The organism is Burkholderia sp. Bp9016 (assembly GCF_003857765.1).
Taxonomy (GTDB): domain Bacteria; phylum Pseudomonadota; class Gammaproteobacteria; order Burkholderiales; family Burkholderiaceae; genus Burkholderia.
Window position 1 is genome coordinate 56617 of the sequence record NZ_QTPY01000022.1, and the last position, 55420, is coordinate 112036.

At 67.1% G+C, this 55420-nt stretch carries 58 protein-coding genes (2 of these 58 running past the window's edge); 25 read left to right on the forward strand and 33 right to left on the reverse strand.

The features are described from left to right. The 3 genes from mqo to dbpA form a co-directional block, all read left to right on the forward strand. Positions 1 to 584: the final stretch of a malate dehydrogenase (quinone) gene (gene mqo / locus DIE13_RS24630; protein WP_124829703.1), read on the forward strand. Its footprint begins 1063 nt before the window's first position; 584 of the gene's 1647 nt are visible here — the last part of the coding sequence; its start codon lies off the left edge, out of view; it ends in the stop codon at positions 582 to 584. A 441-nt stretch (positions 585 to 1025) separates the two neighbouring features. Further along, positions 1026 to 1223, forward strand: a complete 198-nt coding sequence (locus DIE13_RS24635; RefSeq protein WP_124829704.1) for a hypothetical protein — start codon at positions 1026 to 1028, stop codon at positions 1221 to 1223. Further along, positions 1220 to 2617, forward strand: a complete 1398-nt coding sequence (dbpA, locus tag DIE13_RS24640; RefSeq protein ID WP_124829705.1) for an ATP-dependent RNA helicase DbpA — start codon at positions 1220 to 1222, stop codon at positions 2615 to 2617. Before DIE13_RS24635 ends, dbpA begins: the two co-directional genes overlap by 4 nt. Positions 2618 to 2733: 116 nt before the next feature. Here the strand turns inward: dbpA and DIE13_RS24645 are convergent, their stop codons facing one another. The 17 genes from DIE13_RS24645 to DIE13_RS33515 all read right to left on the reverse strand — a co-directional run bounded on the left by DIE13_RS24645 (position 2734) and on the right by DIE13_RS33515 (position 16616). Beyond that, positions 2734 to 3636 carry a transporter gene (locus DIE13_RS24645; protein ID WP_124829706.1) on the reverse strand — a complete coding sequence of 301 codons (903 nt, stop codon included), beginning with the start codon at positions 3634 to 3636 and terminating at the stop codon, positions 2734 to 2736. Between the two features lie 67 nt (positions 3637 to 3703). Continuing rightward, positions 3704 to 4525: an alpha/beta fold hydrolase gene (locus DIE13_RS24650; RefSeq protein ID WP_124829707.1), complete on the reverse strand. Its 822-nt coding sequence runs from the start codon at positions 4523 to 4525 to the stop codon at positions 3704 to 3706. A 37-nt stretch (positions 4526 to 4562) separates the two neighbouring features. After that, positions 4563 to 4754 (reverse strand): 2-hydroxymuconate tautomerase, encoded by a 192-nt coding sequence (locus tag DIE13_RS24655; protein WP_105132058.1) that lies wholly within the window; start codon positions 4752 to 4754, stop codon positions 4563 to 4565. A gap of 26 nt (positions 4755 to 4780) precedes the next feature. Further along, positions 4781 to 5569: a 2-oxo-3-hexenedioate decarboxylase gene (gene dmpH, locus DIE13_RS24660; RefSeq protein WP_124829708.1), complete on the reverse strand. Its 789-nt coding sequence runs from the start codon at positions 5567 to 5569 to the stop codon at positions 4781 to 4783. Further along, positions 5566 to 6612, reverse strand: coding sequence for a 4-hydroxy-2-oxovalerate aldolase (dmpG, locus tag DIE13_RS24665; protein WP_124829709.1), 1047 nt, complete (start codon positions 6610 to 6612; stop codon positions 5566 to 5568). The genes dmpH and dmpG overlap by 4 nt, the downstream gene beginning before the upstream one ends. A 45-nt stretch (positions 6613 to 6657) precedes the next feature. Next, positions 6658 to 7578 carry an acetaldehyde dehydrogenase (acetylating) gene (locus DIE13_RS24670; RefSeq protein ID WP_124829710.1) on the reverse strand — a complete coding sequence of 307 codons (921 nt, stop codon included), beginning with the start codon at positions 7576 to 7578 and terminating at the stop codon, positions 6658 to 6660. 41 nt (positions 7579 to 7619) lie between these two features. Further along, positions 7620 to 8402 (reverse strand): 2-oxopent-4-enoate hydratase, encoded by a 783-nt coding sequence (gene dmpE, locus DIE13_RS24675; RefSeq protein WP_096500762.1) that lies wholly within the window; start codon positions 8400 to 8402, stop codon positions 7620 to 7622. 28 nt (positions 8403 to 8430) lie between these two features. Beyond that, positions 8431 to 9942: a 2-hydroxymuconic semialdehyde dehydrogenase gene (locus DIE13_RS24680; protein ID WP_124829711.1), complete on the reverse strand. Its 1512-nt coding sequence runs from the start codon at positions 9940 to 9942 to the stop codon at positions 8431 to 8433. A gap of 67 nt (positions 9943 to 10009) precedes the next feature. Next, positions 10010 to 10459 carry a heme-binding protein gene (locus DIE13_RS24685; RefSeq protein ID WP_124829712.1) on the reverse strand — a complete coding sequence of 150 codons (450 nt, stop codon included), beginning with the start codon at positions 10457 to 10459 and terminating at the stop codon, positions 10010 to 10012. Between the two features lie 21 nt (positions 10460 to 10480). Continuing rightward, positions 10481 to 11425 (reverse strand): catechol 2,3-dioxygenase, encoded by a 945-nt coding sequence (locus DIE13_RS24690; protein ID WP_124829713.1) that lies wholly within the window; start codon positions 11423 to 11425, stop codon positions 10481 to 10483. A 17-nt stretch (positions 11426 to 11442) separates the two neighbouring features. Beyond that, positions 11443 to 11799, reverse strand: a complete 357-nt coding sequence (locus DIE13_RS24695) for a 2Fe-2S iron-sulfur cluster-binding protein (RefSeq protein ID WP_124829714.1) — start codon at positions 11797 to 11799, stop codon at positions 11443 to 11445. A gap of 1 nt (position 11800) precedes the next feature. Further along, positions 11801 to 12865, reverse strand: a complete 1065-nt coding sequence (locus tag DIE13_RS24700; RefSeq protein WP_124829715.1) for an NADH:ubiquinone reductase (Na(+)-transporting) subunit F — start codon at positions 12863 to 12865, stop codon at positions 11801 to 11803. Between the two features lie 25 nt (positions 12866 to 12890). After that, positions 12891 to 13247, reverse strand: coding sequence for a phenol hydroxylase subunit P4 (locus DIE13_RS24705; RefSeq protein ID WP_124829716.1), 357 nt, complete (start codon positions 13245 to 13247; stop codon positions 12891 to 12893). Positions 13248 to 13322: 75 nt separating this feature from the next. Continuing rightward, on the reverse strand, positions 13323 to 14873 hold the full coding sequence (locus tag DIE13_RS24710) for an aromatic/alkene/methane monooxygenase hydroxylase/oxygenase subunit alpha (protein ID WP_124829717.1): 1551 nt from the start codon (positions 14871 to 14873) through the stop codon (positions 13323 to 13325). Between the two features lie 38 nt (positions 14874 to 14911). Beyond that, positions 14912 to 15181 (reverse strand): MmoB/DmpM family protein, encoded by a 270-nt coding sequence (locus DIE13_RS24715; protein ID WP_124829718.1) that lies wholly within the window; start codon positions 15179 to 15181, stop codon positions 14912 to 14914. A 36-nt stretch (positions 15182 to 15217) separates the two neighbouring features. Continuing rightward, positions 15218 to 16213, reverse strand: coding sequence for a phenol hydroxylase (locus DIE13_RS24720; protein WP_124829719.1), 996 nt, complete (start codon positions 16211 to 16213; stop codon positions 15218 to 15220). Positions 16214 to 16229: 16 nt separating this feature from the next. Beyond that, positions 16230 to 16616: a phenol hydroxylase subunit gene (locus DIE13_RS33515; RefSeq protein WP_233410062.1), complete on the reverse strand. Its 387-nt coding sequence runs from the start codon at positions 16614 to 16616 to the stop codon at positions 16230 to 16232. Positions 16617 to 16746: 130 nt separating this feature from the next. Here DIE13_RS33515 and DIE13_RS24730 point away from each other — a divergent pair, with 130 nt between their 5' ends. Continuing rightward, positions 16747 to 18435: a sigma-54-dependent Fis family transcriptional regulator gene (locus DIE13_RS24730; protein WP_124829720.1), complete on the forward strand. Its 1689-nt coding sequence runs from the start codon at positions 16747 to 16749 to the stop codon at positions 18433 to 18435. A 1-nt stretch (position 18436) separates the two neighbouring features. Further along, on the forward strand, positions 18437 to 19177 hold the full coding sequence (locus DIE13_RS24735) for a GntR family transcriptional regulator (protein WP_124829721.1): 741 nt from the start codon (positions 18437 to 18439) through the stop codon (positions 19175 to 19177). Between the two features lie 13 nt (positions 19178 to 19190). Here DIE13_RS24735 and DIE13_RS24740 read toward each other — a convergent pair whose 3' ends face one another. Next, positions 19191 to 20015 carry a phosphate/phosphite/phosphonate ABC transporter substrate-binding protein gene (locus DIE13_RS24740; RefSeq protein ID WP_124829722.1) on the reverse strand — a complete coding sequence of 275 codons (825 nt, stop codon included), beginning with the start codon at positions 20013 to 20015 and terminating at the stop codon, positions 19191 to 19193. Between the two features lie 268 nt (positions 20016 to 20283). Between DIE13_RS24740 and DIE13_RS24745 the strand changes: the two genes are divergently transcribed. Further along, positions 20284 to 21309: a fatty acid desaturase gene (locus DIE13_RS24745; protein WP_124829723.1), complete on the forward strand. Its 1026-nt coding sequence runs from the start codon at positions 20284 to 20286 to the stop codon at positions 21307 to 21309. 27 nt (positions 21310 to 21336) lie between these two features. Here the strand turns inward: DIE13_RS24745 and DIE13_RS24750 are convergent, their stop codons facing one another. Then, on the reverse strand, positions 21337 to 22236 hold the full coding sequence (locus tag DIE13_RS24750; protein WP_124829724.1) for a LysR family transcriptional regulator: 900 nt from the start codon (positions 22234 to 22236) through the stop codon (positions 21337 to 21339). 159 nt (positions 22237 to 22395) lie between these two features. Here DIE13_RS24750 and DIE13_RS24755 point away from each other — a divergent pair, with 159 nt between their 5' ends. Further along, entirely contained in the window at positions 22396 to 23598 is a 1203-nt protein-coding gene (locus DIE13_RS24755) for a benzoate/H(+) symporter BenE family transporter (protein ID WP_124829725.1), read from the forward strand. Positions 23599 to 23632: 34 nt separating this feature from the next. Here the strand turns inward: DIE13_RS24755 and DIE13_RS24760 are convergent, their stop codons facing one another. Both DIE13_RS24760 and DIE13_RS24765 read right to left on the reverse strand, forming a co-directional pair. Further along, positions 23633 to 24520 carry an NAD(P)H-binding protein gene (locus DIE13_RS24760; RefSeq protein WP_124829726.1) on the reverse strand — a complete coding sequence of 296 codons (888 nt, stop codon included), beginning with the start codon at positions 24518 to 24520 and terminating at the stop codon, positions 23633 to 23635. 239 nt (positions 24521 to 24759) lie between these two features. Continuing rightward, the gene (locus DIE13_RS24765) at positions 24760 to 25665 is read right to left on the reverse strand and encodes an AraC family transcriptional regulator (RefSeq protein ID WP_124829727.1); all 906 of its coding nucleotides are present in this window, start codon (positions 25663 to 25665) and stop codon (positions 24760 to 24762) included. 191 nt (positions 25666 to 25856) lie between these two features. Here DIE13_RS24765 and DIE13_RS24770 point away from each other — a divergent pair, with 191 nt between their 5' ends. Beyond that, entirely contained in the window at positions 25857 to 26066 is a 210-nt protein-coding gene (locus DIE13_RS24770) for a hypothetical protein (protein WP_124829728.1), read from the forward strand. Between the two features lie 32 nt (positions 26067 to 26098). Here DIE13_RS24770 and DIE13_RS24775 read toward each other — a convergent pair whose 3' ends face one another. Then, the gene (locus tag DIE13_RS24775) at positions 26099 to 27052 is read right to left on the reverse strand and encodes a LysR family transcriptional regulator (protein ID WP_124829729.1); all 954 of its coding nucleotides are present in this window, start codon (positions 27050 to 27052) and stop codon (positions 26099 to 26101) included. A gap of 100 nt (positions 27053 to 27152) precedes the next feature. Here DIE13_RS24775 and DIE13_RS24780 point away from each other — a divergent pair, with 100 nt between their 5' ends. The 3 genes from DIE13_RS24780 to DIE13_RS24790 all read left to right on the forward strand — a co-directional run bounded on the left by DIE13_RS24780 (position 27153) and on the right by DIE13_RS24790 (position 31077). Beyond that, on the forward strand, positions 27153 to 28511 hold the full coding sequence (locus tag DIE13_RS24780; RefSeq protein ID WP_124829730.1) for an NAD(P)/FAD-dependent oxidoreductase: 1359 nt from the start codon (positions 27153 to 27155) through the stop codon (positions 28509 to 28511). Positions 28512 to 28833: 322 nt separating this feature from the next. Further along, positions 28834 to 29268 carry a phosphatase gene (locus DIE13_RS24785; protein ID WP_124829731.1) on the forward strand — a complete coding sequence of 145 codons (435 nt, stop codon included), beginning with the start codon at positions 28834 to 28836 and terminating at the stop codon, positions 29266 to 29268. 183 nt (positions 29269 to 29451) lie between these two features. Next, entirely contained in the window at positions 29452 to 31077 is a 1626-nt protein-coding gene (locus DIE13_RS24790) for a histidine-type phosphatase (protein ID WP_124829732.1), read from the forward strand. Positions 31078 to 31094: 17 nt separating this feature from the next. On the opposite strand, the gene DIE13_RS24795 is transcribed toward DIE13_RS24790, so the two are convergent. From DIE13_RS24795 to DIE13_RS24805, 3 genes are all read right to left on the reverse strand, one after another. Beyond that, complete coding sequence (locus tag DIE13_RS24795; protein ID WP_096500845.1) at positions 31095 to 31346, reverse strand: energy transducer TonB; 252 nt, start codon at positions 31344 to 31346, stop codon at positions 31095 to 31097. A gap of 42 nt (positions 31347 to 31388) precedes the next feature. Beyond that, complete coding sequence (locus tag DIE13_RS24800; RefSeq protein WP_124829733.1) at positions 31389 to 31670, reverse strand: transcriptional regulator; 282 nt, start codon at positions 31668 to 31670, stop codon at positions 31389 to 31391. Positions 31671 to 31920: 250 nt separating this feature from the next. Next, positions 31921 to 32895, reverse strand: a complete 975-nt coding sequence (locus DIE13_RS24805; RefSeq protein WP_124829734.1) for a sterol desaturase family protein — start codon at positions 32893 to 32895, stop codon at positions 31921 to 31923. Between the two features lie 94 nt (positions 32896 to 32989). On the opposite strand from DIE13_RS24805, the gene DIE13_RS24810 reads away from it, so the two are divergent. The 6 genes from DIE13_RS24810 to DIE13_RS24830 all read left to right on the forward strand — a co-directional run bounded on the left by DIE13_RS24810 (position 32990) and on the right by DIE13_RS24830 (position 40657). Then, positions 32990 to 34036, forward strand: a complete 1047-nt coding sequence (locus tag DIE13_RS24810) for an AraC family transcriptional regulator (RefSeq protein ID WP_124829735.1) — start codon at positions 32990 to 32992, stop codon at positions 34034 to 34036. Between the two features lie 100 nt (positions 34037 to 34136). Continuing rightward, the gene (locus tag DIE13_RS24815) at positions 34137 to 34427 is read left to right on the forward strand and encodes a hypothetical protein (protein ID WP_124829761.1); all 291 of its coding nucleotides are present in this window, start codon (positions 34137 to 34139) and stop codon (positions 34425 to 34427) included. A gap of 445 nt (positions 34428 to 34872) precedes the next feature. Next, the gene (locus DIE13_RS24820; protein ID WP_124829736.1) at positions 34873 to 36513 is read left to right on the forward strand and encodes a cyclic diguanylate phosphodiesterase; all 1641 of its coding nucleotides are present in this window, start codon (positions 34873 to 34875) and stop codon (positions 36511 to 36513) included. Positions 36514 to 36623: 110 nt separating this feature from the next. Then, the gene (locus DIE13_RS33010; RefSeq protein ID WP_175751130.1) at positions 36624 to 36794 is read left to right on the forward strand and encodes a hypothetical protein; all 171 of its coding nucleotides are present in this window, start codon (positions 36624 to 36626) and stop codon (positions 36792 to 36794) included. A gap of 80 nt (positions 36795 to 36874) precedes the next feature. Beyond that, entirely contained in the window at positions 36875 to 39247 is a 2373-nt protein-coding gene (locus DIE13_RS24825; protein WP_124829737.1) for a DNA polymerase II, read from the forward strand. A 294-nt stretch (positions 39248 to 39541) separates the two neighbouring features. Next, positions 39542 to 40657, forward strand: coding sequence for a J domain-containing protein (locus DIE13_RS24830; protein ID WP_124829738.1), 1116 nt, complete (start codon positions 39542 to 39544; stop codon positions 40655 to 40657). Positions 40658 to 40672: 15 nt separating this feature from the next. Here the strand turns inward: DIE13_RS24830 and DIE13_RS24835 are convergent, their stop codons facing one another. The 6 genes from DIE13_RS24835 to DIE13_RS24860 all read right to left on the reverse strand — a co-directional run bounded on the left by DIE13_RS24835 (position 40673) and on the right by DIE13_RS24860 (position 46264). Next, positions 40673 to 41578 (reverse strand): LysR family transcriptional regulator, encoded by a 906-nt coding sequence (locus DIE13_RS24835; RefSeq protein ID WP_124829739.1) that lies wholly within the window; start codon positions 41576 to 41578, stop codon positions 40673 to 40675. A gap of 79 nt (positions 41579 to 41657) precedes the next feature. After that, positions 41658 to 42902, reverse strand: a complete 1245-nt coding sequence (locus DIE13_RS24840; RefSeq protein WP_124829740.1) for an acyl-CoA dehydrogenase family protein — start codon at positions 42900 to 42902, stop codon at positions 41658 to 41660. Positions 42903 to 42940: 38 nt separating this feature from the next. Next, positions 42941 to 43699, reverse strand: a complete 759-nt coding sequence (locus DIE13_RS24845; protein ID WP_124829741.1) for an SDR family NAD(P)-dependent oxidoreductase — start codon at positions 43697 to 43699, stop codon at positions 42941 to 42943. A gap of 7 nt (positions 43700 to 43706) precedes the next feature. Beyond that, positions 43707 to 44471, reverse strand: a complete 765-nt coding sequence (locus tag DIE13_RS24850; protein ID WP_124829742.1) for an SDR family oxidoreductase — start codon at positions 44469 to 44471, stop codon at positions 43707 to 43709. A 67-nt stretch (positions 44472 to 44538) separates the two neighbouring features. Further along, positions 44539 to 45570: a phosphotransferase gene (locus DIE13_RS24855; protein ID WP_124829743.1), complete on the reverse strand. Its 1032-nt coding sequence runs from the start codon at positions 45568 to 45570 to the stop codon at positions 44539 to 44541. Between the two features lie 19 nt (positions 45571 to 45589). Further along, the gene (locus tag DIE13_RS24860; RefSeq protein ID WP_124829744.1) at positions 45590 to 46264 is read right to left on the reverse strand and encodes a histidine phosphatase family protein; all 675 of its coding nucleotides are present in this window, start codon (positions 46262 to 46264) and stop codon (positions 45590 to 45592) included. A gap of 214 nt (positions 46265 to 46478) precedes the next feature. On the opposite strand from DIE13_RS24860, the gene DIE13_RS24865 reads away from it, so the two are divergent. Continuing rightward, positions 46479 to 46634, forward strand: a complete 156-nt coding sequence (locus DIE13_RS24865; protein ID WP_124829762.1) for a DUF3309 family protein — start codon at positions 46479 to 46481, stop codon at positions 46632 to 46634. Here the strand turns inward: DIE13_RS24865 and DIE13_RS33520 are convergent. Continuing rightward, complete coding sequence (locus DIE13_RS33520) at positions 46631 to 47158, reverse strand: hypothetical protein (protein ID WP_244097727.1); 528 nt, start codon at positions 47156 to 47158, stop codon at positions 46631 to 46633. The two genes, DIE13_RS24865 and DIE13_RS33520, sit on opposite strands and share 4 nt — an antisense overlap. 298 nt (positions 47159 to 47456) lie before the next feature. Here DIE13_RS33520 and DIE13_RS24875 point away from each other — a divergent pair, with 298 nt between their 5' ends. Next, the gene (locus DIE13_RS24875; protein WP_124829745.1) at positions 47457 to 48731 is read left to right on the forward strand and encodes an MFS transporter; all 1275 of its coding nucleotides are present in this window, start codon (positions 47457 to 47459) and stop codon (positions 48729 to 48731) included. Positions 48732 to 48819: 88 nt separating this feature from the next. Beyond that, positions 48820 to 48966, forward strand: a complete 147-nt coding sequence (locus tag DIE13_RS33015) for a hypothetical protein (RefSeq protein ID WP_185731221.1) — start codon at positions 48820 to 48822, stop codon at positions 48964 to 48966. 12 nt (positions 48967 to 48978) lie between these two features. Here the strand turns inward: DIE13_RS33015 and DIE13_RS24880 are convergent, their stop codons facing one another. Beyond that, positions 48979 to 49926: a LysR family transcriptional regulator gene (locus DIE13_RS24880; protein ID WP_124829746.1), complete on the reverse strand. Its 948-nt coding sequence runs from the start codon at positions 49924 to 49926 to the stop codon at positions 48979 to 48981. A gap of 115 nt (positions 49927 to 50041) precedes the next feature. Here DIE13_RS24880 and DIE13_RS24885 point away from each other — a divergent pair, with 115 nt between their 5' ends. The 5 genes from DIE13_RS24885 to DIE13_RS24905 all read left to right on the forward strand — a co-directional run. Continuing rightward, a complete protein-coding gene (locus tag DIE13_RS24885) occupies positions 50042 to 51097 on the forward strand; it encodes a 4-hydroxythreonine-4-phosphate dehydrogenase PdxA (protein WP_124829747.1) in 1056 nt (351 codons plus the stop codon). A gap of 49 nt (positions 51098 to 51146) precedes the next feature. Then, on the forward strand, positions 51147 to 52319 hold the full coding sequence (locus tag DIE13_RS24890) for an L-rhamnonate dehydratase (protein ID WP_124829748.1): 1173 nt from the start codon (positions 51147 to 51149) through the stop codon (positions 52317 to 52319). Between the two features lie 8 nt (positions 52320 to 52327). Beyond that, on the forward strand, positions 52328 to 53245 hold the full coding sequence (locus DIE13_RS24895; RefSeq protein WP_124829749.1) for a dihydrodipicolinate synthase family protein: 918 nt from the start codon (positions 52328 to 52330) through the stop codon (positions 53243 to 53245). A 102-nt stretch (positions 53246 to 53347) separates the two neighbouring features. Beyond that, a complete protein-coding gene (locus DIE13_RS24900) occupies positions 53348 to 54640 on the forward strand; it encodes an MFS transporter (protein WP_124829750.1) in 1293 nt (430 codons plus the stop codon). A 50-nt stretch (positions 54641 to 54690) separates the two neighbouring features. Beyond that, positions 54691 to 55420, forward strand: partial view of a YncE family protein gene (locus tag DIE13_RS24905; RefSeq protein ID WP_124829751.1) — the 5' portion only. It continues 218 nt past the right edge of the window; the window shows 730 of its 948 coding nt (coding positions 1-730); its start codon is at positions 54691 to 54693; the stop codon falls past the right edge of the window.

Here is a 55420-nt window from a genome sequence, read left to right on the forward strand (position 1 = left end):
ATTTCGACCTCGCGAAGAGCACCAACTTGCACAACGTCGCGCCGATGATGCGCGTGGGCGTCGACGAATTCCCGCTGGTCGAGTATCTGGCCGGCCAGCTGATGCTGTCGGACGACGACCGCTTCAACGCGCTGAAGGCATATTTCCCGAACGCGAAGAAGGAAGACTGGCGCCTGTGGCAAGCCGGCCAGCGCGTGCAGATCATCAAGCGCGATCCGAAGAAGGGCGGCGTGCTGAAGCTCGGCACCGAGATCGTCAGCTCGCAGGACGGCAGCATCGCGGGCCTGCTCGGTGCATCGCCGGGCGCGTCGACTGCCGCGCCGATCATGCTGAACCTGATGCAGAAGGTGTTCAAGGACAAGGTCGCGACGCCCGAGTGGCAGCAGAAGATCCGCCAGATCGTGCCGAGCTACGGCACGAAGCTGAACGACAGCCCGGCGAAGGTCGTCGACGAATGGGCCTACACGAGCGACGTGCTGCAACTCGCGCCGCCGCCGAAGATCGACCTCAGCGCCCCTGCCCCGTCGGGTGCCGCCGCGGCGCCCGCCCGGCCAGCCAGGGCAGCGGCCGACATGGCCCTGTAATCCGCCGGACGGCAACGCGCCGCAGGCCAGGCGCGCCGTTGCCCGTTCGCCCGCGCCCGTCGCACCTGAATGACGGACCGCCGGCCGCTCCGGAGAACGGGGAGACGGCGGGCAATCTGCGGCCATCCGCGAGGATGGCCGTTTTTGCGTCGACGCCCGGCGATCGGGCGCGCGCCGCCGGCCGTACCCCGGCGGCGGCTGGACGAAACCGGTCGATTCCGCCGGTTCTGCGCCATCCGGCCCGGCACCGCGCGCGGTATCCGCTAGAATTGCGGCACGCGCGATCCCGAATCGCCCTCCCGATCCATCATCCGCAGCGTCGCACCCTCACGCCACCGTCCGCTCCGCCCCGCTCCCGCGGGTGCGCGCGACTGCCGTGGCCATGCGGCGCCCGCGCCCGCCTGCCAGGGGCGCACAACCGAATTCAGCTGGAGAAAGACCGTGTTTACCTGCCGAAACCAGAGCTGCGGCACGCAGTGGGAGACGTCCGACGTCGTCATCAAGGACGAAGGCCAGGGGCTGCTGTTCCGCTGCCCGCTGTGCGGCGCCCGCAACTATCTCGAACGCTTCGAGGACGACGAAGGCAAGGTCGTCTACGAGCAGATGGAAGGCCGCCCCTACCTCGGAGACATCTCTTGACCCAACCGACCGCAACGCCGTTCAGCGCGCTGCCGCTGACGCCCGCCGCGCTCGCGAACCTCGCGCAGCTCGGCTATGTCGACATGACGCCGATCCAGGCCGCGAGCCTGCCGATCGCGCTGGCCGGCCATGACCTGATCGCACAGGCGAAGACGGGCAGCGGCAAGACCGCCGCGTTCTCGCTCGCGCTGCTGGCGCGCCTCGACACGCGCCGTTTCGACGTGCAGGCGATGATCCTGTGCCCGACGCGCGAGCTCGCCGACCAGGTCGCGCAGGAAGTGCGCCGCCTCGCGCGCGCCGAGGAAAACGTGAAGGTGCTGACGCTGTGCGGCGGCACGCCGATGCGCCCGCAGGCGCAGAGCCTCGAGCACGGCGCGCATATCGTCGTCGGCACGCCGGGCCGGATCATGGATCACCTCGACCGCGGCAACCTGAAGCTGGGTGCGCTGAACACGCTCGTGCTCGACGAGGCCGACCGGATGCTCGACATGGGCTTCTTCGACGACATCGCGAAGGTCGCGCGGATGTGCCCGACGACGCGCCAGACGCTGCTGTTCTCGGCGACCTATCCGGACGGCATCGCGAAGCTGAGCCAGCAGTTCCTGCGCAACCCGAAGGAAGTGAAGCTCGAGGAGCGTCACGACAACAGCAAGATCCGTCAGCGCTTCTATGAAGTGGCGGAAACCGAGCGGCTGCACGCGGTCGGCCAGTTGCTGAATCACTACCGCCCGGTCAGCACGATCGCGTTCTGCAACACCAAGCAGCAATGCCGCGACCTGCTCGACGTGCTGCACGCGCAGGGCTTCCACGCGCTCGCGCTGCACGGCGAGCTCGACCAGCGCGAGCGCGATCAGGTGCTGATCCAGTTCGCGAACCGCAGTTGCTCGGTGCTGGTCGCGACCGACGTCGCCGCGCGCGGGCTCGACATCGCGCAACTCGAAGCGGTGATCAACGTCGACGTGACGCCCGACCCCGAAGTGCACGTGCACCGCATCGGCCGTACCGGCCGCGCGGACCAGGAAGGCTGGGCGCTGAGCCTCGCCAGCATGGACGAGATGGGCCGCGTCGGCGCGATCGAGCAGGCGCAGAAGCGCGAGGTCGAATGGCATCCGCTCGCGGAACTGAAGCCGGCCGGCGACGGCACGCTGCTGCCGCCGATGGAGACGCTGCAGATCCTCGGCGGGCGCAAGGACAAGATCCGCCCCGGCGACGTGCTCGGCGCGCTGACCGGCGACGCGGGCTTCGACGGCAAGCAGATCGGCAAGATCAACGTGACCGAGTTCTCGACCTACGTCGCGATCGAGCGCGGCGTCGCGCACGACGCGCTGCGCAAGCTCAATGCGGGGAAAATCAAGGGCAAGCGGGTCAAGGTCCGGCTGATGGACGAAGAGTGACGAGGTGATGCCGGACGGGCGGGCCGCAGCGCTTATGCGGCACGCCCGCCGAGCATCGCCAGACACTGCCTTACCGCGCCCCGTTCCCCGCCGCCTCGCCCGCACGCGCCGGCGCGTCAGAACGGAATGACGGCCTTCGCCCACACGGCCTCGCCGGCCGGCCGGTTGCGCACGAAAAACTCCTTCACGACGCGCGCTTCCAGACTGACCTTGCTGAACTGGTAACGGAAACCAGGCCCGATCGCGAACGCCTGTCCGCGAAAACCGTCGCCCCCGACCGCCTGCCCGTTCTGCATGTCGTCGGTCGTCTGCTTGACGAAGTACCCCGACAGCCCGACCCGCGCCTTCGGCGTGACCGCATAGCTCGCCGAGTAGTCGACGTGGAACAGGTTCCCCGAGTGGTAGTGCGTGTCGTTGTTCGGCGAGTTGAAGCTGTACGTGAACTTCGCGGACACCTCGACCTTGTCGTTCGGCAACCACGACACGCCGAACACCGGCCGCGCGGTGTAGTAGTTCTTGCCGGTGTTCAGCGCCGCATGCATGTCGTACTGGCCGGTCGGGAACACGAACTCGATCGCCGCGACGGTGCGCAACGCACCCGAACCCCATGCGATCAGCGCGGGGCTGACGATCAGGTCGCCGAGATTGGTGCGGTCGAACGACGCGCCGCCCGCATCCAGCGCCAGATGCTCCATCGGCAGCACCGCATACGCGCCGTAGCGCCCGCCGAGCACCGACAGGTTCGACATCCAGACGACGCGCGGAATCAGCACGTCGGCATCGAGCTTGAAGCCCGGCACCGAGCTGTTGCCGTGGGAATCGTTGAAGTGCGACGCATGGTAATGGGTGTAGTACAGCAACCCGTAGAGCCCGGCCGGCGGCAACGCACCGGCGAAGAACGCCTCCGCGCCCTCGCCGATCGTATCGCCGCCCCCCTCCGTCGCCCGCGCGCCCGTGCTCAGCGCCATGCCCGCGCACGCGGCGAGCGAGACCAGTCCGAATGCAGCCTTTCGTTTCATCGATGTCTCCAATATTCGTTCTACTGAATTGATTTTTTATGTCCGCCCTGATCGCCCCGCCGTTCGCCTACTCGTTGAAGTGCTCGATCACGAGCCGGTTGAAGCGTGCGGCGTGCTCGATCTGCGTCCAGTGCCCGCAGCGGCCGAACACGTGCAACTGCGCGTTCGGCAACAACTCCAGTAGCTTCATCGAACTGTCGAGCGGAATCACGCGATCCTCGCGACCGTGGACGATCAGCGTGTCGTGCGGCAGCGCGCGCAGCTTCGTCTCTTCGCTCGCGAGCGCATCGACCCAGCGCTGACGCGGCGCGGGGAACATGTTCGCGAACGCCTCCTGGTAGCCGGGCCGCACGCTCGCGTCGTAGCGCAGCTTCGCAAGCTCGTCGTTCACGAGCGTGCGATCGAACGCGAAGATGTCGAGCAGACCGCGCATGTTCGCGATCGACGGGGTATAACCCCAGACGGCGTCGAGCCCTTCGGTCAGCGTGAAGCGCGTGCCCGCCGCGCCCATCAGCACGAGCCGGCCGACCCGCTCGGGCGCGCGGACCGCCAACGCAAGCGCCAGCGCGCCGCCGAACGAATTGCCGATCACGTGCGCGCGCTCGACGCCGAGCGCATCGAGCAGGCCGAGCGCGTGATCGACCCAGTTGTCCATCGAATAGGTGTACCCGCTCGGCCGTTCGGTTTCGCCGAATCCGGCCATGTCGGGCGCGATCACGCGGAACTGCGTGGCCAGCGCGGGCATCGTGAGCCGCCAGTTCGCGTAAGCCGTGACGCCCGGGCCGGAGCCGTGGATCAGCAGCACGGGCGGCCCGTCGCCGACGTCGTGATAGTTGGTGTCGAGGCCGCCCGCGACGATCCGGCGGCCGATTTCAGGGTTGCTTGACATGACGCTCCTCCAGTCGATTTCCGTGGCGCACGCTGCGTCAGCGTCCGCGCTTTTTCGCACTCTGCCCGCCGATCCCGAAGTGCGCTTTCGGCATCTCGGTGATGATCACGCGCACCGATTCGATCGGTGCATCGAGCGAGCGATGGATGGCTTCGGTGACCTCGGCGATCAGGCGTTCCTTCTTGTCGTCGTCGCGGCCTTCGAGGATGTACAGATGCGCTACCGGCACGATGGCCTCCCTTTCGTTCAGGACGTTCAAATGAAGCGCAGGCCGACCGACCCGACGTCCTGCACGCGCAGCGTCACGTTGTCGCCGGCCGCGACGGCCACCGCCTCCGTGATGCCGCCCGACAGGATCAGGCTGCCCGCGGGAATCGATTCGCCACGCGCACCCAGGTGGTTCGCGAGCATCGCGATCGCGGCGGCCGGATGCCCGAGCACCGCCGCGCCGGCGCCGAACGCGACCGGCTGCCCGTTCTTCTCGAGCACGATGCCGAGCGTGCGCAGATCGACGCCGTCCACCGCCAGCGGGCGGCCGCCCGCGACGAAACGCGCGGCCGACGTGTTGTCGGCCACCACGCTCTTCAGGTCGAACTTGAAATCGCGGTAGCGGCTGTCGATCACCTCGATCCCGGCGACGACGAAGTCGGTCGCGGCGAGCACCGCGCCGACATGGCAGCCCGGCCCCTTCAGCTCGGCCTTCGTCACGAACGCGATCTCCGGCTCCACCTTCGGATGAATCAGCGCGGACGTATCGCACTCGCCGCCGTCGGGCAGATCGCAGATATCGGTCAGGAAGCCGAACACGGGTGTGTCGACGCCCATCTGCCGCATCTTCGCGTGCGAGGTCAGGCCGGCCTTGTAGCCGACGATGCGCGCGCCGCGCGCGAGCTGCCGGCGGCGGATCGCATCCTGCACGGCGTAGGCGTCGTCCCAGTCCATCTCCGGATGACGGTCGGTGATCTTCGGCGTGTCGCGCGCGTCGCGCATGCAGTCGTCGAGATGCGCGGCCAGCGACTCGATCGTGTCAATCGACAGGTTCATGCGGCCTCCCGCTTCGCTTGCGCGGCGCGCGCCTTCGCGAGCGTCAGCGCGGTGTCCTCGATCATGTCCTCCTGCCCGCCGACCATCCCGCGCCGGCCGAGCTCGACGAGGATGTCGCGCGCAGGAATCCCGTACTTCTCGCCGGCCCGCTTCGCGAACAGCAGGAACGACCCGTAGACGCCGGCATAGCCCAGCGTCAGCGCGTCGCGGTCGATGCGGATCGGGAAGTCCATCATCGGCACGACGAGATCCTCCGCGACGTCCTGGATCTTCCACACGTCGACGCCGGTCTCGATGCCCATCCGCTCGCACACGGCGACGAACACCTCGAGCGGCGTGTTGCCCGCGCCGGCGCCAAGCCCCGCCGCCGCGCCGTCGATCCGGTTCGCGCCGGCCTCGATCGCCGCAATCGAGTTCGCGACGCCCATCGCGAGGTTGTGGTGGCCGTGAAAACCCAGCTCCGTGTCGGACTGCAGCGCATCGCGCACCGCGCCCAGGCGAGCCTTCACGTCGTCGGGCAGCATGTAGCCCGCCGAATCGGTGATGTAGATGCAGTTCGCGCCGTACGACTCCATCAGCTTCGCCTGCTTCACCAGTCCTTCGGGGCTGTTCATGTGGCTCATCATCAGGAAGCCGACGGTATCCATGTCGAGCTTGCGTGCCATCGCGATGTGCTGCTCCGAGACGTCGGCCTCGGTACAGTGCGTCGCGACGCGGATCGTATGTACGCCGAGCGCATGCGCTTCCTTCAGGTGATCGACGGTGCCGATGCCCGGCAGCAGCAGTGCGGACACCTTCGCGCGCTTGAGCAGCGGGATCACCGCGCCGAGATATTCCGCATCGGTATGCGCGGGAAAGCCGTAGTTGACCGACGAGCCGCCAAGGCCGTCGCCGTGCGTGACCTCGATCAGCGGCACGCCGGCCGCGTCGAGCCCGGTCGCGATCGAGCGCATCTGATCGAGCGTCATCTGGTGACGCTTCGGGTGCATGCCGTCACGCAGCGTCATGTCGTGGACGGTGATGCGTTTGCCTTTGAGATTCATTGCCGTTTCCTCTTTGTCCGGTCGTGGAAGTCGCATCTGCGCGCGTCAGGCCGCCTGCGCGGCCGACGCCAGCGTGAGGCGCCCGGCCAGCAGTTCCTCGGCGAACATTTCGGCGGTGCGCGCGGCAGCGGCCGTCATGATGTCGAGGTTGCCCGCGTATTTCGGCAGGTAGTCGCCGAGGCCTTCGACCTCGAGATAGACGGACACGCGGTTGCCGTCGAACACCGGCCCGTTGACGAGCCGGTAACCCGGCACGTAACGCTGCACGTCGGCGATCATCGCGTGCACCGATTCGACGATGCGCGCTTCGTCGGGCGCGCTTTCCGTCAGGCAGTGCACGGTGTCGCGCATGATCAGCGGCGGATCGGCCGGGTTGATCACGATGATGGCCTTGCCCTGCTTCGCACCGCCGACCTGCGCGACGGCCGCCGCCGTGGTGCGCGTGAATTCGTCGATGTTCTTGCGGGTGCCGGGGCCGACCGAGCGCGACGACACGGTCGCGACGATCTCCCCGTATGCGACCGGCTGCACGCGCGAGATCGCGCGCACCATCGGGATCGTCGCCTGGCCGCCGCAGGTGACCATGTTGACGTTCATCTCACCGGAGCCGATGTGGTCCTTCAGATTGACGGGCGGCACGCAGTACGGGCCGATCGCGGCCGGCGTCAGGTCGATCATCAGCACGCCGAGCGCATTCAGCTTGCGGCTGTTCTCCGCGTGGACGTACGCGCTCGTCGCGTCGAATGCGATCTGCACGCCGTCGGCCTGCACGTGCGGCAGCAGGCCGTCGACACCCTCGGCAGTGGTCTTCAGGCCGAGTTCGCGCGCACGCTTCAGGCCGTCCGAATCGGGATCGATGCCGACCATCCACACAGGTTCGAGCACGGGGCTGCGCATCAGTTTGGCGAGCAGGTCGGTGCCGATGTTGCCGGGGCCGATCAGCGCGCAACGGATCTTTCGGGTCATGGGGAATTCCTCGTTTGACTGAAATGGGGAACGGGCGACGCTCACGCGAACCGTACCGAGCACGCGCCGATCCCGCCGATCGACACGCGGAAGTTGTCGCCGGGTCCGACCGGCGCCATTGCAGCGAGCGCGCCGGACAGGATCACTTCGCCGGCCTTCAGCGGAATGCCGAGGCGGCCGAGCGTATTGGCGAGCCACGCGACGGCATTCACCGGCGAGCCGAGCGCGGCCGCACCGGCGCCGGTGCCGATCACGTCGCCGTTCTTCTCGAGCACCATCCCGCAGGTCGACAGATCGACGCTGCGCGTGCTCACCGCACGGTCGCCGAGCACGAACACGCCGCACGACGCGTTGTCGGCCACCGTGTCGCCGATGCGGATCTTCCAGTCGCGAATGCGCGAATCGACGATCTCGAAGCACGGCATCACGCATTCGGTCGCCGCCAGTACCATCGCGTTCGTCACGCCCGGGCCGAGCAGGTCGCGCTTCAGCACGAAGGCGATCTCGCCTTCGGCCTTCGGCTGGATCAGCGTGTCGAGCGCGATGCACTCGCCTTCGCCGTACACCATGCCCGACAGCAGGTAGCCGAAGTCGGGCTGGTACACGCCGAGCATGTCCATCACCGCCTTCGACGTGACGCCGATCTTCTTGCCGACGACGGTCTCGCCCGCATCGAGGCGGCGCTGCACGAAGCGCTGCTGGATCCGGTACGCGTCGTCGACCGACAGGTCTTCGTGCTGCGACGTCAGCGGCGCGACGGGCGTGCGCGACGTCATCGCGTCGTACAGACGGTCGCCCAGCGTGGTAATCAACGTGGAGTCCATAAAAGTTTTCCGGTCGGTAACGGGTGGGTCAGAGCTTCACGCAGACGTTGCGCAGCTCCGTGTAGAACTCGAGCGAATGCACGCCGCCTTCGCGGCCGATGCCCGATTGCTTCGCGCCGCCGAATGCGGTCCGCAGGTCGCGCAGGAACCACGAGTTGACCCATGCGATGCCGACGTCGATCGACGCGGCGACGCGATGCGCGCGCGACAGGTTGCCGGTCCAGATCGCGGTCGACAGCCCGTACGCATTCGCGTTCGCGCGGCCGATCGCCTCGGCTTCGGAATCGAACGGCATCACCAGCGTGCACGGCCCGAAGATCTCGTCGCGCGCGATCGGCGAATCGTCGCCGAGGCCGGTCCAGATCGTCGGCTGCACCCACGCGCCGTCGCGCAGGTCGTCCGGCATGTCGGGCACGCCGCCGCCCGTCACGACCGTCGCGCCGAGTTCGACCGCCTGGCGGTAATACGACAGCACCTTGTCGCGATGTTCCTGACTGATCAGCGGGCCGAGGCCGGTCGACTCCGCTTCAGGGCGGCCGGGGCGCAGCCGCTCGGCGCCGGCCTTCAGCGCGGCGACGAAGCGCTCGAACAGCGGACGCTCGACATAGACGCGCTCGGTGCCGAGACAGACCTGCCCCGTATTCGCGAAGCACGAGCGCAACGTGCCTTCGACAGCCGCGTCGAAATCGCAGTCGGCAAACACGATCGCCGCGTTCTTGCCGCCCATCTCGAGACTGACGGGCCGCGCGCCGTCGGCCGCGGCCTTCATGATGGCCGCGCCGGTGCGCGTCTCGCCGGTGAACGTGATCGCGTTCACGCCCGGATGGGTGGTCAGGAATTCGCCGGCCGAGCCCGGCCCGAAGCCGTGCACGACGTTGTAGACGCCGCGCGGCACGCCGGCCGCGTTCATCACTTCGCCGAGCAGCGCGGCCGTTTGCGGCGTCTCCTCCGACGGCTTCACGACCACCGTGTTGCCGCACGCGAGCGCCGGCCCGACCTTCCACGTCATCAGCAGCAGCGGCAGGTTCCACGGGCAGATCACGCCGACCACGCCGACCGGGCGGCGGATCGCGTAGTTGAGCGCGCCGGCGCCGTCCGGCGTCGCCATTTCGAACGTTTCACCGGGCACGTTCTTCACGACGTCGGCGAACACCTTGAAGTTCGCGGCGCCGCGCGGGATGTCGATATGACTCGCGAGGCTCACCGGCTTGCCGGTATCGGCCACTTCCGCTTCGAGAAAATCGTCGAAACGGCGCGTGATGCCGTCGGCCACCGCATACAGGATCTCGACGCGCTGCGCGACGCCCAGGCCGCCCCACGGGCCGGCCAGCGCCGCGCGCGCCGCCTGTACCGCGGCGTCGACATCGGCGCGGCTCGCTTCGGCCACGCGTGCGATCACCGCGTTGTCGAGCGGCGAGCGCTTGTCGAACCAGCGTTCGCCCGCGCGATAGTCGCCGTCGATGAAGTTGCGGACGAGCCGCGGTTCCGGCTGCCCGCCGGCGGGGCCGCGTGTCGCGGCGATGGGTTCGGTGTCGTACATGATGTGGGTACCGATAGTCGTGAATCCGTGATCCGTGGGGGCGTGAAGCCTGTTCGCGCGTCGTGTTTCATGGGCCACCGAAGCCGGCTGCGTCGAGCCCCGCGTGCGCGCATTGCTCGTCCTGCGCCTCGCTGCCGCCCGATACGCCGATGCCGCCGATCAACGCGCCGTCGTCGACGATCGGCAGCCCGCCGCCAAACGCGACGAAGCGCGCGCGCAGCACGAGGCCCTGCCGCACTGCGTCCGAGTGCGTCGCCAGCGCGTCGTGCCACGCGCCGGTCGGCAAGCCGAAGCTCGCGGCCGTGTATGCCTTGTCGATCGCGATGTCGATCGAATGCAGCGGCGCACCGGGCATGCGCACGAAGGCCGCAAGCAGGCCGGCCGCATCGACCACCGCGACGTTCACGCGCACGCCGAGCCGCCCGGCGGCCTCGGCCGCCGCCTGCGCCGCGCGCGACGCGGCGAGCCAGTCGATCGTGCGCACGTCGACGCTCCGGTTCGTATCGTTTCGATGCATGGCGCCGTGCTCCTTGCGAGATCAGGTGTAGACGGTCGTGAACGCTTCGTTCAGCTCGCCCGAGTGGAAGAAGATCCCGCGCCCGAGCTCCTCCTCGGTCCACGTCGTGACCGGGCGATCGGGTTGCGCGAGGTAGCCGAGCCCCGCGAACGTCTCGTTGCGGTTGCCGCTCGGGTCGAAGAAATAGATGGTGGTGCCACGCGTGATGCCGTGCCGCGTCGGCGCAACGTCGATCTTCACCTTGTTCTTCGCCATCACGTCGGCCGACTTCAGCACGTCGGCCCAGTCGTCGAGGAAGAACGCGATGTGATGCAGGCCGTTGCGCGGGCCGCCGACGAATGCGATGTCGTGCGGCGTCGTGCTCCGAAACATCCAGGTCGCGGCCTGGATCGTGTTGCCCGGGCCGACCATCACCTGCTCGGCCAGATGAAAGTCGAGACACTCGGCCATGAAGCGCGTGTTCTCCTCGACGCGGTTCACGCCGGCCTCCGGGTTCAGTTCGCACATCAGCAGGCAGTGGTCGAGCCAGTGCACGGCCGAGCCCGGAATGTCGTCGGGCCACGGATCGGGGTTCAGCGAGCCGACCGCGGTGCCCACCAGTTCCTTCTTCGCGAACAGCCGCAGTTCGTGACCGCTCGGAAGCAGGAATCGCAGTTGGCGGCCGACCGCCGGCAGCGCGCCTTCGGGCAGCATCTCGGTCGCGATCCCGTACGCTTCGATGCGCTGCTGCAACGCATCCAGATCGGCGTCGTGCTCGACCTTGTATGCGGCATGCTTGAGCCCCGCCTGATCGGACGGAGACAGGATCAGCGAATACTTGTCCCATTCGTCCCAGCATTTCAGGTAGACGTTGCCCGCCGCGTCGCGCATCGTTTCCTGCATGCCGAGCACGCGCACGTAATGACGCAGCGCCGCTTCCATGTCCATCACCTTCAGACTGACATGACCAATACGCATCACACCCATGGTGAGTCTCCTCCTGGTTACTTGTTGATGACCGTCGTGCCGGCACATGCCGTGCCGCAGAAGAACGGCTTCCTGAGCCGGCCGGCCACTTCGAGCTCGACGTCGCCGTCCGGCGCGACGCGGCACGCAAGCGCATAGCCGTCGTTCTCTTCTTCCGCACTTACATGTGCACGGCTGACCGGCCCGAGCTTGCGCACCGCACCGCGCAGCACGCGCACCTTGCACACGCCGCACCCGCCGTTCAGGCAGCCGACCGGAATGCCGCGCCGGCCGAGCTTCGCCATGCCGGCCAGCAACGATTCGCCGGACACGCACGCATAGCGCTCGTCGGTCTGCGCGATCGTGACCGTCCCGCATACGCGGCCCGCGTCCATGTCACACCCGCCGGAACAGCGGGCTGCGCGTCTGTTGCGCGTCCGCCGCCGAAATGAACTTCTCGTGATAGATGTCGCGCTCGAACAGGCGCCCCTGCATCAGCGTCGTGATGCACGCGTCGATCATCGCGGGCGGGCCGCACAGGTATGCCTGGTGTCCGGAGAAGTCGCCGTCGAAATGCGCCTTCGCGACGTCGTGCACGAACCCTTGCGCGACATTGCCGCCCGCATCCGGCGCGCCTTCCGACAGCGCCGGCACGTACGTGAAGTTCGGATGGCGTTCGGCCAGCGCGCGGAATTCGTCGTGGTAATAGAGCTCCTTTGCGTTGCGCTGACCGTAGACCAGCGTGATCGGCGCGGTGACGCCGTTTTCGAGCAGGTCCGCGATCATCGAGCGCGGGCTCGACAGCCCCGACCCGCCGGCCATGAAGATCATCGGCAGCGCGGCCGAGCGGCGCACGAAGAAGCGGCCGTATGGGCCCGACAGGCGCACGCGGTCGCCCGTCGCCAGTTGCTCGTGCAGATAGCCCGTGCCGAGCCCGCCCGGCACCTGCCGCACGTTCAGCTCGATCTCGCCGGTGGCCGCGACGTCGGCCGGCGCGTTCGCGATCGAGAACGCGCGGCTTTGCCCGAGGCCGGGAATCTCGAGCTGCACGTACTGGCCCGCCTGGAAGTGGATCGGCTGCGACAGCTTCAGCCGAATCGACTTGATGGTCGGCGTGAGCTGTTCGATGCGCGTGACGTCGGCCGCGAAGTCCTTGACCGGGATGATTTCCGCATCCGGCTCTTCATCGACGTCGGCCTCGATCACGGTGTCGGCCTGCAGCGTCGCGCAGCATGCGAGCGCCTTGCCTTCCTCGCGCTCGAAATCCATCAGCGCGAACGGGTTCGCATCGCCGAGATCGGTCTCGCCGTCGAGCACGGCGACCTTGCAGGTGCCGCACAGCCCGTGACAGCACGCATGCGGAATGTAGATGCCCTGGCGCAGCGCGGCATCGAGCATCGTCTGTCCTTCCTCGACCTCGATCGTGACGCCCAGCGGCTCGATGGTAAGTTGGTGGCTCATGATGGTTCGCTCGTCCGCGTGGCGGTCAGAAGCTCGCGCCGCCGAGGCCGTCGAGGCCCGGCGTGCGAAAGCTGATCAGGTCCTTGTGCCCGAGGCCGTTGTCGGCCAGGCTCTTCGCCGGGTCCGGCGCCCACGGTTCGCCCGAACGGAACCACTCGACGCGCGTCCAGTCGATCTTCGCGAAGTCGGGGTGATAGCCGTAGACGGGCGGCAGCACGTTGCCGGCCAAAGCGCCGAACGGCATGTCGGGCGGCAGCGGCAGGCAGAACGGCGCCGGAAACATCAGGTGGTTTTCCCAGCACACGTAGAGCAGCGGCGCCGGAAACTTCCCGACGGCGTCCTTCACCGGGAAGTCGTAGGGTTTGAGCGCGATGACGGCCATGTTTGTCTCCTGTCGGCCCGCGTTCGCGCATCGGCGCTTCGCGGGCCCTCGTCAAGATTGCGTGTCGGTTGCGGGTCAGTTGCTCGTGGCCTGGCCGCGCCAGGCCGCGAAGTTCTTCTGGTCTTCCGAGCCGTCGAAATCGAGGTTGTCGCGGCCCATCGTCACCGCGTAGTAGTCGAGCACCGCGGCGAGCGGATCGAAGCCTTCCGCGCCCGGGTCCGCATCGGGCGGAAAGCAGTTGCCCTGATGGATCTGGTGCACCGGCAGCCACGCCTGCACGTATTTCTGCGGCTCGTGGTCGAAAATTTCCTTGCAGTGGTCGCTGCAGAAATGGAACTTGTTGCCGAGGTAGTTCGATTCGCGCGCGCCGATCTTCGTCGGGTTGCCCGGCTCAGTGAACAGCATCGGGATCTGGCACGTCTGGCACAGCATCGGCAGCGTCTTCATGTAGAAGCGGTTGCCGTCCCTTGCCTGCTCGCCCCAGTACTCGAAGCGCGGACGGTAGTAACGATCGAACGAGTCGGGATACTTCGCCGACAACCAACCCATCTCGTCTTCGGTCGGCACCCAGGTGTGGAACGCCGATGCCGCGTTGAAGCCGTAGAACGTCGACCACGCCTGGTGGCTGATGTGATCCTTGCCTTCGCAGGCGTCCTGCCAGCCCTTCGGCTCGCGAATGCCGTAGCGCGCGAGATCCTTGAACAGCGCGCCGCCGTTCTGCTCCGCGTACATCTCCCACGATTCGCGCCAGCTCATCACGCGCTTGGGCTGCATGTAATCCATCATCATCGCGACCAGCGTCAGCAGCCGGTAGCCGCGCCAGAACCACTTGTCGATCCAGCGCTGCACGATCGGCACGTTGTCCGGATCCTGTTCGAGCAGGAACTTGATGCATTCGATGCCGAGGGTCATGTGGCGCGACTCGTCCGATTGCGCGGAGAAGCCGAACGTGACGGTCGACATGTCGCCGTTGTATGCGGCGCCCGACATGAACGGCACGAACAGCAGGTTCGTCAGCACGTATTCGAACGAGAAGCTGACCGCGGTCAGGAACTCGAACGGCCCCGACGAATACGCATCCTCGAAGAACGACTTCGGCACCGACAGGTACCAGACGCGATCGAACCAGTGGTTCGAGTGATGGAACCCGTTGAAGAACTTGTTGTACGTCGACATCGCATGCGTTTCGGTCTGGTAGTGCCGCAGCTCGTCGATCGACTGCATCTGGCACGCGATGCGCGCGCCCTCGCCGGTGAAGTGCCGGCCGACGTGCGCGAAGCCGCGGTGCGCGAGGTATTCGAGCGGCGTCACGCCCTGGATGAACAGCTTCAGCGCGTTGATGTAGCGGGCGTCGCTCACGCCGAGGAACGCGTTGTTCTGCGTGAACGCGTCGATCACCGCGTACAGCTTCTTTTCCTTCTCGCCCTGGTATTTCCAGTACGCATCCATCGTCAGGCGGAACGGATCGACCCACTTGTCCCAGTCGTGAATCTTGATGCCCTCGTAACGGTCGTACGGGAAAACCTTGTCCATCGGCTGGTAGGTCGTCTCCCAGCCGAGGCCGCGCGTCATGGCCGCGTAGCGGTCCTTCAGGCCGAGTTTTTTCTTGAGCGTTGGCGTGTCCATTCGTGTCTCCGGTATTGTCGGTGCGCGTTGCGCGGCGTTCAGTGCGACCAGCTCAGCGTGAACTCGTCGTCGTCCTCGTCGATGTGGCCGGACAGCGTGATCAGGTTGACCTGAAGCTGCTGCAGGTCGAAGCGCGTGCCGGTCAGCTCCTCGATCGTTTCGCGGCGGATCGTCAGCCGGTCCGGCGCGTCGATCTTGACCATGCCGGGCGACTCGACCACCACCGCGCGCGGGTTGTCGGCGACGATCGCCTCCACTATCGGTCTGGAGTCCTCATTGGCCTGAAAGGCGATGAATACGTTGGACATGCTGGCTTTCCTTGGGTTAGGGGAGGGTTCCCGTCGTCAGAGCGCAATGCCGAGCTTGGCAACGCGCGCCTGGAACTGCTCGCGCACTTCGTCGAGCGCGGCCCGGCCGGCGTCCTGCAGCGCGCGTGCCGCCACCGGTGCAAGCGCGGCATCGGCGCGCGCGGACCAGTCGTGCGTCCAGCGTGCGAGCAGCGCGCGGTTGTCGTCGGATTCGGCGGCCATCGTCTTCACGACCGCGTCGATCCAGCGGTTCGATTCGGTGTGCCACTCGGGCATGAACGCGGTCAGCATCGCGACCGCCGAGCCGCCTTCGAGCGCAATCCGTTCGTCGACGAAGCGGTCGTAGACGAGCGGATACAGCAGGCCGTCGAGCGCGAGGTTCTGCGCGATGAACAGCTCGACCGGATCGGTCACGACCAGCGTGTCCTCGACGTAGCGGCGCAGCGGTTGCCAGGCGGCGTCGTTGGTCCAGGCCGCCTTGGCCGCGTCCAGCACGTCGGGCTCGGCCATCGCGAGCGCGAGACGCGTGAGGTACTGCGCGACGCCGAGGTTGTCCATCGCATGGAACATCGCGGGCGCCGTGAACACCGTGCCGTAGCCGAGCGCGCAGATCTGCGCGTTGTTCATGTTCGCGCCCCACGCGGCGTGGCGCAGCGGCACCAGCACGTCGAGCGCCCGCGCGGCCACGTCGTCGCGCATCAGGCCGATCATCCGGCGCGATTCGACGAACTCGAAGTTCGACTCCATCGCATCCTGCTGGCGCGCCCGCGCCGTCGCCCACGATGCGTAATAGAACTGGCGCGGATCCTTCAGCACGTACCAGTTCGCCATCCGGATCGCCGAGCGCGACGGATCGAAGATCTCGTAGTCCGGATCCCAGGTCGGCCGATAATGGAAGTTCGCCTGGGGCTGCGCGCCCATCATGCCTTCCTGGTAGCGCGTCGCCGTCTTGTCGCCGCCGATGTTCTGCGCGACATGCGCAAAGGTGTGCCGGAGCGGCTTGATGTCGACTGTCTTCAGCTCGATGGTCACTTCTTGCTCCTCAAGGTCATGGGTTCGCTTCGACGTCGAGCCGCGTCACCCGTTGTTCGCGGCAGAACGCATCGAAGGCGGCAGGAGACAACGTCAGCTCGACGAACAGTTCCGGCGCGCCGCCGATCGACAACTCGAATTCGACGAAGCCGCGGACATTCGTGCCGGTCACGCGGACGCACTTGCGGCCGGGATCGAGCGGGGAAGGATCGGTGTGGTGCTGATTCATGATCGGTGTCGCCTCCATGCCGGACTTCAATGCAGCATCCATGCCACGTTCGGCCGGGGCAGCAAAAAATCTCGATAATTCAGGGAAAGCCCTGACGCGCAGTTCAATTTCGCGACCCACAATAGCGGTTAACCAGAACGGAAAACAGGCGTCGGCGATCGCGCCAAACCTCATATCCGGCGGCCTTTTTCATCATTTGAGCAACCCGCTTCGGCGCATTTGATGAAATGATCAAATCGATGTACCCGCCGCGGCGCCGATCGACAAAATTATTGAAATCACGAGAAATCTCGATGGAGGAGACATGACGCGGCCCAGCCTGCCCCCTTTGCCGCCGGACACCGACCTGCGCAAGCTGATCCATTTTTCGGCGAGCGACGGTCGCATCTGGCTGGCCGGACAGCGGATGGTGCTGCTGCATGCCGGCGCGCTGGCGACGCTGCGCCAGGAGCTGATGGAAAGCGTCGGCCCCGCGCAGACCCGGCGTTTCTTCACCCGGGTCGGCTTCGCCGCGGGCGAACGCGACGCGGCGCTCGCCCGCGAGATCCGCAGCGGCGCATCGCTATTCGACATGTTTCATGTCGGCCCCCAGCTGCACATGCTCGAAGGCGCGGTGCAGGTCACGCCGCTGCGCTTCGAGGCCGATCCCGCGACGGGCGCGTTCTACTGCGAATACCGCTGGGAACACTCGTGGGAGGCCGACGTGCACCGCCGCACGTTCGGACCGCAGCCCGAACCCGTGTGCTGGATGCTGATCGGCTATGCGACCGGCTACACGAGCGCCTTCATCGGCCGGACGATCCTGTTCAAGGAAACGTCCTGCGTGGGTATGCACGACCCGCACTGCACGATCGTCGGCAAGCCGGCCGACGAATGGCCCGACGCGGAAGAGATTTCGTCGTGGTTCAAGGCCGACTCGCTGATCAACACGATCCGCGACCTGCAGACCGAGGTCGAATCTCTGCGCCTGGAGATGACACCCGACGACGGCCGGACCCGGCTCGTCGGGCGCTCCGATGCGTTTCGCGCCGCCTATGCGCTGCTGGAGACGGCTGCGCCGACCAAGGTCGCCGTGCTGCTCACCGGAGAAACGGGCGTCGGCAAGGAGCGCTTCGCGCGCGCGCTGCACAGCCTCAGCCCGCGGGCAGCGAAGCCGTTCGTCGCGATCAACTGCGCGGCCATTCCGCATGCGCTGATCGAGTCCGAACTGTTCGGTGCGGAGAAAGGCGCGTTCACCGGCTCGCAAGCCGCGCGCGCCGGGCGTTTCGAGCGTGCGGACGGCGGTACGCTGTTTCTCGACGAAATCGGCGAGTTGCCGCTCGACGTGCAGGCGAAGCTGCTGCGCGTGCTCCAGGAGGGCGAGGTCGAACGGCTCGGCGCGACCAACGGCAGGAAGGTGGACGTGCGCGTCGTCGCGGCAACCAACCGCGATCTCGAACAGGCCGTGCGGGACGGCACGTTCCGCGCCGACCTCTACTACCGGATCAACGTGTACCCGGTGCTGATTCCGCCGCTGCGCGAACGGCAGGACGACATCGCGCCGCTCGCCGACGCGATGCTCGAACGCTTCGCGGCGCTGCACGGCAAGCCCGCGCCGACGCTGACCGACTACGCGTACGATGCGCTGCGCGGCTACCGCTGGCCCGGCAACGTGCGCGAGCTCGAGAACCTGATCGAGCGCGCGGTGATCCTGTCGCGCCCGAACCGTCCGGTCGACGCGAAGGACCTGTTCCCCGGCGTCGGCTCGCCCGGCGGCGCGACGGTCGACCGGGCCGGGCAGATCCGGCCGGCGACCGCGATGTCGATCGACTGCGCAACGATCCTCGATCAGTTGCAGGGCAGCGGCGGGCTCGACGGCCTCGAGCGCGCGCTGCTGCACGAAGCCGTCGACCGCGCGAACGGCAACCTGTCGGCCGCCGCGCGCCTGCTCGGCCTGACGCGCGCGCAGCTCAGCTATCGCCTCAACCGCAAACAGGATCAGGAGGACGCGTGACATGAACACCATCCTGCCCGCCCATCCGTTCGACGACGCCTTGCCGGCGCTCGAACCGGCCGCCGCCGACGACACCGAACCGCACGCCCGCACGCTCAGCGAGCACGCGTATCACCAGCTCCGGCAGCACATCATCGAAGGGCATTACCCGCCCGGCGCGAAGCTGCGCGTCGAACACCTGAAGGACGTGTACGGCGTCGGGGCCGGCACGCTGCGCGAGGCGCTCACGCGGCTCGTCAGCGATGCGCTGGTCGTGGCCGAAGGGCAGCGCGGGTTTCGCGTCACGCCGATGTCGGTCGACGATCTGGAAGCGATCACGCGGCTGCGCATTCATATCGAAGTCGATGCGCTGCGCGACTCGGTGCGGCGCGGCGACGACGCGTGGGCGCACCGCGTGCGCCAGAGCTTCGACATGCTGTCGGCGTGGGAGCAGCCGGTGTCGATCGAGCACCGCGCCGCGTGGGAAGCGTGCAACCGGCGCTTTCACGAAGCGCTGATCTCGGCGGCCGCGACGCCGTGGACCTACCTGATCCTGCGCATGCTCTCGCAGCAGAGCGAACGCTACCGGCGCGTATGCATCGGGCTCGGCGATTCGAAGCGCGACGTGCATGCGGAGCACACGTGCCTGTTCGAAGCCGCGATGCGCCGCGCCGATGCGCGCGCCGCCCTCGCACTCGAAGACCATATCGGCGCGACGCTTGCGGTAGTGCGCAATGCGCCGCCCGGTACGTTGCCGTTTTAGGACGACGCCCCGCTCACGCGAGCTCGGGATACCCGTGCGCGGCGGCGTCCTGCTCGAAGCGGTCGATCGCGTCGTACGCGCCGGGCGACAACCGCTCGAACCCCGTCAGCCGCAGCACGCCCGCGCGTTGCGGATCGGCCGCAACCGCATGATCCAGCGCCGCCTGCAACGCGTGCACGCGCGCTCCGTCGAGCGCCTTCGACGCGATGAACGGCAATCCCGGCGCGGTCGCCGTCGCGCCGACGATCCGGATGTCGTTCAACCGCTCGGGTAGCGCGTCGCGCACATACGCGAACGTCACGCAGTCGATCGCCGCACAGTCGGCGTCGCCGGCGGCCAGTGCCTGCAGCACGCCCAGGTGCGAGCCGAATGTCTGCACGGAACCGAAGAAGCGCCCGTCATGCGCATGCGGCGCGACCGCATGCCGGAATGCATTCATCCCGCTGTGCGAGTCGCGCCCGTTCAATGCGGCGCGCAACCCGCGACAGCCGGCCAGCGTCGTCGCGCCGCCGTCATGCACCCGCGCCGACACGACCAGCATGCTGCTGTAGTGCGCGCCGTCGCAACCCGGCGCATCGAAAGCCGGCGTCGCGATCAACCGCACGGCATCGCGTAATCCGAGCATCCGGTACGGATAGCCGCATGTCTGCGACAGCAGCAGGTCGCCGCGCCGCCACAGCGCGTGCAGATCGTCGAACGGCTCGACGGGCAGCGCAACGCCGGCAGGGCCGCCGGTGCGCGCGAACGCGTGGAGCGCGTCGCGCAGCAACGCGCGCCACAGTGCGGCGTGGCGCGGCGTCACGTTGTACATCGGCAGTGCGGCGATCCATGAGCTCATGCGGGCATTCTATGCATCGTCGGGCACGCGGCGTCAACCGGTTCGCGTACCGTAACGGGCGTCGGAGCCGGCACGGCGCGCGCCAAAGCTTATCGGCTCGGCAGCGATAAGCAAATCCGAATCGATTGGTTTGGCTCACGACGCAGGCCCGATATCGTTCGCATACGAATACGCGCCGGCAGGCGCCGCGAGCCGGCAGGTAGCGCCCGATCCGGCCCCGCTCGATCCTCCGCGTCCCGCACCGCCTCCGATCCGTCCCCGTCAGCACATGGCCGAATACTTCGATGTCGACCACGCGCGCGCGATCGCCGCGCTGGACGCCCGCTTCACTGCCCGCACCGAGTGGCCGACCTGGCTGCTCGTCGTCGCGATCTACGGCGGCTGGCTTGCCGTGCTGCTGCTCTTGCGCGCGGAGCGCCTGTCGCTCGCGGCCGCGACGCCGCCGCTGATCCTGCTCGGCGCGTGGCACATGTCGCTGCAGCACGAACTGCTGCACGGCCATCCGACGCGTTCCCCGTTCGTGAACCGGCTGCTCGGCTATCCGCCGCTGACGGTCTGGTATCCGTACACGCTGTATCGCGACACGCACCTCGACCATCACCGCGACGAAGACCTGACCGTGCCGGGCGTCGATCCGGAAACCAACTACGTGTCGCGCGACCGGTGGGTGCAGCTGCCGCGCTGGCGTCGCGCACTCACCGTTGCGCGTACAACCTTCGTCGGACGACTGGCATTCGGTCCGCCGACGAGCGTCGCGGCGATGTTCGTCGACGCGTTCGCCTCGCTTCGACACGGGGACTTCCGCTATCTGCCGATGTGGCTGACGCACGCGGCGAGCGTGGCCGCACTGCTCGCTTGGCTGCAGTGGTCGATCGGCGTGCCGTGGTGGTACTACCTGCTGGCGATCACATGGCCCGCGCTGTCGCTCGCGATGATCCGCTCGCTGTTCGAGCATCGCGCCGCGCCGCATCCGAAGGCGCGCATCGCGATCAACGAAGCCGGCTTCGCGATGCGGCTGCTGTACCTGAACAACAACTATCACCTCGTTCATCACGACCTGCCGAAGCTGCCGTGGTATGACCTGCCGCGCGCGTACCGGATGCGGCGCGATGCGTATGCGGAGAAATGCGGCGGTTTCGTGATTCGCGGCGGCTATCGCGAACTGCTGGCGCGCCATGCGTGGACGCCGACCGATGCGCCCGTGCATCCGTTCGATCGCGGCACGGCGTCGCTGTCGACCGGAAGCGGCGCGCAGGTGGCCACCGTCGACGGCTATCCCCGGATCAGTACGTGACGGCTCGCCGGGCCTGCGTCGCCGGTGTCACCAGGCGCGCTCGCGCACCAGCTCGCCGATCCAGTCGATGAACACCCGCAGCCGCGGCGACAGATGGCCGCGATGCGGATACAGCACCGACAGCGGCAACGGCGGCGGGCGCAGCCGCGTAAGGATCGCCGTCAGCGTGCCGCCGCGCAGCTTCTCCACCACGTGATAGCGCGGCACCTGAATGATCCCGAGCCCGGCCTCGCAGGCCGTCACGTATGCGTCGCCGTTGTTGACCGACACCGATGCGGGCAGCTCCGTCGTCCGAGCGTTGCCGTCCGTGCCGAACACGAGCGGCACGCGCTTGCCGCTCGACGCCGACACATACGCGACTTCCCGATGCTTCGCGAGATCGGCGAGATTGCGCGGCCGGCCATGCGCGGCCAGATAACCGGGGCTCGCGCACGTGACCTGCTCGAGCAGGCCGACGCGGCGCGCAACCAGCGACGAATCGGTCAGCTCGCCGATCCGCACGACGCAGTCGACGCTTTCCCGCGCGAGATCGACGCGGCGGTCGCCGACGCTGATGTCGAGCGTGACCTGCGGATAGCGCATGAAGAATTCGGGGAGCGCCGGAATCACGACGAGCCGCGCGAACGAACTCGCGAGATCGACCTTCAGCGCGCCCTGCGGATGGCGCGCCGCGTGCGAGAACGACGCTTCCGCCTCGTCGATCCCGTCCAGGATATCCACGCAGCGCCGGTAGTAAGCCGCACCGTCGACCGTCGCGCTCACATGCCGCGTCGTGCGCACCAGCAGCCGCGCGCCAAGATGCGACTCGAGCTGCTTCATGATCTGCGTGGCCGACGCACGCTGCATGCCGAGCTGCTGCGCGGCGCGCGTGAAGCTGCCGGAATCGACGATGCACGTGAAGAGCCGCATCGCCAGCAATCTGTCCATCTCGTTCGCCCTGACTGTTTATCAAAAGTAAACAGTGTTGATATCTGTCGATGAATTGTCAATTCCATCGACAGCGCCGAAAATACCGGCACCTCCGGGCTATCAGACAACCTTCCGCCGTGGATCCGGCCCCCGGCCGCGCGCGTTACCCCTATGACGATGCAACCGAACACCTCGCCCGGCGCGATCCGCTCGATCGGCAACGACTGGTCCATCTCCGCGATTACCGCGGGCTTTCTCGCGGTCCTGATTTCGTACGCGGGCCCGCTCGCGATCTTCTTCCAGGCCGCGCAGGCCGCGCATGCGTCCAATGCGATGGTGTCGTCGTGGGTCTGGGCGATCTCGATCGGCGCCGGCGTGTCGGGCCTGTTCGCGAGCTGGAAGCTGAAGGTGCCGGTGATCACCGCATGGTCGGCGCCCGGCACCGCGCTGCTCGTCGGCCTCTTTCCGCAACTGACGCTGAACCAGGCCGTCGGCGCGTACATCACCGCCGCGCTGATCATCCTCGCGATCGGCATCACCGGCTATTTCGACCGCCTCGTGCGCCACATTCCGCGCGGCATCGCGTGCGGGATGATGGCCGGCATCCTGCTGCCGTTCGGCATGCACGCGTTCTCCGCCGCCACCGCGCAGCCGGTGCTCGGATTCGGGATGATCGCCGCGTACGTGATCTTCAAGCGCGTGCTGCCGCGCTACAGCATCGTGCTCGTGCTGCTGACCGGCGCCGCGCTCGCGACGCTGCTCGGGATGACGCATCTCGGCAACGTGACGCCGAGCATCGCGCGGCCGATCTTCATCGCGCCCGAATGGACGCTCGGCACGACACTCAGCCTCGCGCTGCCGCTCGTCGTCGTGAGTCTCACCGGCCAGTTTCTGCCGGGCATGGCGATCCTGCGCGTGTCGGGCTACCACACGCCCGCGCGGCCGATCATCACCGCGACCAGCGTGATGTCGCTCGTCGTCGCGTGCTTCGGCGGGATCACGATCGTCGTCGCGGCGATCACCGCGGCGCTGTGCACGGGCAAGGATTCGCACGAGGATCCGGACCGGCGCTATATCGCGGGCATCGCGAACGGCGTGATCTACCTGATCGGCGGGCTCTTCGCGGGCACGATCGTCACGCTGTTCTTCGCGCTGCCGAAGGCGTTCGTCGCGATCCTCGCCGGGCTCGCGCTGATCGGCGCAATCGGGTCGAACGTGCACGGGATCTTCGAAGACGAGGCGCACCGCGAAGCGTCGGTGATCACGTTCCTCGCAACCGCGTCGGGGATGACGTGGCTCGGGCTCGGGTCCGCGTTCTGGGGGATCGTGATCGGGTCGGTGGCGTATGTGGTGACCAGCAGGACGCGGCGGCAGGCGTAACGCGCATCGCGCACGCCTTCAGCCGCCGCTTCGCTCAGCGCCCGTCCCGGCGCAGCAGTTGCGCGAGCACATCCTCCGGCGACGTCGCGCCGTATAGCCGCTCCGACACGCCGGCTTCCACGTCGATCTGCCCCGCGTTGTGCACGTCGTAGAGATCGACGATCAACTGCGCATGGCGTTCGCCGAGCCCCGCGCGCAGCAGCGTTGCGGTCCATGCGTCGCGCGGCAGTTCGCGTGCGACGATCTCGCGCCCGGCCGCCGCGCCGAGTGTTGCCGCGATATCCCGCACGCTCACGCGCCGCGGCCCTTCGATGCTGACGATGCGCGGTCCGTTGCCCGGTTGCGCCGGATCGAGCAGCAGCCGTGCCGCCGCGACACCCACGTCGGGCGCCCAGACCGTCGGAAACATCTTGTCGACCGGATGATGAAAGCTCGGCAACACGCCGGTGCCGAGCGCGACCGGCAGCACGCGTGCCCAGTTCTGCAGGTGTTCGGCCGCGCGCAGCAGCGTGAGCCGGGTCGGCACCGTTTTCAGCTTCTCTTCCATACGATGAAAGAGCCGCGTGATGCCCGTGTTGCCGTCGCGCTCGGCACCGTAGTCCGACAGCGCGAGCAGTAGCGGCGGCGGGTCCGCGACGAGTGCGCCGGTCGCGATGTCGATCGTCCGTTCCATCGTTGCGGCCGGGTCGCTGTCGGCGACGGGCACCGGACACAGCATCTGCACCGCTTGCGCGCCCGCAATCGCTGCGGCGACCGCCGGGGCATCCGTCAAATCGGCGAGCGCGACGTCGCAGCCGAGCTGCGCGAAGCGTTCGCGGTGGCGCGCGTCGCGCAGCACCGCGCGCACGGGGTGCCCTGCGCGGCGCAGGGTCGTTACAGTCGACAGGCCGACGTTGCCTGATGCACCGAAAATCACGAACACGATCCGCTCCTGGGGGATGAAGGCAGGGTGATTGTCGGCACGCGCGGCCGTGATGGCGCGCAGGGATGGATAAAGCGGAACAGGAAAGGATGACGGATCAGGCGGCTGTCGGGTTCGTCCGCATGGCAGGCGGAGTCATTGTCGAACAGACTGATTTTTGTCGGCATGCCCATGCCCGACGGCCAGCGGATTCACCGACCGCCGGCCCGCGCGGAGCACCTGCCTGCCGCAGCGGTTGCTCAACGGTCCTCACCGCCATGCGCAAGCCTCAGCCCGCCCCGCGCCCCCGACCGCGCAATCTCCGTCGGCGTCGCCCCCAGCACGCGATTCATCCAGTTCGCCATGTGGCTCTGATGCGCAAAGCCGGCTTCGAGCGCGATCTGGCTGATGCTCAGCCGCCCTTCGAGCAACAGCGTCTTCGCACGCTCGACCCGCCGCCGCACGACGTACTGGTGCACCGGCATCCCGAGCGTCTCGCGAAACAGCACCTTGAAATGCGGCACGCTGATCGATACGAGCGCCGCGAGCTCGGCGAGCGTCATCCGCCGTTCGAGATTCGCCTCGACATAGTCGATCACGCGCGCCGCCGCTTTCGGCGCGAGCGTGCGACGCCGCTCGCGGAACGCCGGCTGGCTGTCGACCAGCCGCGCGACGAGCGCCGTGCACAGGCTCTCCGCATAGAGCGGATCCGATGCATCCTCCGCCTCGAGTTCCGCGGCCATCGCCCATGCGATGTGTTGCAGGCGGGGATCGCGCACCTGCAACCGGCGACGGATCTGCGCCTGCGACGGCTTCAGTTCGAGCTGCTCGAACGTGCGCCGCACGAATGTGTCGCCGAGCGCGATGTGCAGGATCCGGCAGTCCGCGCTGTCCGTCCATTGGCCCGGCAGGCCGGCCGGAATCACGTCGACGTCGCCATGCGCCTGGATGCGCGACACGCGCTCGCCATCGCACACGCAATCGGCACGAACCGGCGAGCCGATATGCACGCCGATGCGGTGATGATCGGCGGCGGGAATCCGGTACGTGCCCGCGCGGATCTCCAGCAATGCCGCGCCGAAGCCGCGCCAGCCCAAGCCGCGGCTGGAGCGCAGGCTGACCGGCACGCCGTTGTCCGTTGGCGCGGCAAGAATCGGATCGCTCATGGTTTCCCTCCACCCGATCGGTGTCGATCGCGCATTGTGACGCTTTTTCGGGGCGCTTGCCGGACCTGGCCAGCCATTCCCGCGCATTGCAGCAAAAGATCATCCGTTTCTGCTCCGGCCCATCCTTGCATGCGCGCCAGCGGGCGCGGCGACGCCTACGATCGCCTCATCCGACACCTACGGAGCCCGTCATGCCCGATTGCTGCCCGCCCCGCGCGGCGTTCGCCGCGCCGTCGTCGTCCGGCACCGCCCGCGTCGCGTCACGCCCCCTTTCCCGATCCCGTTTCGGCAGCATCCGCGCCGCGATTGCCATCCGATGCCTGCGTCTGCTCGGCTGGTACCGGCTCGAACGGCTGCTCGCATCGATTCCCGACAGCAACGACGACTTCGGGATCGGCTGACGCGACACGACCGGCACTCACGCACCGTTCGCCTACTTGCGCCGCCGCTCCTGCGGCGCCACCGTCGCGCCGTCGATCACCGGTGCGCCCTGCTTGATCAGGAAGTCGCGGAACAGCCCTGTCACCTGCGAGATCCGCCGGTCGGCGAGCGTGATCACGTACCACTCGCGCACGATCGGGTTGCCGGGAAACGGCAATTGCCCGAGCAGCCCCGTGCGCAACTCGAGTGCACACGCGTGCAACGACAGGAAGGCGATGCCGAGCCCGGCCTCCGCCATCTGCTTGATCGCCTCGTTGCTCGACAGTTCGGAGCCCACATGGAAGCGGTAGCCGGCCGTCTTGAACAGGCTCTCGACGGTGGAGCGCGTGCCCGCGCCGCGCTCGCGCACGAGCAGGTGCGCGGATTCGAGATCCTTCAGCGCGACGCGCTTGCGCTGCATCAGCGGATGCCCCGGCGCCGCGACGAACACCATCGGATGCTTCGCGAATTCGACCGCGTGCGTGCGCAACTCCTTCGGCGCGCTACCCATCACCGCGAGATCGATTTCATGCGTCGCGAGCATCCGGATGATGTCGTCGCGATTGCCAACCTTGAAATAGGTCTTCACGTGCGGCCGCGTGGCGGTGAATTTCACCAGCAGCGGCGGGATCAGATACTCGGCCGTCGTGATCGCGCCGATGCGCAGCGTGCCGCCGAGATCGCCCGTCAGCGCGGCCACTTCGTCACCGGCCTCGCTCCACAGATGCAGGATCTCGCGCGCATAGCGCGACACGATCTCGCCGGCCGCGGTCAGCTGCACGCCGCGCCCCACCCGCTGCAGCAACGCGGCGCCCACGGCCTCCTCGAGCAGACGAACCTGCAGCGATACCGCCGGCTGCGTGAGGTTCAGCTCCTCGGCCGCGCGCGACACGCTGCCGAGCCGCGCAATCATGTCCAGCGCCTTCAGCTGCCGGAACGTCGCGGTTTTTCCTATAAGTGAATACATATGAGTCGCTTATAAACATTAAATTGTTCGAGTGGGTGCGAAACTATATCGTCGGTTCTTGAGCAATGTCATCCGAATCGTCATCAGCGGGAGCCACAACATGGACAACATCACGCCTACCCTTGCAACGGATCGCGCACCGCGCGTGCCGCGCATCGTGATCGTCGGCGGCGGCGCCGGCGGGCTGCACCTCGCCACGCGCCTCGGCGACACGATCGGGCGCCGCGGGCAAGCCGACGTCGTGCTCGTCGACCGCTACCCGACGCACTTCTGGAAGCCGCTGCTGCACGAAGCCGCGTCGGGCCATCGCGATCCGGCATCGCACACGATCGAATACGCGGCACAGGCAAAGCGCCACGGCTTCCGCTTCGTGCAGGGTGCGCTGCAGCGGGTCGACCGCGCGGCCCGCACGGCGACGATCGCCGCCGTGCACGATGCGGACGGCACGGAAATCCTGCCGCAGCGCGAACTCGGCTACGACGATCTCGTGCTGGCCGTCGGCAGCGTGACGAACTTCTTCAACGTGCCGGGCGCCGCGCGCCACGCGTTGCCGCTCGAAAACCTCGACCAGGCCGAGGATTTCCGCCGCAAGTTCCTCGCCGCTTGCACGAAGGCGAATCACCTGGCCGAGCAGCAGCCCGCGCGGCGCGCGGCGCCGATCTGCATCAACGTGATCGGCGCGGGCGCAACCGGCGTCGAGCTGGCCGCGGCGCTGCGGCACGCGATCCAGCAGCTGACGACGTATCGCTTCAAGGCGCTGGTGTCCGCCCGCGACGTGCACATCCGGCTGATCGAAGGCGGCCCGCGCATCCTGCCCGCGCTCGACGCACGGTTGTCCCGCAAGATGCACGCGCAGTTGCGCACGCTGAACGTCGACGTGCTGACTGATACGCGCGTCGCGGAAGTCGGCGCGGACGCGGTCACGACCGCGACCGGCGAGCGCCTCGCGAGCGACATCACGATCTGGGCGGCTGGCGTCGCGGGCCCCGCGATCCTGCGTGAACTCGGCGACATCGCGCTCAACCGGTCGAACCAGGTGATCGTGACCGACACGTTGCAGACTCCCGGCGATCCGCACGTGTATGCGTTCGGCGACTGCGCCGCGTGTCCGTCGGCTGATGCGGGAGGGTTCCTGCCGCCGCGCGCGCAGGTCGCGCACCAGCAGGCCGTGTATCTCGGCGAAGCGCTCGTGCGGCGCCATGCCGGCAAGCCGGTGACGGGCTTCACGTTCCGCGATGCGGGCACGGTCGTGTCGCTCGGGCAGGCGGGCGCGGTGTACCAGGGCGACCTCGGCGTGCGCTCGCGCTCGCTGATCGTCGACGGGCTCGCTGCGATCGGTCTGTACAAGTTCCTGTATCGCAAGCATCTGTTCAGCGTGTACGGGTTGAAGCGCGCGCTGTTCCAGTCGCTGAGCCACTGGCTGCAAAGCCGCAACCAGCCGTCGATCAAGCTGCACTGATCGCTCGCGCGCACGCGCACGCCGCACGACGGCGTATCGGGCTCATCGCCCGGTACGCCGTTTTTTCACATGCCCACAACCGGTGCATTCGAATCGGGCACGCATTTGGTGCATCACATCGAAGCCGGTCGATACGATGCAATTCACGCGCACGGCCCGCATCGCGTGCATCCCGCGCCGGCGCTGGCCCGCCGCCCGATTCATTAGTCAAATCGTATGAGTTGCATATAAATATTAATTGGTCGCATATTCCGGGTGGACGCTAAGGTGTGTGGCATTCCCGTCCGCGAACGGATCTTCACGTCTCAGGAGAAGAATCACCGTGGTCATCGAAGCTATCGTCACCCGTCTCGACGCCGCATTCGCACAGATCGAAGCGACCCCGGATTCGCGCGAATCGCGCAACCAGCGCGATGCGATCATCCAGTGGCTCGACAGCGCATCGGAGCAAGGCTATCGACTCGGTCTCGTCACGACGCTGCCGGCCGACCGGCTCAGCGACATGTTCGAAGGCCAGTTCGGCCGCGCGAATCTCGACCGCTTCTCGGTCGTCGTGAGCGATGCAAACCAGCAGGATTCCATATCAAATCAACATCCATTCGACGTCGCGCTGCAGGCGCTCGGCGTGCCGCCCGAACGTGCAGTCGCCGTCGCGAGCAGCGAACCGGAACGCCGCGAAGCAGAAGTCTTCGGCCTGTCGCGCTGCGTGCGCATCACCGACACGGTGCGGTCGATCGCGTCGGCAGGCATGCACTGACCTGAGCACCTGCACACGGGCCGGCGACCGCCGGCCGGTCGCACCCGTCGGCCTGCCGACGATTGCCTTAACGAATTCTGACATTTTGCTGTCAAAGTCGCTTGCGACACTTCCGGGCTCGACCGACTCCACCCGGAACCGGGACGACGCGAATCCGCGCCGTCCCGCCCGTTTCAAGCCACGATGACACACCCTTCCTGCACCGCCTCCGCCGTCGCCCTTGCCTGCCTGCTGCTTGCCGCGTGCGGCGGCGAGACGTCGAATCCGCCCGCCACGTCGACCGACAACAGCGGCACGCCGACCGAACCGCAGCCGACGCCCACGCCGGAGCCCGCACCGACACCCGCGACCTACTACCAGACGAAGACGCCGTATCGTCCGCAGCAGGACGCGGCCACCTACGAAGCGCCGCCGGCCGGCTACACGCCGGTCTATGCGGAGCTCGTCGCGCGACACGGCTCGCGCGGGCTGTCGGGCTTCAAGTACGACGGCGCGATCTATTCGATGCTGGTCAAGGCCGAGGCCGACGGCGCGCTGACCGCGCTCGGCGCGCAACTGAAAGCCGACACGTACGCGATGATGAAGGCCAACGCGCTGCTCGGCTATGGCGTACAGGGAATCTCGACGCCCGGCTACGGCAATCTCACGCAAACCGGCATCCGCGAGCACCAGCAACTCGCCGCGCGTCTCGCGCAGCGGCTGCCGGCGCTGTTCTCGTCGGGCGGCCGGCAGATCGTCGTCGTCAACTCGGGGCAGGACCGCGCGGTCGACAGCTCGACCTACTTCTCGTCCGCGCTCGTCGCCGCGCAACCGGCACTGGCCGCCGCGATCACGCTGCCGGCCGCACCCGCCGGCTATCCCGCGAGCGCGCCGGTCGCGCAGGCCGCAGGCACCAACCGCTTCCTGCTGTATTTCCACGCGCTGAAGCCGGCCACCGATCTCGTGACCGATACGTCCGATCCGTACTACGCGACCTATCAGGCAAGCCAGGCGTATCAGGCCTATTCGAGCGATGCGACGGTGGCCGACAAGCTCAAGACGATCCAGGCGGATCCGCTGGTCGCGCAAGTCGCGCAGACGGTGTTGTCCGCGCTCGTGTCGCAGGCGTTCGTCGCGAAGCTCGGCACGGACGGCTACACGTTCGCGAACACGGGCACCTACGCGTTCACGTCGTCGGACGGCAAGTTCACCAATACGCTGAAGGGCGACGGCAAGACGAAGATCGCGTCGGCCGTCGACGCCGTGAACGTGCTGTACAACCTGCTGCAGGTCGCACCGGCGATGACGGCCGAAACGGGCGGCATCACGATGGAGAAATATATCGGCGCGGAGCAGGCGCAGACGCTCGCATACCTGCAGGATGCCGAGGACTATTACCAGAAGGGGCCCGGCATCCAGGAAGCGAACCCGGTCACGTACCGGATGGCGAAGGTGCTGCAGGACGACTTCTTCAGCGAAGTCGACGCGATCGCGCGCGGCGACCTGACGCATGCCGCGAAGCTGCGCTTCACGCATGCGGAGATCGTGATTCCGTTCGCATCGATCATGAACCTGAAGAACGTGTTCGTGCCGACGCCGCAGGCGCAGACCTACACGTATGCGAACAATCCGTGGCGCGGCGACCAGGTGTCGCCGATGGCTGCGAACATGCAGTGGGACGTGTATCGCAACGGCTCGCGGCTCATCGTGAAGATGCTGTACAACGAGCGCGAGACGGATTTCCAGGCGGCGTGCGACGGCGCGAAGATCGCGCCGGCGAGTCACTTCTACGACTACGCGGGGCTGAAGCGCTGTTACGGATATCAGTGACGCGCAGCAGTGCGTCGTCAGTCAACCGCGTAATCGAGATCGTGCCAGCGCTTCGCGGATTTCCCGCCGGAGCCGAGATGACCGGCGGGGAAGCGCATCACGGCGATCGCATGGAGCGCCTTCTCGTCGAGCGCCGCGTCGCCGCAACTGTGCCTGACCTTGAGATCGCGGACACGCCCGTGCTCGTCGAGCCAGACACGCACGATCACGCGCCGTCGCGACGACGCACTCTGCACACCGCGTGACAACAGGCGATCCATCAGCGACATGATGTGCTCCTCATCCGTTCAATGCTGCGCCGCGCGTGTGCATCAATGCGCGACGGCTGCGCCCTTGCGTGCCGCCCGCGCACCCTTCGGCTTCACGGCGACTTGCTGTTTCGGATCGGCCTTGCCCGCATGCGGAACCTTTCGGGCCTTCGCGGCAGCCGCCGGCGCCTTTGACGCAGGCTTCGCGTCGGCATGCGCGGCAGCCGGCACGATCGATTGCGAACCAACAGGCCGCTGCGCCGGCTTCGCCGCGGCCGAGCGGCGCGTCGCAACGGGCGCCTGCTTGACCTGCCGCGAGTACGCCTTCACGTCCTGGTCGCTCATCCACGACTCCGTATAGGCCGCCGACGCAGGGTGCGAGAGGTTGAGATAGGCGACCGACGCCACGAGAAATGCACGGACATGCGTGCGACGATTCGATGCGGTAATGACGAATGCTCCTTGCGATCTGGCTTGACGCCCGGTGTCGGCGTCGTCGTGGCGGCACAGTAAAGGAGCGCATTGCGCATCGCAAGCATCGGACCGGCGACTCAAACGATTCTTAACGTTTCGCGCGATCCGCCGCGCATCGCGGTCATGCGCGGTGTTCGGCGACGTCGGCCACATCGGCCGCATCTTCTTCCCCGCCGCCCCGTCGCTCGACGCTCCATGTATGAATCGGCCGATGTCCGGGACGCTCCCACTCGGGCGGCATCCACAAATGGCGGATCCGTTGCGCAAGCGGCCCCGGCGCGAACACGTCGCGCCACATGTCGACGAACTCGTGAAGGTTCAGCACGAGGAAGTTGTACGAACGGATCTGCTGCGTGATGCCGTAGTCGACCGGCTCCGTTTCCTCGACATACGTGCCGAACATCCGGTCGAAGATGATCAGCACGCCGCCGTAGTTCCTGTCGATGTAGCGCGGATTGCGACCGTGGTGCGCGCGATGATTCGACGGCGTGTCGAACACGTATTCGAACCAGCGCGGCAGCCGACCGATCGCTTCGGTATGCACGAAGTACTGGTACGCGAGATCGACGGCAAGCAGGAACAGCACGACCGCGGGCGGAATGCCGAGCCACACCGGCGGCAGATAGAACACGAACACACCGACGAACGCGTTCAGCAGCGACTGCCGCATCGCGGTCGTGAAGTTCATCACTTCGCCGCTGTGATGCGGCACGTGCGCGGCCCAGAACCAGCGCACGCGATGCGACGTGCGGTGGAACCAGTAGTAGCAGAACTCGACGACGACGAAGATCGGCACGATCGTGAAGCCGTTCACCGGCACGTCGAACAGGCGATGCCGATACACCCATGCGAAGATCGCGCCGGTGAACAGGATCCCCATGACGGTCTCCGCGACCTGATAGCCGGCGCCGAGCGACAGGTTCGCGACGATCTCCTTCCAGCGAAACTGCTCGCGCCGGCCGCGCCGCGTCGCAATCGCGAACTCGATCGTGAACGCGACCAGGAACACCGGCGTCATGCCGATCAGCAGCACCTGTTTCCAATCCACGTCGTGGCCCATGAACGCATGCAGCCACGTCATCCACTCTGCCGGCATATCGATCGCCTCTGTCGGGAATTGACCGGCAGTATGGTCTTGCACGGGTCGGCCCGCGTTGACACTTGAGGACGATTCTTTGACACTTTCCGCCATGCCCGCCGCCTCCCCGCTACCGACGCAGCGCGTCTACTACTCGAGCACCTACGTCCGGCTGCTGTTCGACTATCTGTCCGGGCAAGGGCGCGACGCGGCGCGCGTGCTCGGCGAAGCGCGGCCGCCGGAGGACGATCGCGGCCTCACGCTGTACGCGAGCGCGCACTGGCGGCGCCTGCTCGAACACGCCGCCGATGCGCTCGGCGATCCGTTGCTCGGGCTGCACGTCGGCCAGCGGATCTCGCCCGCGCATCTGGGCGCGCTCGGCTATGCGCTGCATGCGTGCCGCGACGCCGGCGCGGCGCTCGCGCGCTGGCAGCAATACGAACATCTGATCGCGAACGTCGCGCGCATGGAAGTGCGTGTCGAAGCGGCATCGGTCGCGATCGAATGGCACGATGCGCCCGAACCGCTCGGCGCGCTCGTCGACGAAGTGGCGCTCACCGCGATCGTCCAGTTCGCGCGGAACATCACCGGCACGCACGACGGCCCGGCCGAAGTGTGCTTCGTGCATCCGCCGCCCGTCGACACGCAGCCTTACGCCGACTACTTCGGCTGCCCGGTGCGGTTCGGGCAGCCGGTCAACCGGCTTGCGTTTCCGTTGCACCTGCTTGCGCAACCGCTACGCCAGCCCGACGATGCACTGCTGCAGATGATGGAACGGCAGGCGAGCGCGCTGCTCGCCGAGTTGCGGCAGACCGACGATCTCGAACAGTCGGTGCGCGAGGCCGTCGCACGGCTGCTCACGCGCGGCGAAATAAGCATCGAACAGGTCGCATCCGACATGCACGTGTCGTCGCGCACGCTGCATCGGCGGCTCGCCGAACTCGGGCTCAATTTCCGGACGCTGCGCGAAGACACGCGGCGGCGGCTCGCGATCGATTACCTGAACGATCCGCGCCTGACGCTCGCGGAAGTCGCGTGGTTGCTCGGCTATTCGGAACACAGCGCGTTGACACGCGCGTTTCGTCGCTGGACGGGCGAATCGCCGCAACAGTGGCGCAGCCGCCAACCGGCACGCGCCACGAACGTCGCGCGTGGATGAAGCCGCGTCGATGACGACGCGGAAGACAGGGACGAATGGCGCGGCGATCCCCGAACTCGGCCTGCCCGGCGATGTCGAACGAACATCGCCGGAGATTCAAATGAAACGCACCGCCCCGCTCATCGCCCTGATCCTGCTCGCCGCGGCCAGCTTGCCGGCCGCCGCCGATACCGGCGCGGGCAATGCCGCCGCACCGGTTGCCCGGGAAGCGCGGAATTGCGTGCCGTCCTCGAGCGCCAGCCCGACGTCGAAAACCCCGCCGATTCGCGTGTGCGTCAGCGATTCCGATACGCAACTGAACCTGCCCTGGTTTCTGACCGACGTCCTTACCGCAGTGAACACGCGCCAGTCGCCGCGCGACCTGCTCCACAAGATGCGCGACGATTTCTGACGCGCGGGCGGCCCGGCGGGCGAATCGACACGTCCGCCGCCCTCGGGTATCTCCTGACCCTGAAAAAAAGAACCCAGCACAACGCAGGTTGGACGACGTTCGCTGCAGATTGACGGCAAATCCCGATGCCGCCGCGCTACGCGAATATCTCCTGTTGAGAGTCAATCGCAAAATTACACCGTTTGTTGAGTAACAGCATTTCGTAATTGCGCGTCGCGTCTTATACTTGCCGCGCACCATCCTCGTGCCAAGAGAAGGTGTCTTCTGTCCCGGCCGTACCACGATACGGCCGGGTTTTTTTTCGATGCGCGACTTCAATATGCATGCGGAATCAATGTATGTTCTGGAGAAACGCCGCGATGCCACGGCACGCGCGTCACCCGCATAGAATCGATTTGCGTCCCGATATCGACGCGTGCCGCCGTGGCCCGGCCAGGCACGACGAATGCTCCGCGCCAGTTCATCGACCGGTTCGACAGGCATCCCCATGCATGCAACAACAAACGCGCCCCGAGGAACGTCAACACCGAGCCCGAAGCCCGCGTTCCAGCGCAGCGGCGCATGGCCCCACATTCTCTTTTCCATTGTCCTGATCGTCTGCGTGGTCGTGCTCGCGGCAAGCGTCATCGTGGCCGATCGGCTCGCGCGCGAAGCGATTGCCCGACACGAGCGCGTCGTCGCGAACGACATCGTGTTCTCGGTCGACCGTATCCTGGACGGGATCCGCACGCGCAACCCGGACGAACTGCTGGCGCTCGTCGGGCAGCCATGCGCGGCGGTTTTCAGAACGCTGGCCGAAGTGAGCACCCGCCTGCGCTACCTTCGCGCGGTCGCACTGGTCAACGACGGTCGCGTGTCGTGCTCGTCCGCACTGGGTGCGATCGACCTGCCGCTCGACGCGTACCTGCCCGCGCCGAAGCCGGACACCACGGTCGTCACGCTGCTGCCGCAGACGCCGTTTCAGCATGGCGTTCCCGTACTCGCGGCGCTGCGCTCGACCGGGCCGGGATCGGGCGTGCTGTATCTGGTCGAAGGCGACTATCTGTCCGACATGCTGGCGCACGGCACCCGCTTCGGCGCGGAAACGGCCACGCTGTCGGTCAATGGCGCGGGCGGCCTCGATCAGCAGGGCGCGTTCGTGCCGCAATCCGCCGTCACGCCGCCGAACGGCAGCGTGATCGCATCGAGCCGCTGGCCGTTCACGGTCCGGGTCACCTCGTCGGAACAATACGTATCGCAGGTGCAGCGGAACTACCGGCTGATCTTCGTGACGATCGCGCTGCTGATCGACGGCCTGGTCGCAGCGGCATACCTGCTCGCGATGGCGCCGCGGCGGCTGTTGCTGAAGGCGGTGCGCAACGCGCTCAAGCGCAACGAATTCCATGTGGTGTACCAGCCGATCGTCGACGTCCAGACGCGCAGGACCGTAGGCGTCGAGGCGCTGCTGCGCTGGCAGCACCCGAAATGGGGGACGATCGGCCCGGCCGTGTTCATCCCGCAGGTCGAGTCGAGCTCGATCCTGCCGAAGGTGACCGAATTCGTGGTGCGGACGGCAGCATCGGAACTGACCGGCCTGACGCCGTCGATGCCGCTGCGCATCGCGGTCAACATCGCGCCGAAGGATCTTGAGCGCCCGCGCTTCGTGTCCATCGTCGAAGAGACGATCCGCCAGTTGCCGCCGGGCTTCACGCTGGTGCTGGAAGTGACGGAGCGCATCCTGCTCGAGAAGAACGCGCGCACCACCGCGATGTTTCTTGCGCTGCGCGCGAAAGGCGCGAAGTTCGCCATCGACGACTTCGGCACGCATCACAGCAATCTCGACATGCTGTCCCGCTTTCCGTTCGACTACGTGAAAATCGACCGCCAGTTCATCTCGCAGTTGAAGACCGGCAACGCAAGGCTGATCGAAGGGATCGCGGCGCTCGCGCACCACTACGACCTGAAGATCATTGCCGAGGGCGTGGAAACAGAAGAACAACATCGGGCGCTGCACGCGGTCGGGATCCAGTATGCGCAGGGCTATCTGTATCAGCGCCCGCAGCGGCCGGAAAACCTGAAGCGCGATTTCACGGCGATGACGGCCTGAGCGGCGGCCGGCGCCGCGGACGGCCGTGACGATGCGCGCGCCAGGGGCGATCCTGTTGCGCGCCGGGCATTCGCACCTGTATCCCCGGCTGCATCGTCGCGGCGGCAGACATGCCTGCGCACCTCGCGACACCGCATCCCGCGGTGATCGAATTCGCGGATGGCCCGGGTGCGACGGCAACGCTATCGCAGCGGGAACACGACGCGCCCGAACTCGACGTGGACGAATACATGAGGAGCAAGCGCCATACGGTCGTCGCGCGACGGCTTCCTGCCACCTGATGCCATCGGCATGGACATGGGCGGGAACCGCGCGACAGCGCTAAAATCCGCCGCCTGGGCATCCACGACGAGCAAGCGTTTTGACGGAGTTCGAGCAGGGTTTCATCCTCACCCGCCACTGGCGGGACACCGCATCCGGCATCGAGATCGAGTTCTGGCTGGCAACCGAACACGGCCCGCGCCGCGTGCGGCTGCGCCCGCAGGAAGCCGTCGCGTTCGTGCCGGCCGAGCAGCAGGCGCTCGCCGAACGTGCACTGGCCGGCGAACGCGATGCCGAACTGCGCCCCCTTGCGCTGCGCGATTTCCGCCAGCGCCCGGTCGTCGGCCTCTACTGCCGGCGCTATCGCCACCTGTCCGGACTCCAGAAGCGCCTCGCCGCGGCCGGCGTCGACGTCTACGAAGCCGACGTGCAGCCGCCCGACCGCTACACGATGGAGCGCTTCATCACGGCGCCCGTGCGGTTTCGCGGCGTGCCCGGCCGCGACGGCACGCTGGCCGACGGCGAACTGAAAAGCGCGACCGGCTATCGCCCGGCGCTGCGCTGCGTGTCGCTCGACATCGAGACGAGCGTCCACGGCGAGCTGTATTCGATCGCGCTCGAAGGCTGCGGGCAGCGACAGGTCTACATGCTCGGCCCGCCGAACGGCGACGCGCCCGCGCTCGACTTCCGGCTCGATTACTGCGACAGCCGGCCCGAGATGCTCGCGCGGCTCAATGCGTGGTTCGACGAGCACGATCCCGACGCCGTGATCGGCTGGAATCTCGTGCAGTTCGACCTGCGCATCCTGCACGCTCATGCGGAGCAGTACGGCGTGCCGCTGAAGCTCGGGCGCGACGGCAGCGCGCTCGACTGGCGCGCGCACGGCCAGCAGCCCGACCACTTCTTCGCGGGCGCAGCCGGCCGGCTGATCCTCGACGGCATCGACATGCTGAAATCGGCGACGTGGACGTTCCCGTCGTTCAGCCTCGAATACGTGTCGCAGTCGCTGCTCGGCGAAGGCAAGTCGATCGACAATCCGTACCAGCGGATGGACGAGATCCAGCGCCGCTTCGATCACGACAAGCCCGCGCTCGCGCGCTACAACCTGAAGGACTGCGAGCTCGTCACGCGCATTTTCGACAAGGCCGACCTGCTGTCCTTCGCGCTCGAACGCGCGACCGTCACGGGCCTCGCGGCCGATCGTACCGGCGGCTCGGTCGCGGCGTTCACGCATCTGTACCTGCCGCGCATGCACCGGCTCGGCTACGTCGCGCCGAACCTCGGCGACGTGACGGGGCAGAACAGTCCCGGCGGCTTCGTGATGGATTCGCGGCCCGGCCTGTACGACTCGGTGCTCGTGTTCGACTACAAGAGCCTCTATCCGTCGATCATCCGCACGTTCCTGATCGACCCGGCCGGGCTGATCGAAGGGCTCGCCCATCCGGGCGACGATACCTCCGTGCCCGGCTTTCTCGGCGCGCGCTTTTCGCGCACCGCGCATTGCCTTCCCGACATCGTGCGGCGCGTGTCGGAAGGCCGCGACGAAGCGAAGCGGCAGCGCAACGCACCGCTGTCGCAGGCGCTGAAGATCATCATGAACTCGTTCTACGGCGTGCTCGGCTCGACGGGGTGCCGGTTCTTCGATCCGCGCCTCGCGTCGTCGATCACGATGCGCGGCCACGAGATCATGCATCGCACGCGCGAGCTGATCGAAGCTCAGGGATACGAAGTGATCTACGGCGACACAGATTCGACATTCGTGTGGCTCGGGCGCGCGCACGACGACGACGAAGCCGCCGGCAAGGGCCGCGCGCTGGTCGAGCACGTGAACCGCTGGTGGCGCGCGCACCTGCACGATCGCTTCGGGCTGGAGAGCGCGCTCGAACTGCAGTACGAGCGGCATTACCGCCGCTTCCTGATGCCGACCGTGCGCGGCGCGGAGGAAGGCAGCAAGAAGCGCTACGCGGGCCTCGCGCTCGCGGCGAACGGCGGCGAAGACCTCGTGTTCAAGGGGCTCGAGACGGTGCGCACCGACTGGACGCCGCTCGCGCAAGCATTCCAGCGCGAGCTCTACCGGCGCGTGTTCAAGCGCGAGCCTTACCAGGACTTCGTGCGCGACTACGTGCGCCGCACGCTCGCCGGGGAATTCGACGCGCAACTGATCTATCGCAAGCGCGTGCGCCGGCCGTTGAGCGAATATCAACGCAACGTGCCGCCGCACGTGCGCGCCGCGCGGATCGCCGACGAATTCAACCAGGCGCGCGGCCGGCCGCTCCAGTATCAACGCGGCGGCTGGATCAGCTACGTGATGACGACGGCCGGCCCCGAACCGCTCGAAACGATGCGCTCGCCGATCGACTATGCGTTCTACGTGAGCCGCCAGCTGCAGCCGGTCGCCGATGCGATCCTGCCGTTCCTGCGGGACGACTTCGAACGCGTGATTTCGGGGCAGGGGCGGTTGTTCGGCGACTGACGCGATCGCAACGCGACGCCCCCATCGCGCCGCACGGTTGCGCTCGCAACCGCCTCGCGCCCTTCCTGCCCTTCATGGCGGCGCACCCGCACTGATCGGCATTCATGCCAGCTCTTGCGCCCGGCGATAAGTCACACCGCTTGGCCCGAAATGAGCAAAGAGGTCGTTGAAGCCGGAATCGATGGCGGTGCTGTAACGCAGCGGCATCGGTGCATCGCGGGCCGGAACGCACGCGCCCGTCCGGCTAGAATACCGGCCTGCCGCGCCATCCGCCGCGGCCGGAGGATATTCATCATGACCGCACGCCGCGGTGCCGAGGTCGCCATTGCGCCCGGTCACGAGACAGCCAGCCTGTCGAAAGCCCAGAAAACGTTCAATACGCTCGTCAAGCAGATCGAAAAGCGACGCGAGCGGCTCGGCGCATGGGAAGCCGTCATGCCGGCGTTCCAGAAGAAATTCGTCGACGCTCTGTTGCCGCTCGAACAGCAATCGACTGCGCTGCGGATCCGGCTGATCCATCTGCTCGACGACGCGTTCCTGCGCAAGGGCTTGAGCAAGGCCGAGCAGCGCACGCTGTCCGACCTGATCGCGAACAGGGCCGGCGATTTGCTGAACGTCAGCGACGACGCCGGGCTGAAGGCCATTTACGACCGGCATCGCGCCTTCGCGAACGTCGGCAACGCAGCGGCCGATCCTGAGCCGATGAAACCGGAACCCGAACCGGCCCCGACAGAGGATCTCGACACGCTGTCGCCCGACGAACTCGCCGAGCGAATGCAGGCCGAACTCGACGCCCAGTTCGAGCGCGACATGGCCGCTCACGCGGCCCGCGAGGCCCGGCGCGCGAAGCGCAAGAAAGCACCGAAGCAATCGGCCGCGCAGGCCCGGATCGAAGCCGAGCAGGCCGAGTCGAGCAAGTCGATCCGCGAGATCTATCGCAAGCTGGCCAGCGCGCTGCATCCCGATCGCGAAACCGATCCGCAGGAACAGCAGCGCAAGACCGTGCTGATGCAGCGGGTCAACCACGCTTATGCGAAGGGCAATCTGCTGCAACTGCTCGAACTGCAGCTGGAGATCGAACAGATCGACCGCCGTGCGATCGAGGGACTCAGCGAAGCGCGGCTCACGCGTTACAACGGCATCCTGGAGGAACAACTGCGCGAGCTCGATCAGGAGATCGAGCACGTCGAGCGCGATTTCCGGCGGACGTACGGCATCGCGTCGTCGATCAAGATCGCGCCCGATACCGTCCTGCGCATGCTCACGCGCGACATTGCCGGCATGCAGCGCAGCAACCAGGACCTGACCGTTGCGCTGCGCGAGTTCGAGGATCCGGATCAGGTCAGGGACTGGCTGAAGGATCTGAAGCGGCGGCCCGCATCGTCGCGCTTCGGCGACGATTCGTACTGAGCGCTCCCGTTCACGTCACTGCGTCTCGCCCATTCCCCCCATCAGCGTCATCAACTGCTCCCGCAGCCACTGACTGCCCTGATCCTGATCGGCGCTGCGGTGCCAGTAGCAGAAGTATTCGAGCCCCGGCATCTCGAACGGCAATTCGAGAATCCGCGCCGGATAGCGCTGCAGCAGCCGCAGCGGCGCCGTCAGCGCCAGATCGCCGCGCATCGCGATCAGCGGTGCGACCATGTAGTGCTGCACGCGCATCTGGATATTGCGACGCAGCCCGAGCCGCGTCAGTTCCGCGTCGACGTACCCGCTGCCCTTGCGGCGGCTCGACACGTGGATATGCCCCATCGACAGGTAGTCGTCCATGGTCAGCGTGTCGCCCTTGAACGGGTGTTCATCGCGAATCATGCACGCGTAGCGGTCGCGCACGAGCAGCGCCTGGTGCAGGTGCGGATCGGCGATCAGCGGCGCGTCGATCGCGATGTCGACGGAGCCGTTGGCAAGCGCGGTCGCGACTTCGCGGCGGTCCATCGTATAGCTGCGCACGTGCATGCCGGGCGCATGCGTCTGCAGGAGTTCGCCGAGCGCCGGCAACAGCAGCGCCTCGGTCAGGTCGCTCATGCTGAGCCGGAACACGCGTTCGGACGAAGCCGGATCGAACACGTCGCCTTCGTGCGCGCTCGAATCGAGCAGCTGCAGCGCCTCGCGCACGCGGCCGACGATGTTTTCGGCCATGGGCGTCGGCATCATCCCGGCCGGCGTGCTGACGAACAGCGGATCGTTCAGCGTCTTGCGCAGCCGCGCCAGCGCGTTGCTGACGGCCGGCTGCGTGAGGTTCAGCACCTCCGCCGCGCGCGTCAGGTTGCGCTTGTTGTAGATCGCCTCGAATACGACGAACAGGTTCAGATCAATCTTCGAAAGGCGCATCGCCGGATCTCCTTGCCGGCATCTTAATACGGCGTGCGCCTCCCGTTCGCCCACGTCGCCCTTCCCCGCGGCGCGCCGCTCAACCGCGCGGCGGACGCGTCAGGTACGGCTCGGTCGACCCGCGCACGGCATCCTTGATCTCCATGCGCGCGATCGCCTGCAGGTGCACCTCGTCCGGGCCATCGGCGAAGCGCAGCGCACGGCCCCACGTCCACAGATCGGCGAGCGGCGTGTCGGGGCTCAGGCCCATCGCGCCGAACACCTGCATCGCGCGGTCGCACACGTCCGTATAGACGGTCGGCACGAGCGCCTTGATCATCGAGATCTCCTTGCGCGCCGCCTTCGCGCCGACCTTGTCGATCATCCACGCGGCCTTCAGCACCAGCAGGCGCGCCTGGTCGATCTCGATGCGCGAGCGCGCGATCCATTCGCCGATCGTGCCGTGCCGGTTCAGCGGCTTGCCGAACGCCTCGCGCGACTGCGCGCGGTCGATCATCAGCTCCAGCGCGAGCTCGGCCGCGCCGATCGAGCGCATGCAGTGGTGAATGCGGCCCGGGCCGAGACGCGCCTGCGCGAGCGCGAAGCCGCTGCCTTCCTCGCCGAGCAGGTTGCGCGCCGGCACGCGCACGTTGTCGAACGTGATCTCGCAGTGCCCTTCCGGCGCGTAGTGATTGACCACCGTGATGTTGCGCACGATCGTCAGGCCCGGCGTATCGCGCGGCACGAGGATCATGCTCTGCTGCTGGTGCGTTTCCGCATCGGGGTCGGTCTTGCCCATCACGATGAAGATCCTGCAGTTCGGATGCGCGGCGTTCGTGATGAACCACTTGCGGCCGTTGATCACGTAGTCGTCGCCGTCGCGCTCGATGCGCGTCGTGATGTTGGTCGCGTCCGACGACGCGACGTCGGGTTCCGTCATCGCGAACGCCGAGCGGATCTCGCCGCGCAGCAGCGGCAGCAGCCACTGTTCGCGCTGCTCCGGCGTCGCGAACATGTGCAGCAGCTCCATGTTGCCGGTGTCCGGCGCATTGCAATTGAACACTTCCGACGCCCAGCCCACGCGCCCCATGATCTCGGCGAGCGGCGCATATTCGAGGTTCGTCAGGCCCATGCCCGGCTCGTCGTCCTTCAGGTGCGGCAGGAACAGGTTCCACAGCCCTTCGGCCTTCGCGCGCTCCTTCAATTCTTCCATGAACGACACGGGGTATTGCCCCGCATGCACTTCCTCGTTCCACTGACGGATACGCGGCACGATGTGCGCATCCATGAACGCGCTCACGCGTTCGCGCAGTTCTTCCACTTTCGGGGTGTAGCCAAAGTCCATGATCGACTCCTCGAGATTCCGTGTTCCGTTCGTTCGGTTCAGAAGGCCGAGACGCCGCCGTCGACGGCGACGGCCTGCCCGGTCAGATAGGTGTTTTCCTTCGCGCACAGCGTGAGCATCGTCGCGACGATTTCTTCCGGGCGGCCGAGCCGCTTCATCGGCGAGCCCTGCGCGAGGAAGTCCTGGCGCTCGCCGATGTCGCTGTCGGTGACCATCGGCGTCGTGCTGTAGAACGGGCACACCGCGTTCACGCGAATGCCGTGGCGCGCGTATTCGAGCGCGGCTGTCTTCGTGAGCCCGACCACCGCGTGCTTCGACGCTGCGTAGGCGGCCAGCTTCGGCGCGCCGCCAAGCCCCGCCATCGACGCGACGTTCAGGATCACGCCTTCGCGCTGCGCGAGCATCTGGCGGATCTGGTGCTTCATCCCGAAGAACACGCCTTTCGCGTTCACCGCGAAGCTCAGGTCGAGATCGGCTTCGTCGGTATCGATCAGCGCCTTCAGCGGCGGCGCGATGCCAGCGTTGTTGATGCCGACGTCGAGCCGCCCGAAGCGCGCGACCGCCGCCTGCACCAGCGCCGCGACCTCCACTTCGATCCGCACGTCGCAGCGTTGCGCGATCACGTCGGCGCCGGCCGCGCACAGCGGTGCGGCCACGCGTTCGAGCGCCGCATCGTTCAGGTCGCCGAGCGCGAGCCGCGCGCCCATCGCGGCCAGCTCGCTCGCGAGCAGCGCGCCGAAGCCGCTCGCGGCGCCGGTGATCATCACGGCCTGCCCGGCGTAGCTGTCGTGTTTCATCGCGCGCTCAGATCGTCAGGCCGCCGTCGACGACGATGCATTCGCCGTTCGTGTAGCTCGACGCGTCCGACACGAGATACAGCACCGTGCCGGCCATCTCGTTCGGCTCCGCATGGCGGCGCAGCGGGATCTTCGCGGTCCAGGTCTCGTAGATCTCCTTGTCCGCGAACAGTGCGCCCGCGAACTTCGTCTTCGTGAGGCCCGGCAGCAGCGCGTTCACGCGAATGCCGAACGGCCCGCACTCCTTCGCGAACGCCTTCGTCATGTTGACCACCGCGGCCTTCGTGATCGAATAGATGCCTTGCCGGTCGCCCGGCTGCAGCGCATTCACCGACGCGGTGTTGACGATCGCACCGCCGCCGTTCGCCTTCATCAGCTTGCCGGCCTCGACCGACATGAAGAAGTAGCCGCGGATGTTCACGTCGACCGTCTTCTCGTATGCGGCGAGATCGGTATCGAGGATGTGCCCGAAATACGGGTTCGCCGCAGCGTTGTTCACGAGGATGTCGAGCCGGCCGTGCTTGCCGCGAATCGTCTCGAACGCCGCCGCGATATCCTCCATCCGCCCGACGTGGCAAGCCAGCGCTTCGGCACGGCCGCCCGCCGCGACGATTGCGTCCGCAACTGCCTGGCAATCGTCGAGCTTGCGGCTCGATACGATCACGTGCGCGCCCTGCTGCGCCAGCAGCTTCGCGATTTCCTCGCCGATGCCGCGGCTTGCGCCCGTCACCAATGCGATCTTTCCCGTCAGGTCGAACAGGTTCGTTGCCATGTCGTCGTGCTCCTCCATTGATGTGTTTGGCCGTGCCGCCGCGCGGCGGCTGCGGCGATTCCGGTGTTCAGCGCTGCGCGCCGATCACGCCGACGGCCATTTCGGCCAGCCGGCCGGCCATCGCGCCGACGCGCAACGCCTGCTCGCTCGACGCATTGCCCTTTAGCGCGCGTGCCTTCACGCCCTGCGCGATCGCCGCGAGCCGGAAGAAGCTGAAGGCCAGATAGAAATGCCAGTCGCGGATCGGCTCGATCCCGCGCAGTTCGCAATAGCGCGCGACGATCGCCGCTTCGTCGGGAATCCCGAGTGCCGCGCGATCCTGGCCCGCGAGCCCGCGCACCTGGCCGCCCGACGGCAGCCGCAGGCACATGCAGAAATACGCGAGATCGGCGAGTGGATTGCCGAGCGTCGACAGTTCCCAGTCGAGCACGGCCTGCACGCGATAGCCTTCGCGCGCGAACATCAGGTTGTCGATCCGGAAATCGCCGTGCACCAGCGCGGGCCGGCCCGTGTCCTCGGGGCACGCTTTCGGCAGCCAGTCGATCAGCGTCTCCATGGCGTCGAGGCGCTCCGTTTCCGCCGCGCGATACTGCTTCGTCCACACGCCGATCTGACGCTCGAAGTAGTTGCCGGGGCGGCCGTAGTCGGCCAGGCCCACCGCGTCGACGTCCACGTCGTGCAGCGCGGCCATCGTGCGCAGCAGCGCGTCGTAGCAGGTCGCGCGCTCGTCCTTCGGCAGTTCCGGCAACGCCGGATCCCAGAAGATCCGGCCGTCCTCGAAGCTCATCACGTAAAACAGGCTGCCGATCACGTCGCGGTCTTCGCAGAGGTGATACGGATGCGCGACCGGCACCGCGGTGCCCGACAGCGCGCTCAGCACGCGGAATTCGCGATCGACCGCATGCGCGGATTTCAGCAGCTCGCCGGGCGGCTGGCGGCGCAGCACGTAGCGGCCGCTCTTCGCGCGCAGCAGGAAGGTCGGGTTCGACTGGCCGCCGGCAAACTTCTCCATGTCGAGCGGGCCTTCGAAACCCGCTACGTGCGCTTCCAGATAGCGCGTGAGGCGGGCTACGTCGAGGGGCTGGGAAAGGGTCGTCATCGTCGCGATCGTTCGTGGGTCAGCCGTAGGTTCGCAGCGCATGTCGTTCGGGATCCTCCAGATGCGGGATGCCATTGAACGACGCGAGGTGGAACGCATCGGCGTTGAAGAAAAACTGCGAAAGACTGCTGTTGCGGATCTGCAGGTTCAGCGCGATCGCGCTCGACGGCGGTGCGTCGAGCACCTGCTGCACGGTCACCGCGATCGGGCCGCCGGAACTCACCGCGAGCACGCGCTGGCCGCCGCCGTGGCGGATCGCGGCGCGCGCGTCGGCAACGCGCTGCCGGAAATGCGCCCAGGTTTCGGGGGCCGAGTCGCCGAGCTTGTCGTCGGCCCACAGGTACAGCACCTGACGGAGCGCGCGAAAATGCTCCTTCATCGAGCCGGCCGCGAGCCGCGCGATCTCCGGATAGTCGCGCTCGGCTGCCGCGAACAGCCCGTGGAAGTCGTATTCGTTCAGGCCGGGATGGCGGTCGACCGGCGCGCCTTCATGGCCCATCCCGCGCAGGATCGCATCGACCGTCTGCGCGTGCCGGTTCATCGTGCCGCAGATCACGCGGTCGAATGCGAGGCCCTGCCGCGCGAAGTATTCACCGAGCCAGACGCCTTGCCGCTCGCCCGCGGCAGACAGCCGGTCGTAGTCGTCCGTGCCGAACGACGCCTGCCCATGCCGTACCAGAAAGAGTTCAGCCATTGCCTGCCCTGCCCGCCTGAGGGAAACCGAAGGCCCAGCATAGCGACCGGATCTACATTTTTGAAATTTATTTTCTGAATCATTCAGTATTCATCGCATGAATTCCATCCGGACAGACAGTGCGCTTGCGCCGGCCTTCGACCGCACCCCGCGTCGAGGCACGCGAATTGCGACAGCCGCCACCGTCATGTCGAACACGTCCAGGGGGGGTGCGATGCTCGGTACGATCCTTATCATCATCCTGATTCTGATGCTTATCGGAGCATTTCCTTCATGGCCGCACAGCAGAAGCTGGGGTTACTGGCCATCGGGTAGCGTCGGGCTCATCGTCATCATCGTCGTGATACTGGTGTTGCTGGGGCGCATCTAGGCAGGAGGGCGCGTGCCGTCGAACGGTCGCGCCTTCCTTTTTCGTCGTCGTGGCTTCTTTACAAAAGCAAGCGATGAACGGCAAACCCGGCAGTGCTCACCGGGCTGCGCATCGGCGCCGGCGACCACGTGGTCAAGCCGTTCAATCCCGCCGAAGTCGTCGTCGCGCCCGTCTCGCGCCCGTCTCGCGCCCGTCTCGCGCCCCACGCGCACGAGCGGCGGCTCGAAACCCGGCAGCGTGTATTCCGCGACCGGCATGGTCGATTTCGCCTCCGGCCCCTGTACGACGACGGCCCGCACCGCGCCGGCCCGGTCGAACTTCAACCGCGTGCCCAGGGTCGCCCGACGCGGCGCTTCCAGCGTCACGCAAACGAATTCGAGCACGAACACGGTAACGAGCGGCACCAGCGGCAGCCGGAACGAATAACCGTTGCGGCCATGCCCCGGATCCACCGTATCACCGGCGACAGTTGCCAGAAACGGCTGTCCCTGCGGCGTGAAAGTTGTTGTTCCATGTCCATCCATTCCCGACTGTCCGATACGGCTTCGTCACTTCATCATCGCAGCGCGGCGGCACCGGCAGCATCAGCATCCGCGTCGATGCGCGCGCCCGCCGCACGACCATTCCGCATCATGTCGTGAGCGCCCGTGGAAAACCCGCGGCACGTCCGCTCCTGCGCCCGGGCGCGGCGAAACCGAATGCCGCAGGTTATCAATTGATCCAAAAGATTCATTAGACGGTGCATCGTCCGGCGCGCGATGCTGGCCCCGCCAGTGAACGCGGCGTCATTGCAACGCCGCGCACGACCTTGGAGCGAGACACATGACTACCGATCATCGTCAACGGCGCCACACGCTGTGGCTGCTGTGCGCGCTTTCGTTCATCCTCTACGTCGACCGCGTGAACCTCGCGACCGCGGCCGGTGCGATCAAGTCCGAACTCGGGCTATCGAACACCGAACTCGGCGTCGCCTTCTCCGCCTTCGCGTACTCGTACGCCGTCTGCCAGGTCTTCGGCGGCTGGATCGCCGACCGCTTCGGCGCACGCATCACGCTGATCGGCTGCGGGCTGATCTGGGTCGCATCGACTTTCATGACGGGCCTCGTGCACAGCCTCGCCCTGCTGTTCGCCGCCCGACTGCTGCTCGGCATCGGCGAAGGCGCGACGCTGCCCGCGCAGGCGCGTGCGATCACGCACTGGTTCTCGCGCGAACGGCGCGGCGTCGTGCAGGGTTTCACGCATTCGTTCTCGCGGCTCGGCAACGCGGTCACGCCGCCGATCGTCGCCGCACTGATGACGTGGCTGTCGTGGCGCGCGGCGTTCTTCGTGATCGGCGCGGTGACGCTGGTGTGGCTCGCGTGGTGGATCGCAGGCTTCCGCGAATACCCGCTCGGCGACGATGACGGCCGCGCGCGCGCCATCGCGCGGCCCGCGCCGCCGTCCGGTCCGACGCCGTGGGGGCCGCTCTTCCGCCGGATGGCGCCGACGATCTTCGTGTACTTCTGCTACGGCTGGACTGCATGGCTGTTCTTCACGTGGCTGCCGACGTTCTTCCTGAACGGCAAGGGCCTCGACCTGAAGTCGACCGCGCTGTTCGCATCGGGCGTGTTCTTCGCGGGCGTGGTCGGCGACACGGTCGGCGGCTGGCTGTGCGACCGCATCTACCGCAAGACCGGCAACCTCGCGCTGTCGCGCCAGAGCGTGATCGTCGCGAGTTTCGCCGGCGCGCTCGTGTGCCTGCTGCCGCTCGCATTCGTGCATTCAACGGCCGGCGTCGCGCTGTGCCTGTCCGGGTCGTTCCTGTGTCTCGAACTGACGATCGGGCCGATCTGGGCTGTGCCGAGCGACATCGCGCCGAAGCACGCCGGCATCGCGAGCGGGATGATGAACGCCGGCTCGGCGGTCTCGGGGATCCTGTCGCCGATCCTGTTCGGCTATCTCGTCGACCGCACCGGCAGCTGGACGGTGCCGTTCATCGGGTCGGTCGCGATGCTGCTGATCGGCATCGTCGCCGCGCTGCGGATCAGGCCCGATCGCGCGCTGTCGGAAGCCGCGCCGTCGCTCGCCGAAGCGCCGGCCGCGCCGTCGGTGCGCTGAAGCGGCGCGCGCCGGGTTCGCCTGCCTCAGCCGCCTCGCCGGTGTCGCCATCACGCTTAACCGCGTTCCCTGATGGCAGTGGCTTGGCGTGCTTGGCTGGTTCGGCTGGTTCGGCTGGTTCGGCTTGATCGGCTTGATCGGCTTGATCGGCTTGATCGGCTTGATCGGCTTGATCGGCTTGATCGGCTTGATCGGCCAGCGCGGTTGGCGCGGCTGGCTCGGGCGCCTCGGCTGACAGGCCGCGCCATTACGCATCGCCGTCATCCCCCGCCCCGTCCCGATGGAACAGCGCGAGAAACTGCTGCGCGGGAATGCTGAGCGGCCGGTCGCGCCGCACGAGGCTGCCGTACGACGGCAGCTTCTGCTTGAGCTCGTAATCGAGGATCGCCACGAGCCCGTGCTCCGCGTTGCGCCGGGCAACCGTCAGCGGAATCACGCCGAGCATCTGCGAACGGTCGACGAGGTTCATCGTCGTCAGGATCGAGCCCGTTTCGACGAGCCCGCGCGGCATCGGCTGGTGACGCGCACGGAATTCGCGCTCGACCACCTCGCGCGCCGGGCTGCCGGCCGGCTGCAGGATCCACGCGTAATCGAGCAGCGCGTCGAATTCGACCGGCCCCGCGCCCGCGAGCGGATGGTCGCGGCCCGCGATGATCGCGAGCGCTTCATCGTCCACCACGCGGAAATCGCAATCGCTACCGACGTGACGGCCGATCACCACTTCGAGCACGCCTTCGCGCAACTGCGGCATCAGCCGGTCGCTGGTGTCGACCGCGATGTCGATCGCGAGCAGCGGATAGCGCGCCTTCAACTGCACCAGCGCCTCGGTGAGCCGCCCCGGCGACGCCGCCATGATGCTGCCGATCGCGAGCCGCCCCGCGCTGCCGAGCTGCAGCTCGCCCAGCTCGCGGTTGAGCGCCTCCACGCTGCCGCGGATCCCGCGGAAATAGCCGAGCACGCGCTCGCCGGCCGGGTTCAGCACGAGCCCGCGCCCGACGCGGTCGAACAGCCGCTGGCCGAGCGCGCTTTCCAGTTCGGCCAGCATTTTCGTCGCGGCGGGCTGCGTGAGGCCGAGCTGGCCGGCCGCCGCGCGCAGCGTCGAGCATTCGTCCACCGCCAGCAACAGCGCGATCTGCCGCATCCGCAGCCGGTTCAGCAATTGGGGAGTCGAGTCTCGTCGATCGATCGAGCCCATTTCGATTACTCCAGGTTATCGATTCATCAAGAGTTTTCAATTTACCGACTCATTCCGTCTACCTAGCATGAACCCCATACACGAACGGCCACGCGCCGCCACCGGAGACACTGCAATGAACACCCCCTCGCCCGCCGCTCCCCTGCCTGTCGTCGCGCTGACGCTCGGCGACCCCGCCGGCATCGGCGCCGAACTGATCGCGAAACTACTTGCGCGGCCCGACGCGACCGCCCGCGCGAACCTCGTGCTGATCGGCGACCGCTGGCTGTGGGAAGCCGGCCAGCGCGTGGCCGGCGTGACGGTCGACGTCGAACCCGTCGCGTCGCTCGCCGCCGCGCGCGGCCGGCCGTCCACCGCGCGCGCCGCGTTCGTCGCGGTCGACACGATCGATCCCGCCCAGGTCACCGTCGGCCAGGCCGGCGCCGCCGGCGGCCGCTCGACGCTGACCGTGCTCGACCAATGCCTCGACGCCGCGCTCGCCGGCGACATCGACGCAATCTGCTTTGCGCCGCTGAACAAGTACGCGATGAAGCTCGGCGGGCTGAAGCACGACGACGAGCTGCATCACTTCGCCGCCGCGCTCGGCGTGACCGGCTACTTCTGCGAATTCAACACGCTCGGCGAACTGTGGACCGCGCGGATCTCGTCGCATATCCCGCTCAAGGATGCGGCAGCGCAACTGAGCGTCGAGCGCATCGAGCAGGCATCCGAACTGATCTACCGGTCGCTGCTCGCGAACGGCGTCGCCGCACCGAAGGTCGCGATCGCCGCGTTCAACCCGCACGGCGGCGACGGCGGCAGTTGCGGCCGCGAGGAAGTCGACATCATCGAGCCGGCGGTGCGCAAGCTGCAGGCGCGCGCGTGGCCGACCGACGCGCCGTTCCACGGCCCGTTCCCGGCCGACACGATCTTCCTGAAGGCGCAGGCCGGCGACTACCAGGCGGTCGTCACGATGTACCACGACCAGGGGCAGATCGCGATCAAGCTGCTCGGCTTCTCGCGCGGCGTGACCGTTCAGGGCGGGCTGCCGGTACCGATCACGACGCCCGCGCACGGCACCGCGTACGACATCGCGGGCCGCGGCAGCGCCGACGTCGGCGCGACCTGGCAGGCGCTGCAGATCGCGTGCCGGATGGGCGCCGCGCGCCGCACGACCACCGTTTCCGCGTGACCCTCGCACGCCTTCTACACACGACAACATCGATTCCGGAGACACCATCATGAAGATCCGTTCCGTACGCGCCCGCGTATTCCAGTGGAAAGGCAAGACCGTCCCGCCGCAAGGCAACTTCTGCTCGAATGCGATGGACCTGCTGTACGCGCCGCAGGAGACGATGAGCACGTTCCGCTTCCATGCGTGGACGGTCGTCGAAGTCGAGACCGACGACGGCATCGTCGGCCTCGGCAACGTCGCGCTCGCGCCGCACGTCGCGAAGGTGATCATCGACCAGTACCTCGCGCCGCTCGTGATCGGCCAGGATCCGTGGGACTACGAATACCTGAACCAGCGGATGTACCGCGCGACCCACGCATGGGGCCGCAAGGGCATCGGCATGGCGGCGATCTCGGCCGTCGACATCGCGATCTGGGACATCCTCGGCAAGAGCGTCGGCAAGCCCGTGTTCAAGCTGCTCGGCGGACGCACCAAGGAAAAGATCCCCTGCTACTACTCGAAGCTGTACCGCACCGACCTGAAGGCGATGCAGGAGGAAGCGCAAAAGTATCTGAAGGAAGGCTTCCGCGCGTTCAAGATGCGCTTCGGCTACGGGCCCGCGCACGGGCAGCAGGGCGTGGTCGAGAACCTCAAGTCGGTCGCGGCGATCCGCGAGGTGATCGGCTACGACAACGACCTGATGCTCGAGTGCTACATGGGCTGGAACCTCGAGTATGCGAAGCGCATCCTGCCGAAGCTCGAGAAGTACCAGCCGCGCTGGCTCGAGGAACCGGTGATCGCCGACGACATCGACGGCTACGCGGAACTGAACCAGCTCACGCGCATTCCGATCTCCGGCGGTGAACACGAGTTCTCGCTCTACGGCTTCAAGCAGTTGCTCGATCGCAAGGCCGTGTCGGTCGTCCAGTACGACACGAACCGCGTCGGCGGCATCACGATGGCGCACAAGATCAACGCGCTGTGCGAGGCATACAGCGTGCCGGTGATTCCGCACGCGGGCCAGATGCACAACTATCACCTGACGATGAGCACGCTCGCATCGCCGATGAGCGAGTACTTCCCGATGTTCGACGTGGAAGTCGGCAACGAGCTGTTCTATTACATCTTCGACGGCGAGCCGGTGGCCGAGAACGGCTTCCTGCAACTGCGCGACGACGTGCCGGGTCTCGGCCTCTCGCTGAAGACCGAATTCCTCGACCAGTTCGACATCGTCGAGTGAGGGTCGCCATGAACGCACGCTACCAGGGCGTCTTTCCGGTCGCGCCGACGATCTTCGACGCGCACGGCGCACTCGACCTCGACGGCCAGCGCCGCTGTCTCGACTTCATGATCGACGCCGGCTCGCAAGGCATCTGCATCCACGCGAACTACTCGGAGCAGTTCGCGCTCGGCGACGACGAACGCGACCTCATCACGCGCACCACGCTCGAGCACGTCGCCGGCCGCGTGCCGGTGATCGTCACGACGTCGCACTTCAGCGCGCGGATCTGCGCGCAACGCAACCGGCGCGCGCAGGCGCTCGGCGCCGCGATGGTGATGGTGATGCCGCCGTATCACGGCGCGACGTTCCGCGTGCCGGAAGCGCAGGTGCGCGCTTTCTTCCGCGACGTCGCCGACGGCCTCGACATTCCGCTGATGATCCAGGACGCACCGGCGAGCGGCGTCGCGCTGCCTGCGTCGTTGCTTGCGACGCTCGCACGCGAAATCGACGCGGTGTCGTACTTCAAGATCGAGACGCCCGGCGCGGCGTCGAAGCTGCGCGAGCTGATCGCGCTCGGCGGCGACGCGATCGAAGGGCCTTGGGACGGCGAGGAAGGCATCACGCTGCTCGCCGATCTCGATGCCGGCGCAACCGGCGCGATGACGGGCGGCGGGTATCCGGACGGGATTCGCCGCATCACCGACGCGTATTTCGCCGGGCGCCGCGACGAAGCGTGCGAGCAGTACGGGCGCTGGCTGCCGCTGATCAACTACGAGAACCGCCAGTCGGGCTTCCTGACCGCGAAGGCGCTGATGAAGGAAGGCGGCGTGATCGCGTGCGACCGGCCGCGCGCGCCGTGGCCCGACATGCACCCGCAGGTGCGCGCCGGCCTGCTCGACGCGGCGCGGCGGCTCGATCCGCTCGTGCTGCGCTGGGGACGCTGACCCAACATCTGCCTGTACCCGCAACGCGCGTGCGTTGCGCATCGGCGTGACGGCGGTCCGACAGAAGGCCGCCGCCGCCCGTCACATGGATCCGGAGACACCATGAACCTGCTGAACCCCGCCAACCCGGCCTATGAAGCCGGCGAAGCCGTTCCGCGCCGCCGCTGGCTGCGCGTGATTCCGCCGCTGCTGCTCGCCTGCATCATTTCGTACATGGATCGCGTGAACATCGCGTTCGCGATGCCCGGCGGGATGAACGCCGATCTCGGCATGGACGCGACCATGGCCGGCCTCGCCGGCGGCATCTTCTTCTTCGGCTACCTGTTCCTGCAGATTCCGGCCGGCCGGCGCGCCGCGCTCGGCAGCGGCAAGAAATTCATCGCGTGGTCGCTCGTGAGCTGGGCGCTGCTGTCGGTGCTGACCGGGCTCGTCACCCATACGTGGCAACTTTTGACGCTGCGGTTCATGCTCGGGGTGGCCGAAGGCGGGATGCTGCCGGTCGTGCTGACCATGGTCAGCCACTGGTTTCCCGACCGCGAACGCGGACGCGCCAACGCGATGGTCATCATGTTCGTGCCGCTCGCCGGGATGATCACCGCGCCGCTATCCGGCTTCATCCTCGCCGCGTACGACTGGCGTCACCTGTTCTTCTGCGCCGGCGCGCTGTCGCTGCTGTGCCTGGTCGCGTGGATGATGTTCGCCGACGACGGCCCTGAGACCGCACGCTGGGTGTCGCCGCGCGAAAAGGCGTACATCCTCGACGCGCTGCGCGAGGAACAGGAACGCAAGCAGGCCGCCGGCGCGCCTGCGGCGGCATCGTTCGGCGCGATGCTGCGCAACCCGACGATCTGGCTGCTGATCGCGATCAACTTCTGCTATCAGGTCGGCATCTACGGCTATACGATGTGGTTGCCGACGCTGCTCAAAAACCTCACGCACGGCGGGATGGGGAAAGTCGGCCTGCTCGCGATGCTGCCGTATGTCGCGATGATGATCGGGATGTTCGGCACGTCGTATTTGTCCGACCGAACCGGCAAGCGCCGCCTGTTCGTGCTGCTGCCGCTGGTCGGCTTCGCCGCGTGCCTCGCGCTGTCTGTACTCACCCATGCGTCGATGATCGTGTCGTTCGCGTTCCTGATCGGTTGCGGCTTCTTCCTGCAGGCGGCAGCCGGCGTGTTCTGGGCGATTCCGCCGAAGCTGTGCAGCGTCGAGACGGCGGGCAGCGCGCGCGGCCTGATCAACGCGCTCGGCAACCTCGGCGGCTTCTGCGGCCCGTATGCGGTCGGCGTGCTGACCCAGCACGTGAGCGCCGCGGCCGGCGTGTACAGCCTCGCGGTCACGCTCGCGGTGGCCGGCCTGCTCGCGCTGACGCTGCCCAGGCGCTGCGAAGACTGATACGCGCGCGCCGGGAAGCCGGCACGCGCACGAAACAACGGAGACTCACCATGAACGACATCCTGCTGCTGGTGCAGAAATGCGCCCATACCTTCAGCTTCTACGACCTCGAAACGAAAGCCGCGCTCAAGCATGTCGTGCTGCCGAACTTCCCGCACGAATTCACCGTCGACGTGAACAACCGCTACGCATACGTCGGCATCTTCGGGATCGAAACCGCGTGGTCGCGCGGCCATGAAGGCGATCACCGGATTGCCGAGATCGATCTCGTCGAGCGCACGCACACGCGCATGCTCGACCTGTGGCCGTACTACCGGCCGCACGGGATGGCCGCCGATCGCGACGGCCGGCTGTACGCGATGAGCGAGGCGCACGACATGCTGCTCGTGTTCGACGAACCGACCCGGCAGGCCGTGCCGAACATGGCCGTGCCGTCCGGCGGCGTGAAGACCCACCTCGTGACGCTCACCCGCGATGCGAGCCGTGCCTACGGCGTGCATCTGCTGTCGAACACCGTCACGCAGTTTCATCCGCGCGACGCGACCGTCGCGCCGCGCGCGGTGATGCCCGGCCCGCGCCCCGAAGGCAATGCGCTGTCGAGCGACGAGCGCACGCTGTTCGTCGCGAATCGCGGCGACGACACGCTCGTCGAGATCGACACCGACACGATGACCTGCGGCCGCCGCGTGAAGACGCGCAGCGATCCGAACCGCATCTACCGCACCACCGCGCCGGACGGCCGCGATTTGCTGCTGCTGACCAATTCCGGCGAACGGTCGA

Coding starts and splice junctions, on each gene's coding strand:
- DIE13_RS24645 (WP_124829706.1), bottom strand. CDS start 3,636: ATGAAACGAAAGGCTGCATTCGGACTGGTCTCGCTCGCCGCGTGCGCG.
- DIE13_RS24650 (WP_124829707.1), bottom strand. CDS start 4,525: ATGTCAAGCAACCCTGAAATCGGCCGCCGGATCGTCGCGGGCGGCCTC.
- dmpH (WP_124829708.1), bottom strand. CDS start 5,569: ATGAACCTGTCGATTGACACGATCGAGTCGCTGGCCGCGCATCTCGAC.
- dmpG (WP_124829709.1), bottom strand. CDS start 6,612: ATGAATCTCAAAGGCAAACGCATCACCGTCCACGACATGACGCTGCGT.
- DIE13_RS24670 (WP_124829710.1), bottom strand. CDS start 7,578: ATGACCCGAAAGATCCGTTGCGCGCTGATCGGCCCCGGCAACATCGGC.
- dmpE (WP_096500762.1), bottom strand. CDS start 8,402: ATGGACTCCACGTTGATTACCACGCTGGGCGACCGTCTGTACGACGCG.
- DIE13_RS24680 (WP_124829711.1), bottom strand. CDS start 9,942: ATGTACGACACCGAACCCATCGCCGCGACACGCGGCCCCGCCGGCGGG.
- DIE13_RS24685 (WP_124829712.1), bottom strand. CDS start 10,459: ATGCATCGAAACGATACGAACCGGAGCGTCGACGTGCGCACGATCGAC.
- DIE13_RS24690 (WP_124829713.1), bottom strand. CDS start 11,425: ATGGGTGTGATGCGTATTGGTCATGTCAGTCTGAAGGTGATGGACATG.
- DIE13_RS24695 (WP_124829714.1), bottom strand. CDS start 11,799: ATGGACGCGGGCCGCGTATGCGGGACGGTCACGATCGCGCAGACCGAC.
- DIE13_RS24700 (WP_124829715.1), bottom strand. CDS start 12,865: ATGAGCCACCAACTTACCATCGAGCCGCTGGGCGTCACGATCGAGGTC.
- DIE13_RS24705 (WP_124829716.1), bottom strand. CDS start 13,247: ATGGCCGTCATCGCGCTCAAACCCTACGACTTCCCGGTGAAGGACGCC.
- DIE13_RS24710 (WP_124829717.1), bottom strand. CDS start 14,873: ATGGACACGCCAACGCTCAAGAAAAAACTCGGCCTGAAGGACCGCTAC.
- DIE13_RS24715 (WP_124829718.1), bottom strand. CDS start 15,181: ATGTCCAACGTATTCATCGCCTTTCAGGCCAATGAGGACTCCAGACCG.
- DIE13_RS33515 (WP_233410062.1), bottom strand. CDS start 16,616: ATGAGGTTTGGCGCGATCGCCGACGCCTGTTTTCCGTTCTGGTTAACC.
- DIE13_RS24730 (WP_124829720.1), top strand. CDS start 16,747: ATGACGCGGCCCAGCCTGCCCCCTTTGCCGCCGGACACCGACCTGCGC.
- DIE13_RS24735 (WP_124829721.1), top strand. CDS start 18,437: ATGAACACCATCCTGCCCGCCCATCCGTTCGACGACGCCTTGCCGGCG.
- DIE13_RS24740 (WP_124829722.1), bottom strand. CDS start 20,015: ATGAGCTCATGGATCGCCGCACTGCCGATGTACAACGTGACGCCGCGC.
- DIE13_RS24745 (WP_124829723.1), top strand. CDS start 20,284: ATGGCCGAATACTTCGATGTCGACCACGCGCGCGCGATCGCCGCGCTG.
- DIE13_RS24750 (WP_124829724.1), bottom strand. CDS start 22,236: ATGGACAGATTGCTGGCGATGCGGCTCTTCACGTGCATCGTCGATTCC.
- DIE13_RS24755 (WP_124829725.1), top strand. CDS start 22,396: ATGCAACCGAACACCTCGCCCGGCGCGATCCGCTCGATCGGCAACGAC.
- DIE13_RS24765 (WP_124829727.1), bottom strand. CDS start 25,665: ATGAGCGATCCGATTCTTGCCGCGCCAACGGACAACGGCGTGCCGGTC.
- DIE13_RS24770 (WP_124829728.1), top strand. CDS start 25,857: ATGCCCGATTGCTGCCCGCCCCGCGCGGCGTTCGCCGCGCCGTCGTCG.
- DIE13_RS24775 (WP_124829729.1), bottom strand. CDS start 27,052: ATGTATTCACTTATAGGAAAAACCGCGACGTTCCGGCAGCTGAAGGCG.
- DIE13_RS24780 (WP_124829730.1), top strand. CDS start 27,153: ATGGACAACATCACGCCTACCCTTGCAACGGATCGCGCACCGCGCGTG.
- DIE13_RS24790 (WP_124829732.1), top strand. CDS start 29,452: ATGACACACCCTTCCTGCACCGCCTCCGCCGTCGCCCTTGCCTGCCTG.
- DIE13_RS24795 (WP_096500845.1), bottom strand. CDS start 31,346: ATGTCGCTGATGGATCGCCTGTTGTCACGCGGTGTGCAGAGTGCGTCG.
- DIE13_RS24800 (WP_124829733.1), bottom strand. CDS start 31,670: ATGAGCGACCAGGACGTGAAGGCGTACTCGCGGCAGGTCAAGCAGGCG.
- DIE13_RS24805 (WP_124829734.1), bottom strand. CDS start 32,895: ATGCCGGCAGAGTGGATGACGTGGCTGCATGCGTTCATGGGCCACGAC.
- DIE13_RS24810 (WP_124829735.1), top strand. CDS start 32,990: ATGCCCGCCGCCTCCCCGCTACCGACGCAGCGCGTCTACTACTCGAGC.
- DIE13_RS24815 (WP_124829761.1), top strand. CDS start 34,137: ATGAAACGCACCGCCCCGCTCATCGCCCTGATCCTGCTCGCCGCGGCC.
- DIE13_RS24820 (WP_124829736.1), top strand. CDS start 34,873: ATGCTCCGCGCCAGTTCATCGACCGGTTCGACAGGCATCCCCATGCAT.
- DIE13_RS33010 (WP_175751130.1), top strand. CDS start 36,624: ATGCCTGCGCACCTCGCGACACCGCATCCCGCGGTGATCGAATTCGCG.
- DIE13_RS24830 (WP_124829738.1), top strand. CDS start 39,542: ATGACCGCACGCCGCGGTGCCGAGGTCGCCATTGCGCCCGGTCACGAG.
- DIE13_RS24835 (WP_124829739.1), bottom strand. CDS start 41,578: ATGCGCCTTTCGAAGATTGATCTGAACCTGTTCGTCGTATTCGAGGCG.
- DIE13_RS24840 (WP_124829740.1), bottom strand. CDS start 42,902: ATGGACTTTGGCTACACCCCGAAAGTGGAAGAACTGCGCGAACGCGTG.
- DIE13_RS24845 (WP_124829741.1), bottom strand. CDS start 43,699: ATGAAACACGACAGCTACGCCGGGCAGGCCGTGATGATCACCGGCGCC.
- DIE13_RS24850 (WP_124829742.1), bottom strand. CDS start 44,471: ATGGCAACGAACCTGTTCGACCTGACGGGAAAGATCGCATTGGTGACG.
- DIE13_RS24855 (WP_124829743.1), bottom strand. CDS start 45,570: ATGACGACCCTTTCCCAGCCCCTCGACGTAGCCCGCCTCACGCGCTAT.
- DIE13_RS24860 (WP_124829744.1), bottom strand. CDS start 46,264: ATGGCTGAACTCTTTCTGGTACGGCATGGGCAGGCGTCGTTCGGCACG.
- DIE13_RS24865 (WP_124829762.1), top strand. CDS start 46,479: ATGCTCGGTACGATCCTTATCATCATCCTGATTCTGATGCTTATCGGA.
- DIE13_RS33520 (WP_244097727.1), bottom strand. CDS start 47,158: ATGGATGGACATGGAACAACAACTTTCACGCCGCAGGGACAGCCGTTT.
- DIE13_RS24875 (WP_124829745.1), top strand. CDS start 47,457: ATGACTACCGATCATCGTCAACGGCGCCACACGCTGTGGCTGCTGTGC.
- DIE13_RS24880 (WP_124829746.1), bottom strand. CDS start 49,926: ATGGGCTCGATCGATCGACGAGACTCGACTCCCCAATTGCTGAACCGG.
- DIE13_RS24885 (WP_124829747.1), top strand. CDS start 50,042: ATGAACACCCCCTCGCCCGCCGCTCCCCTGCCTGTCGTCGCGCTGACG.
- DIE13_RS24890 (WP_124829748.1), top strand. CDS start 51,147: ATGAAGATCCGTTCCGTACGCGCCCGCGTATTCCAGTGGAAAGGCAAG.
- DIE13_RS24895 (WP_124829749.1), top strand. CDS start 52,328: ATGAACGCACGCTACCAGGGCGTCTTTCCGGTCGCGCCGACGATCTTC.
- DIE13_RS24900 (WP_124829750.1), top strand. CDS start 53,348: ATGAACCTGCTGAACCCCGCCAACCCGGCCTATGAAGCCGGCGAAGCC.